Origin of the sequence: Streptomyces sp. H51 (assembly GCF_035656535.1) — a bacterium.
Taxonomy (GTDB): Bacteria; Actinomycetota; Actinomycetes; order Streptomycetales; family Streptomycetaceae; genus Streptomyces.
In genome coordinates this window covers 57,672-115,342 of record NZ_JAYMHD010000051.1, presented here as the reverse complement: position 1 = coordinate 115,342, position 57,671 = coordinate 57,672, and the positions used below count along the sequence as shown (strand labels likewise).

Sequence of the window (57,671 nt, the reverse complement as noted above, 5' to 3'; positions counted from 1 at the left end):
CCGGCCAGGCGCAGTTCCATCCGCGCAAGTACCTGCTGGCCCTCACCGACGACCTGATCGCCCACGGCGGCCGGGTCTACGAGCACACCACCGTGCACGGCCTGGAGGAGGGCGAGCCGTGCCGGCTGTCCACCGGGACGGGTGCCACGGTGACCGCCGGGGACGTGGTGGTCGCCACGCACTATCCGGTCTTCGACCGGGCGCTGCTGTTCGCCCGGCTCTCCCCGCGCCGCGAACTGGTCGTCGCCGGGCCGCTGCCCGCCGGCCAGGACCCCGACGGCATGTACATCACCCCGGACGAGGGCACGCGCTCGGTGCGCACGGCGCCGCTCGGCGACGGGGAGCGCCTGCTGATCGTCACCGGGGAGCACTTCACGCCGGGCACCGGCGACACCCCCGCCCGCTTCGACCGGCTCGCCTCCTGGGCGACCGAGCACTTCCCCGGCGTCTCCCTCACCCACTCCTGGGCCACCCAGGACATCGACCCCACCGACACGGTGGCCATGGCCGGCCCGCTGCACGCGGGCGCCCGGCACACCTACGTGGCCACCGGCTTCGGCGGCTGGGGCATGAGCGGGGGCATCATGGCGGGCCGGCTGCTGACCGCGCTGATCACCGGCACGCCGTGCGAGTGGAGCGGGCTGTACGATCCGCGCCGGCTGCTGACGGCGGTGCGCGAGGCGCCGTCGTTCCTGAAGACGCAGGCCGAGGTGGCCCTGCACTTCGTCGGCGACCGGCTGCGGCCCGCACCGCCGGTGGACGTCCTGCCGCCGGGCGAGGGCGCCGTCGTACGGGTCGACGGCGAACGCCTCGCGGTCTACCGCGACGACGACGGCCGCCTGCACGCCCTGTCCCCGCGCTGCACCCACCTCGGCTGCGTGGTGTCCTTCAACTCCGCCGAACGCGCGTGGGAGTGCCCCTGCCACGGCTCCCGTTTCGACACGGACGGCAAGGTCGTCGAGGGCCCGGCGACCCGGCCACTGGAGCGGCGGGACCTGTGAGCGGCCCACGGGGCGGGTGACGCGGGGCGGGTGACGCGGGGCGGGTGACGCCGGGCCGGGACGCGGGGCCGGACAGCCGGGCCGGACAGCCGGGCCGGGACGCGGGGCGGTGACGCCGGGCGGGTGACCGGGGCGCGCGAGCCGGGTGACGCCCGGGCGAACCGGAGTCCCTGTGCCTCACCCCACCGCACCTGCGGTCCTATCGTCATACGGTGATCGTTCCCGCACGGCGTTTCGCCGTCCTCGGCGTGCTCACCGCCGCCCTCACCGCCTGCGGCACGCCCCAGGCGCCCCCGGCCGCCCGCCCGGCCCCCGCACGGCACACCGTCGCACCCGCACCGGTACACCCGCAGCCGCGGCCGCAGCCGCCCACCCTCGCCCCCGGTCCGGCCGGTCTCACGCCCGTCTTCACCCACGGCCCCAGGACGCCGGACCGGACCGTGGCGCTCACCTTCGACGCCGACATGACCGCCGACCAGGGGGCACGGGCGGCCCGCGGGGAGCACTTCGACAACCCGGCGCTCATCCGGACCCTGCGGGCCCTGAAGGTGCCGGCGACCGTGTTCATGACGGGGCGGTGGGCCGAGCAGTACCCGGCCCAGGCACGCGGCATCGGGCGGGACCCGCTGTTCGAGGTCGCCAACCACTCCTACAGCCACTACGCCTTCACCGGCGGCTGCTACGGCCTGCCGACCGTCTCCCCGGACCGGATGCGGGCGGACGTGGAGCGGGCGTACACCGCGTTCCGCGAGGCCGGGGTGGAGCACGCGCTGCCGTACTTCCGCTTCCCCGGCGGGTGTCACGACGAGCGGGCCCTGAAGGAGCTGGCCCCGGCCGGCGTCACCGCCGTGCAGTGGGACGTGGTGAGCGGGGACGCGTTCGCCACGGACGCCGACGCGGTGGCCCGGCAGGTGCTGGACGGCGTGCGGCCGGGGTCGGTCGTGGTCATGCACTGCACCCGCAGCGCGGCCCCGGCGACCGAGCGGGCCGTCCGCACGATCGTGCCCGAGCTGCGCCGCAGGGGCTTCCGGTTCGTGAAGGTGTCCGAGCTGATCGGGGCCGCCGCCGCCCGGCACTGACCGGCCCGCGCCGGGACGGACGAGCGGCGACGACTGCTGCCTCATCGGCGCGGCCCGGCCGCCGGAGGCCGACGGCCCGCCGTGTCCCATGGGGGTCACCCCGAGCAGGCGGTGACCGCGGCACCCTTAGGGTGGGCCGGTGTGAGCGTTGATTCCATGCCCCCGAGCGAGAGCCCTTTCCGTGCCGAGCGCACCGCGCGGGACGAGGCTCCGCAGTTCGTGCTGCCCCTCGTCGTGCGGATCGAGAAGGCGGCCCCGCCCGCGCGTACCGACGCGCTGGAGACGGCCGCCCGCGCCGTGCTCGTCATGCTGAGCGACGCGCGTTCGGTGGGCGACGGCGAGTGGGCGCAGGCGGTGCGGGACTGGCAGGACGCCCGGATCCGCAAGGTGGTGCGGCGGGCCCGCGGCGCCGAGTGGCGGCGGGCCGGGGCGCTGGCCGGGATCACCGTGACCGGCGAGGTGGCGCAGGTGCGGGTGTTCCCGCCGGTGCCGCTCGACGGGTGGCCGAAGGACCTGGCCCGGCTCCAGGTGTCCGGCACCGACCTCGACGACCCGGAGCCGCCCGCGGCGGCGGACCCGTCCGGGCCCGTGCTGTGGCTGAACCCCGGCCTCGGCATGTCCGCCGGGAAGGCGATGGCACAGGCCGGGCACGGCGCCCAACTGGCCTGGTGGGAGCTGTCGGACCAGGAACGGGCGGCCTGGCGGGACGCGGGGTTCACGCTCGCCGTGCGCACCGCCGACCCCGGCCGGTGGGACGAACTGACCACGAGCGGGCTGCCGTTGGTGCGCGACGCCGGGTTCACGGAGATCGCGCCCGGCTCCTGCACGGTGGTCGCCGACCATCCGGCGCTGCGCTGAGCCACCTGGCCGGCGAGCGCCGGGCCCAACCTCAAATGTTGCTCTGAAGGTGCCCGGCGCGGGGTTGGGTTCCGGCCGCCGGGGCCATACCCCCGTCACGCCGCGCGGCCGGGCGGCCGGCGCGCGGATCGGGCGGAAGCCGAGGAGGGGGACCATGCGGCTACTGGGGACGGGCATCGGATGGCGGCCGGAGATCGCCGACGCCGTGGAGCGCATGCCGGGCATCGACTGGGTCGAGACGGTGGCCGAGAACGTCTGCCCCGGCCACCTCCCCGAGTCGCTGCGGCGGCTGCGGGCCCGCGGGGTGACGGTGGTCCCGCACGGCGTCTCCCTGGGCCTCGGCGGCGCCGACCGCCCCGACGAGGGCCGGCTCGCCGCGCTCGCGGAGCGGGCCGAGGCGCTGGGGTCGCCGCTGGTCACCGAGCACATCGCGTTCGTGCGGGCGGGCGGGGCGCTGACCGCGTCCCCGCTGCTGGAGGCCGGGCACCTGCTGCCCGTGCCGCGCACCCGGGACGCCCTGGACGTGCTGTGCGAGAACGTCCGGATCGCGCAGCGGGCGCTGCCGGTGCCGCTCGCCGTCGAGAACATCGCCGCGCTGATCGCCTGGCCCGGCGAGGAGATGACGGAGGGCCAGTTCCTCTACGAGCTCGCCGACCGCACCGGCGTCCGGCTGCTGATCGACGTGGCCAACCTGCACACCAACCACGTCAACCGGGGCGAGGACCCGGCCGAGGCGCTCGCCGAGCTCCCCCTGGAGGCCATCGCGTACGTCCATGTCGCGGGCGGCTTCGAACGGGACGGCGTCTGGCACGACAGCCACGCCCACCCGGTGCCGCAGCCGGTCCTCGACATCCTGACCGACCTCGCCGCACGCGTCCGCCCGCCGGGCGTCCTGCTGGAGAGGGACGACGACTTTCCCGAACCGGCGGTGCTGGAGGCGGAGCTGACGGCGATCCGCGGGGCCGTGGAGAAGGGCAGGGCGGAAGCGACGGCGACCACCCGAGCCGCACGACCAGGCAGCCAGGCGGAAGCCACGGCGACCACCCGAGCCGCACGACCAGGCAGCCAGGCGGAAGCCACGGCGACCACCACAGGCGGACTTCCGGGCAAGGGGACGGAGACGGTGGCCGGTCCGGGTGCGCGGCAGCGGGTCGGGCTGGCGCAGGCCGCTCTGCTGTCCGCGCTCGTCGCCGGGACGCCCGCGCCGGAGGGATTCGACCGGGTGCGGCTGGACGTGCAGGCGCGGGCGCTGGCCGGGAAGCGGGCGGACGTGGTGGGCAAGGTCGCGCCCGAACTGCCCGTGATCCTCGGCGATCGCTACCGTGCCGCCTTCCTCGCCTACGCCAAGGGGCATCCGATGACCGGCGGGTACCGGCGTGACGCGCTGGACTTCGCCGCCCATCTGCTGGCCACCGGCGGTGTCGAAGCCGGTTCCGCCCGGCGGGAGTTGCGGCGGTGGCGGCTGGAGCGGTCGGGGCCCGCGCCGCGGCCCGGGCGGCCGGCCGCGCGGATCGCCCGGACGGCGCGCCGGGTGCTGCTGCGCCGCTGAGCCGGCCCCCTCCCCCGTTCGCCCCGTTGACGATCATCTGACCTGGTACGGAAGGCGATACGGACCCCGCAGTACGATGCCGGTCCGCATCCGGAGCGCACCAGCTGCGGTGGGGCAGGCAGGAGGCACCATGCGACCGCGGCCGTCGGCCGGAGGCAGAGGAAGGAACAGAGGCGCAGCCGGAGTCAGAGGCATCGTCAGCGGCACCGGCGTCATCATCACGGGCCTGGCGGCGACCCTCGTGGCGCTGATCTTCCCGATCTGGTCCTACGCCGACCGGTCCGGGACCGGCGTCGACGTGCTCGACGCCCAGACCGTGTCGACCGCGTACGGCCCGCTGTCCGCCACCGACCGCGAGTTCGTCACCAAGGTCCGCCTCGCCGGCCTCTGGGAGCTGCCCGCCGGGCAGCAGGCGCGGCAGAAGGGCACCACCGAGGCCGTACGGACGGCGGGGCAGCACCTCGTCGAGGGGCACACCTTCCTCGACCGACGGGTCCGGGAGGTGGCGGCCGAGCTCCGACTGCGACTGCCCGACGAGCCCAACACCCAGCAGCGGGGCTGGCTGACCACGCTGGACGCGGCGCAGGGGACCGACTTCGACCGGCAGTTCGCCAACATCCTGCGGCTCGCGCACGGCAAGGTCTTCTCCCTCGTCGCCCAGGTGCGCGCCGGCACCCGCAACTCGCTGGTGCGGGCGCTCGCCGACGACGCCAACACGGTGGTGCTGGACCACATCAAGGTGCTGGAGGCCACGGGGTACGTCGACTGGGACGCCCTGGCCCGCGACCTGGCAGCGGACGGCACCCCGCCGCTCACCCCCTCCCCGGCCCCGCCCGGTCCGGTCACCGACCCCGCCGTGCCCGTCCCGGCCCTCCCGGTCACGCCGTCGGCCTCGCCGGACCAACCGCTCCCGGCGGCCGCGTCCAGCCCGCCCCCGCCGAGCCCGTAGCCACGCCTCGTCACGTCACGTCACGTCACGGCGCCACGCCTCGTCAGGTCGCCACCGGCGGAACGTCACATATCCGCGACTCCGCGTCCGGATGGTGAACAGGCCATGGCGTCGCCTGGGGCCTTTGGCATAGAAACGCGGCATGTTCTGGGTTCTTCTTCTCCTGTCGGCCTGGGCCGTGGCCGGCACGGCGTGCACGCGGCTGTGCCTGGCGGCGGCGCGCGCGGCGGCCGTGGGCACCGACGCCGCAGCGGAAGCCCGGGAACAGGAACTGACGCTGTACGAGGCCGCGTTCCTCTCCGGCGGCCCGAGCCGGGTGGCCGACGTGGCCATGGTCGCGATGGCGCGTCAGCGGCGGCTGCTGCTCGCCCACACCGGCTGGGTGACGGTCGTCGACCCCCACGGGCGGGACGACGTGGAACGTTCGGTCATCGACGCAGTCGGCCCGGAGGGGCAGAGCCGCATAGCGCCGGTCCGGGCGGCCGTCGCCGCGTCGGACCCGGTGGGCCGCCTCGCCGACCGGCTCGTCCGCTCCGGCCTCGCCGAGCCCGACGACGGACGGGGAAGCATCGCGGCCGGCGTCCACCGGGTGCGCCTCGCCGCGGCGGCGGTGTCCGTGCTGTGCGTGGCCGCGCTGCTGACGCCCGTCCAGGAGGGCATGCCCCGCCATCTGGTCGCCCTCTGGTTCGCGCTGCCGCTGACAATGACGCTGAGCTGCCTGGTCATCGCCCGGTTCGAGGTCCGCCCGTGCTCTCGCTGGGCCGCCCCCGCCGGGCAGCGGCTGCTGTGCGCCCTGGCCCGGCGGGCGACCGGCGCCGACGACCGTACGTTCCTCACCTGCGTCGCCGTGCGCGGCATTCGGGCGGTCGGCGAACCGCGGCTGCGCGCCGCCTTCGCGCACCGCGACCAGCCCGGCCGGGACTGAGAACCGCCGGGGGCGCACAGGGGCATCGGCGGCGACACCCGCGGGCCGGTGCTTGCCTTCCTCGACACCCGCACGAAACATCCCTTTTGTCGCAGCCGCGCACCGAAGGGACACCGATGAGAGCTCCCGCCCTCTACACGGCCGCAGCGTCCTTGCTCCTGACCGCCCTGGCCGCCGCCCCGGCCGGCGGCTCGCCGGGGACGCCGGACCCGGTGCGGGGCACGGCGGTCGCCGCCGCCCGCGCCGCGGCCGCCGGCATCCGCTGGGGCACCTGCGCGGACGGCCAGGACGGGCCGGGCCGTCTGCAGTGCGGCACGGTGTCCGTACCGCTCGACTACGCCCGACCCGACGGCCGGCAGATCCGGCTGACCGTCAGCCGGGTGCGGGCCACGCGCAAGGACCCGCGGGACAGCGGGCGCCGGGTACCCCGCCAGGGCGCCCTGGTCTTCAACCCGGGCGGGCCGGGCGGCGACGGCCGGTACTTCCCGCTGGTGGGCCTGATGCCGGAGTGGAAGCGCATCGCGGCGGCCTACGACCTGGTCGGCTACTCCCCGCGCGGGGTGGGCCGTTCCGCCCCGCTGTCCTGCCAGGACCCGAAGACGTTCTTCAAGGGGCCCTCGCAGGCGCCCACGCGCCCCTCGGAGTCGTACAAGAAGGAACGCGTCGCCGAGGCCAAGGCGTACGCGCGCGGCTGTGCCCGGCGGGCGGGCAGCGCGCTGCGGCACTACACCTCCCTCGACAACGCCCGCGACCTGGACGTCCTGCGCGCGGCGCTGGGCGAGCGGCGGCTGACGTTCATGGGGGCGTCGTACGGCACCTACTTCGGGGCGCTGTACGCGACGCTGTTCCCCTCGCACGTGCGGCGGATGGTGTTCGACGCGGCGGTGAACCCGGACCCCGAGCAGATCTGGTACCGCAACAACCTCGCCCAGTCGGCCGCGTTCGAGGACCGCTGGGCCGACTTCCGGGAGTGGACGGCCCGGCACGACGCCGTGTACGGGCTGGGGGCGACGGCCGACGCGGTGCAGCGCAGCTACGACCGGGCGAGCGCGCGGCTCGCGGCCCGGCCGGCGGGCGGCACGGTGGGGCCGGGGCAGTTGCGGAGCGCGTTCCTGACGGCCGGTTACTACGACGACTTCTGGCCGCTGCGCGCCGAGGCGCTGTCGCAGTACCTCAGGGGCAACCCGACGCCGCTGATCCAGCAGGCGGCGCCGCCCCGGGAGGCGGCGGCCGAGGCGGAGAACGCGAGCGCGGTCTACACGGCCGTCGAGTGCAACGACGCGCCGTGGCCGACGGACTTCCGGGTCTGGGACCGGGACAACACGCGGCTCGCACGGGTGGCGCCGTTCGAGACCTGGGACAACGCGTGGACGAACCTGCCGTGCGCGTACTGGCCCGTGCCGCGCCGGCGGCCGCTCGACGTGCGGACCGGCCCCGGCGAGCTGCCGCCGACGCTGATCCTGGCGGCCGAGCGGGACGCCGCCGCCCCGTACGAGGGCGCCCTGGAACTGCGTCGGCGCCTGTCGGGGTCGGTGCTGGTGACGGAGCGGGACGCCGGCACGCACGGCGTGGCGGGCGGTGCGAACCGCTGCGTCAACGGCTACCTGGAGGCCTACCTGCTGGACGGGCGGCTCCCGGTGCGGCGGGCGGCCTGCGCGCCGCACCCGGAGCCGGAGCCGCACCCGGAGCCGGAGCCGCACCCGGAGCGGGAGCCGAAAGCGGGCTCGGAGCGGAATCCGCGACCGGGAGCGGAGCCGGAGCCGGTGCCGGTACCGGTGCCGGGGGCGAGCGGCGCGCGCTGACGGCGGCGCGCCACCCGCGCCTCACCGGAACCGGAGACGGACTCGGACTCGGCCCCGGGCCGGTCAGGCCGGTCAGGCCAGCCCGGCGACCAGGTCGGCGACGGCCTTGCGGCGGCCGGTGAAGAACGGGATCTCCTCGCGGACGTGCATCCGGGCCTCCGAGCCGCGCAGGTGGCGCATGAGGTCGACGATGCGGTGCAGTTCGTCGGCCTCGAAGGCGAGGATCCACTCGTAGTCGCCGAGCGAGAAGGAGGCGACCGTGTTGGCGCGCACGTCCGGGAAGCCGCGGGCCATCTTGCCGTGGTCGGCGAGCATGCGGCGGCGGTCCTCGTCGGGCAGCAGGTACCAGTCGTAGGAGCGCACGAACGGGTAGACGCTGACGTAGTTCCGCGGCGTCTCGTCGGCGAGGAACGCCGGGATGTGCGAGCGGTTGAACTCGGCGGGGCGGTGCAGCGCCATGTTCGACCACACCGGCTCCAGGGCGCGGCCCAGCTTGGTGCGCCGGAAGAGGTTGTACGCCTCCTGCAGCTCGTCGCTGGTCTCCGCGTGCCACCAGATCATGAGGTCGGCGTCGGCGCGCAGCCCCGACAGGTCGTACGTGCCGCGGATCGTCACGTCCTTCGCGGCGAGCTGGTCGAACAGCTCCTGGACCTCGTCGGCGTAGCCCGCGCGGTCCTCGGGCAGGACGTCCTTCAGCTTGAAGACCGACCAGAGCGTGTAGCGGATGACCTCGTTGAGGTCCTTGGCCAGCTTGCCCTTGTTCGGGATCCTGCCGGACTCGGTGGTGGGGGCGTCGTCACTCATGTCCCTCATTCTCCTGCTCCTCCGTGCAGACTCTGCACCGGGTCGGCGGTGAGCCGCTGCACACCGCCGAGGTCTCCGTCCAGCTGGTCCACCGCCGCATGGGCGCTCGCGATGCAGGCCGGGATGCCGACGCCGTCGTACTGCGCGCCGCAGACGACGAGGCCGGGCAGCTTGGCGACGTGCTCGCGGATGCGGGCCACGCGCGCGTGGTGGCCGACCGGGTACTGGGGCAGGCCGTCGGTCCAGCGGGTGACCCGGGCCTGCAGGGGTGTGGCGTCGAGGCCGGTGGCCGCCTGCAGGTCGCGCCGGGAGACGTCGACGAGGTGGGCGTCGTCGTGCTGGAGGATCTCCGTCTCGTGGTGGCGTCCGACGGAGGTGCGCACCACCACCACGTCCGGTGCCGCCTCCGCCAGCCAGCCCCACTTCTGGGAGGCGAACGTGGACGCCTTGACGGTGTGGCCGTCGACGGGCGGCACGAGGAAGCCGCTGCCGGCCGGGAGGGAGACGTCGGCGCGGCGGTAGGCGAGGGTGACCAGGGCCATGGAGGCGTACTCGACGGTGCGCAGTTCGGCGGCGGCCGCGGGGGACTCGGCCGCCAGCAGGTCCGCGGCGGCGGCCGCGGGAACGGCGACGACCACGGCGTCGGCGTGCAGGACCCGGTCGCCCGCGGTCACCCGCCAGCCGCCGGCCTCCCGGCGCAGCTGTGTCGCCGGGTGCCCGGTCAGGATCTCGCCGCCGAGCGCGGTGACGGACCCGGCGACCGCCTGGGGCAGCGTGCCGACGCCGCCGGCGATGCCCAGGAACACCGGGCCGGTCTGCGGGTCTGCGGCGGCCCTGGCCTGGATCTCGCGGACCGCCTCGGTCAGCGAGGTGTGCGTCAGGGCGGCCCGGTAGAGCTGCGGGACCGCCGAGCGCATCGAGATGCGGTAGGCGTCACCGGCGTACACGCCGCCGAGGAGGGGCTCGACGAGGCGGTCGACGACCTCGCGGCCGACCCGGGCCGCCACGTACTCCCCCACCGCCACGTCGTCGCCGATCTCGGTGCGGGGCAGGTCGGCGTCGCGCTCGATGCGGGCGACGCCCTCGTCGGAGAGCAGGCCGGACAGGGCCGCGGCGGTGCCCGGGACGCCCATCACATGCCCCTTGGGCATGGGGCGCAGGGCGCCGCGGGTCCAGATGGAGGCGGCCGCGGTGGCGGGCGGCTGGAGACGGTCGGCGAGGCCCACCTCGCGGGCGAGGGCGACCGCCTCGGGGCGGCGGGCCAGCATCGACTCGGCGCCGAGGTCGACGCGGACGCCCGCGATCTCACCGGCGAGCAGCTTGCCGCCGGTCCGCTCCGATGCCTCCAGGACCGTCACGCGCGCCCCGCGCTGCAGCAATCGGTGCGCCGCGGCCAGTCCCGCGATGCCCGCTCCGATGACGACGACCTGCCCGGTGCCCGTGCCTGATCCGCTCATGGGCTCCACCCTCTCAGACGCCACCGGCCCCCACGCCAGGGCCTTGTGGCCCTGTCGAGTCGTGACCGTGACCTCATCGGAACCGCCGCGCCCAAACGTCCGGGCCGCCCTGCGCGTCGTAGAGACGTAATTCGTCACAGACCCACGGGGGGATGCCCACATGCGCGCACAGCTTTCCGTACGACCCGTTCAAGCCCTGGCCGGGATCCTGCTGGCCGCGGCCCTCGCGCTGACGGGGTGCGGCGCGGCGAACGACAGCAGCAGCGACGCGGGCGGCGCAGGCGACAAGGCCGCCCAGCAGAGCGAGGCGGGGGGCGGCGCGCAGAGCGACGCCAAGCCGGGCGCCTCCGGCGGCGCCGCGAGCGGCCGCGGAGCGTCCGGCACGCCCCGCCTGACGGCGAGCAGCATCATCCGCACCGCCTCGCTGACCGTGCAGGTCAAGGACGTGCCGAAGGCACTCGACCAGGCCCGCACCACCACCGAGAACGCGGGCGGCTACGTCGGCGAGGAGAACACCACCCGTGACGCGGAGGGCCACGAGCACACGCGCGTGGTGTTGCGGGTGCCGGTGGAGAAGTACGACGGCGTGCTCACCGATCTGCAGGGCGCGGGCAAGCTCCTGGACCGCACCGCGAAGGCCGAGGACGTCACCGACCAGGTCGTCGACGTGGAGAGCCGCATCAAGTCGCAGCGCGCCAGCGTCGCCCGGGTCCGCGAACTGATGGACCAGGCCACCAAGCTGAGCGACGTCGTCGCGCTGGAGGGCGAGCTGAGCGGCCGCGAGGCCGACCTGGAGGCGCTGCTGGCGCAGCAGGCGTCCCTGAAGGACCGCACGAGCCTGGCCACCATCACCCTGTCGCTGTCCGGGACGCCGGTGAAGGAGGCCGCGAAGGACGACGGCGACCCGGGCTTCGTGGACGCCCTCGCGGGCGGCTGGGACGCGTTCGTGACGATGCTGCGCTGGCTGGCGGTGGCGTTCGGGGCGGTGCTGCCGTTCGCGGTGGTGGCGGCCCTGCTCGTGCTCGTCTGGCGGCGGCTGGTGCGCCCCCGGCTGTCGCGGCGCACGGCCGCCGGGCCCGTCCCTGGCGCGCCGATGCCGGACGCCCCGGTGCCCGGCGCTCCGGTGCCGAGCGTCTCGGGCCGGCTCCCGGCGGCCCGGCCGGTGCGCGAGGAGGACGGCGAGCGGCACTGAAGTGCCGGGTGGCCGTAGCGTGTTCGCATGACGATGAACGGTGCGCGGGAGCGACTGGTCGTGATCGGCGGCGACGCCGCGGGGATGTCCGCGGCGTCGCAGGCCCGCCGGCTGAAGGACCCCGGCGAACTGGAGATCGTGGCGTTCGAGCGGGGCCACTTCGCCTCCTTCTCGGCGTGCGGCATCCCGTACTGGGTGGGCGGCGACGTGCCCGACCGGGACCGGCTGATCGCGCGCACGCCGGAGGAGCACCGCGCGCGGGACATCGGCCTGCGCATGCGGACGGAGGTCACGGAGATCGACGTGGCCCGGGGGCGGGTACGCGCGCGGGACGTCGACTCCGGGGCCGAGTCCTGGACGTCGTACGACAATCTCGTGATCGCCACCGGGGCGCGGCCGGTCCGCCCGGACCTGCCGGGCATCGACGCCCCCGGCGTGCACGGCGTGCAGACGCTCGACGACGGGCAGGCCCTGCTGGACACGCTGGCACGCACGCGCGGGCGGCGCGCCGTGGTGGTCGGGGCGGGCTACATCGGTGTCGAGATGGCCGAGGCGATGATCAGGCGCGGCTACGAGGTGACGGTCGTCAACCGCGGCAGCGAGCCGATGTCCACGCTGGACCCCGACATGGGCCGCCTGGTGCACACGGCCATGGAGGGCCTGGGCATCACCATGGTCGACGACGCCGAGGTCACCAAGGTGCTCACGGGTGAGGACGGACGGGTGCGGGCGGTGGCGACCGAGGACGCCGAGTTCCCGGCGGACGTGGTCGTCCTCGGTATCGGCGTGCGCCCCGAGACCGCGCTCGCCGAGGCCGCCGGGCTGCCGCTGGGCGCCCACCGCGGCCTGCTCACCGACCTCGCGATGCGGGTGCGCGGGCAGGAGAACGTCTGGGCCGGCGGGGACTGCGTCGAGGTCCTGGACCTGGTCTCCGGCCAGGAGCGCCACATCGCGCTGGGCACCCACGCCAACAAGCACGGCCAGGTCATCGGCACCAACGTCGGCGGCGGCTACGCCACCTTCCCGGGCGTGGTCGGCACGGCGGTGAGCAAGGTGTGCGACCTGGAGATCGCGCGCACCGGACTGCGCGAGAAGGACGCCCGCCGCGCCGGCCTGCAGTTCGAGACGGTCACCGTCGAGTCGACCAACCGGGCGGGCTACTACCCCGGCGCCTCTCCCATGACGGTGAAGATGCTCGCCGAGCGCCGGACGGGCCGCCTGCTCGGCGTGCAGATCGTCGGCCGGGAGGGCGCGGGCAAACGGGTCGACATCGCGGCCGTGGCCCTGACCGCCGGCATGACGGTGGAGCAGATGACGGCCCTGGACCTCGGCTACGCCCCGCCGTTCAGCCCGGTGTGGGACCCGGTGCTGGTGGCGGCCCGCAAGGCCACGGCGGCGGTGAAGCGGGGCACGGTGTAGCGGGGGACGGGGTAGCGGGGGACGGGGTGCGGGCAAGGGGACGGGGTGACGAGCGCGGGACGCGCCCACGAGGGCGCGTCCCGCGGGGACGCTCAGGCCGACCCGTTGATCCGCTCGATCGCCTGCCGCGCGTGCTCGGCCGGCGCCCGCGAGGGCAGCGACGACACGGACGCGCTCGCGGGCACGGCGGCGGCCGGCTGCTCGCCGGCGGGCTTCGCGTGCGCCGCGGCCGGCCGCGCGGACCGCAGCCGGTGGCTCACCGCCTCGTCCAGCGTCACCGGCCGCTGCATCTGCGAGGCCAGCCGTCCGGCCTCCTGGCCCAGCCTGGCCACGTCCTCCCAGGGCAGACGGACCACGAGGGCGAGTTCCGCCTCGCCGTCGGGCAGGGCGTGCACCGCAGGAGTGACTCGGTCGTTCATCGCCTGTTCCTCACGTCGTCCCCGCGACCCGCCTTCCCCGTGCCGCGGGCGGTTGAGGAGACATACGCACGCGCGCGGGCCGCCGTTCACAGATTCGAGGAGCCCATCGGGGGCAGTACTTCCCTGTGGTCATCCCCGTTCATGACGTGAACCCGGTGCGGCGCACCCCGTGGGTGACGTACACGCTGGTCGCCGCGAACGTCCTCGTCTTCCTGTACACGCCCGGCCTCGCCGGTTCCGTGGCGGGCGACAGCAGCCTGTCGCAGCTGTGCCACCTGCAGGCGTTCCTCGACCACTACGCGGCGGTGCCGCGGGAGCTGATCCACCATCAGATGCCGCGGCTGGTGCCGACCGGCGACGTCGCGGTGGGCGCGCACGGCGCGGGCTGTGTGGTGGCCCCGCCGGCCTACGACAAGTCCCCGCCGGTGTCCGTGTTCACCGCGATGTTCCTGCACGGCAGCTGGCTGCACCTGCTGGGCAACATGCTGTTTCTGATGATCTTCGGCAACAACGTCGAGGACCGCATGGGGCACGTCCGGTTCACGCTGTTCTACCTGGTGTGCGGCTATGCGGCGTCGTACGGCTTCGCACTGTTCAACGCCGACTCCACCGACCCGCTGATCGGCGCGTCCGGGGCCATCGCGGGTGTCCTGGGCGCCTACCTCGTGCTGTATCCGAGAGCCAGGGTGTGGGTGCTCGTGCCGTTCCTGGTCTTCCTGCCGCTGAGGCTGCCGGCCTGGCTGGTGCTGGGCTTCTGGTTCGCGCTGCAGGCGGTGTACTCCTCCGGCGGGGGCGTCTCCGCCGCCGGCACCGTGGCGTACGCGGCACACGTGGTCGGCTTCGTCGTCGGCATGCTGCTCGCCTGGCCGCTCAAGCCGGGCACTCCCCCGCCGCCGGAACCGCCCGGCCTGCTCTTCGGCAGGCAGGCGCGGCCCCGGCAGACCTGGTGAGTCAGCGCGCCGTGTGCGTGTGGACGTACTCCACGAGCCGGGTGAGCGCGTCCGGGTCGGTGGACGGCATGACGCCGTGGCCGAGGTTGAACACGTGGCCCTCCAGGCCGGCCGCGGCGTCGAGGACCTCGCGGGTCTTCGCCTCGACGGCCTCCGTGGTGGCGAACAGCACCGTCGGGTCGAGGTTGCCCTGGAGCGCCTTGCCGGGGCCGACCCGCCGGGCGGCCTCGTCGAGGGGGACGCGCCAGTCGACGCCGACGACGTCCGCGCCGGCCTCGCCCATCAGCTTCAGCAGCTCGCCGGTGCCGACGCCGAAGTGGATGCGCGGGACGCCGTACCCGGCGACGGCGTCGAAGACCTTGGCGGAGGCGGGCATCACCGAGCGGCGGTAGTCGGCGGGGGCGAGCGCGCCGGCCCAGGAGTCGAAGAGCTGGACCGCGGAGGCGCCCGCCTCGATCTGCACCTTCAGGAAGGCGGCCGTGATGTCCGCGAGGCGGTCGAGCAGGTCGGCCCACAGCTCCGGGTCGCCGTACATCATCGCCTTGGCGTTCTCGTACGTGCGCGACGGGCCGCCCTCGACGAGGTAGCTCGCCAGGGTGAAGGGGGCGCCGGCGAATCCGATGAGCGGGGTCGGGCCGAGCTCGCGGGTCAGCAGGCCGATCGCCTCGGTGACGTAGGAGACGTCCTCGGGGGTCAGGTCGCGCAGCCGGGCGAGGTCGGCGCGGGTGCGGACCGGCTGCTCGACGACCGGGCCGACGCCGGGCTTGATGTCGAGGTCGAGGCCGATGGCCTTCAGCGGCACGACGATGTCGCTGAAGTAGATCGCCGCGTCCACGCCGTGCCGGCGCACCGGCTGCAGCGTGATCTCCGTGACCAGGTCGGGCCGCATGCAGGAATCGAGCATCCCGATGCCCTGGCGGACCTTGCGGTACTCCGGCAGGGAGCGCCCGGCCTGCCGCATGAACCACACCGGCGTGTGCGGCACGGGCTCGCGCCGGCAGGCCCTGAGGAAGGCGGAGTCGTACGTGGCTGTCGGCTGCGGGCGGGCCGCGGGGGTGTCGTTGGCACTCACGGGGAAAGTCTCGCACGACGTGGGGCCCGCCCCGTCGCCGCGGCCGGGCACCGAGCGGCCGGTCCGGCGTCGCGGGCCCGGGGTGTCTAGGCCCGCGCGGAGCCCCGGTTCCCTTTAACCTTCCCGCATGGCTGCGGCTCAGGAACGACTGTCGGACGGCGCTGGCGACATGGACGACGCGAAGGACACCGGGGATGCGGACCGGCATGCGAGCACCACGGCTCCGCCGGCCTTCCGGGCCGCGGTCGAGGCGCTGCGCGGCAGCCGGCTGCGCCCCCAGATCGAGGTGGAGCCGACCCGCGCGCCGCAGCGGCTGGCGCCGTTCGCGTACGCGCTGGAGGCCACGGTCGTCGACGGTGACCAGGACCTGGCCGACGGCCGGCTGGTGCTGCTGCACGAACCGGAGGGGCACGACGCCTGGCGGGGCGCCTTCCGGCTGGTGACGCTGGTGCGCGCGGAACTGGAGCCGGAGATGGCCGCCGACCCGCTGCTGCCCGAGGTGTGCTGGTCCTGGCTGACCGGCGCGCTGCAGGCGCGCGGGCTGGCGTGCGGCGAGCCCAGCGGCACGGTCACGCGGGCGAGTTCCCACTACTTCGGCGGGCTGGCGGAGCGCCCCGCCGCCTCGCAGATCGAGATCCGCGCCTCCTGGACGCCGCGCGAGGGCCTGGGCGGCGTCCCGGACACGGCCGGCCACCTCGCCGCCTGGTGCGATCTGCTCGCGCAGGTCGCGGGGCTGCCGCCGGCCGGGCCGGGCGACGCTTCGGTGGTGACGCTGCCACAGCGGCGCGGACCGCAGTCCCCCCACTGACCACGACGGTTCCCCCCGCCGACCACTACCTCCCCACCGACCACGACGGTCTCCCCGCTGACCACCCCTTTGCCCATCTCTTTGTCGATACGGCCACTTTCAGTCATAGGTGACCCCTCGAACGAACCGATTCGTTCACCGAACGATCGACAGCCTGTCCGAATTGCGCAGATTGTTACTCACTAAATCGTGATCTTTTTCTAAAGGCCCGGAGGTTTGGTGCCGAAGACGACTTTGACCTACAAAGCCGTCCCACCCCCCAGGAGGCCTGGTGTCCGTTCTCCTCGAGCAGCCCGCAAGCCTGGTCGCCTACCGCCCGAACAAGCCGACCGCCATGGTGGTCGTGGCCGACCCGCGCGTCCGCTCCACCGTCACCCGCCACCTGTGGGCGCTCGGTGTGCGCGACGTCATCGAGGCCTCGTCCGTCGCGGAGGCTCGTCCCCGCATCGGCAACCCCCGCGACATCTGTGTCGCCGACGTCCACCTGCCCGACGGCTCCGGCCTCACCCTCCTGTCGGAGACCCGCGCCGCGGGCTGGCCCAACGGACTCGCCCTCTCCGCCGCCGACGACATCGGCGCCGTACGCAACGCCCTCGCGGGCGGTGTGAAGGGCTACGTCGTCACCGGCACCCGTACCAACGTCGGGCTCCCCACCCGGCCGGGCGCCGCTCCCATCGGCGCGGCCGCCGCCCGTCTGCACCGCCGTCACCCGGGTGCCCCGAGCCACCCGGGCGGCTACCGCGAACTGTCCGGCCGCGAGGTCGAGGTGCTGCGACTGGTGGCGGAGGGCCAGTCGAACAAGGCGATCGGCGTCTCCATGGGCCTGTCCGCGCTGACCGTCAAGAGCCACCTCGCCCGCATCGCGCGCAAGCTCGGCACCGGCGACCGCGCCGGCATGGTCGCCGTGGCCCTGCGCACCGGCATCATCCACTGACCCCGACCGTCCGCACATCCACCGACCCCACCGTCCGCAGGCAGCGCGCACCCGTCCCCGACACCCACCCCGATCGTTCAGCGGCGTGAACCGGACCGGCCCCCGAGCCCCGTCCGCCCGCCCGTCCACGCCGTGAACCGGACGTTTCACCTTGCTGACCGGTTTACGACCCCCAGCCGCCCGTCGACGGAACGTTACGTCGGCGGGCGCTGTCCACACACAGATACCCTTGACAGGTGACCGACGCCCAAGAGACCGCAGCAGACATCTCACTGCGAACCACCGGAGGCGCCCCTCCGGACGACGGCGGATCTACTGACGACGGGGCGCCGATTCCATTGCTGGAGCCGCGCGAGGGCATTCCGCCCGTCATCGCCGACGAGGACGCGCTGGCCGAGGTGATCGCCGCCTTCGCCGCCGGCACCGGGCCGGTGGCCGTCGACGCCGAGCGCGCCTCCGGCTACCGGTACGGCCAGCGGGCCTACCTCGTCCAGCTGCGCCGCGAGGGCGCGGGGAGCGCGCTGGTGGACCCCGTGGCCTGCCCCGACCTCTCCGGTCTCGGCGAGGCGCTGGCCGACGCGGAATGGGTGCTGCACGCGGCCTCCCAGGACCTCCCGTGCCTGCGGGAGATAGGCATGATGCCGGCCCGGCTGTTCGACACCGAACTCGCGGGGCGCCTCGCCGGGTTCCCGCGGGTCGGGCTGGGCGCCATGGTCGAGGGCGTCCTCGGATTCGTCCTGGAGAAGGGGCACTCCGCCGTCGACTGGTCCACCCGCCCGCTGCCCGAGCCGTGGCTCCGGTACGCGGCGCTGGACGTCGAGCTCCTGGTGGACCTGCGCGACGCGCTGGAGAAGGAGCTGGACCGGCAGGGCAAGCTGGAGTGGGCCCTGCAGGAGTTCGACGCCATCGCGGCCGCGCCGCCCGCCGAGCCGCGCAAGGACCCCTGGCGCCGCACCTCCGGGATGCACAAGGTGCGCCGGCGCCGGCAGCTCGCCGTCGTGCGCGAGCTGTGGCAGACCCGGGACCGGATCGCCCAGCGGCGGGACGTCTCCCCGAGCAAGGTGCTGGGCGACGCCGCGATCGTCGAGGCGGCTCTCGCGATACCGGCCAACGTGCACGCGCTGGCCGCGCTGAACGGGTTCGGGCACCGCATGGGACGACGCCAGCTGGAGCAGTGGCAGGCGGCGGTGGACCGCGCCAAGGAACTCCCCGACGCGCAGCTGCCGCAGCCGGGCCAGCCGGTGACAGGACCCCCGCCGCCACGGGCCTGGGCCGACAAGGACCCGGCCGCCGCGGCACGGCTGTCGGCGGCGCGGGCCGCGGTGTCGGCGCTGGCGGAGCGGCTGAACATGCCGCAGGAGAACCTGATCACGCCGGACACGGTGCGGCGCGTGTGCTGGGAGCCGCCGCAGGTCGTGGACGCGGAGTCGGTGGCGGCCGCGCTCACCGGGCACGGCGCGCGGCCCTGGCAGGTCGAGCAGGTCACGCCGGCGCTGGTGACCGCCCTGTCCGCCTGACCGCCGCGCGGGTCCTCCGCCGCCGCCGACGTCGAGATCACGCCAAGATCCTGAAGATCCGGTCCGGCACGCGGAGGGGATCCCGGTCCGGCACGCGGAGGAAGGAGACACGGAAGCCGTCGACGGCCGCCCCCTCGCGGAGGTCGACGGCGGCGCCGTGGCGTCCGTTCGGGTGTGACCTTCGCCGCTCCAGCCGTTGGGGGTGTGCAGCAGTGTTACCCACAAGTAGCATAAGTCTGAGCGCGCGCTCAGCGTGCCGCAGCAGTGCCATCCCGCACCCTGGAGGAGAGCCATCGTGCCTCGTACTGTCAGGGACGTCGTGTTCGTCGACGGCGTCCGCACCCCCTTCGGCAAGGCGGGCCCGAAGGGCATCTACCACGAGACCCGCGCCGACGACCTGGTCGTGAAGGCGATCCGGGAGCTGCTGCGCCGCAACCCGGGCCTGGACCCGAAGAAGATCGACGAGGTCGCCATCGCCGCGACCACGCAGATCGGCGACCAGGGTCTGACGCTGGGCCGCACCGCCGGCATCCTCGCCGGCCTGCCCCAGTCGGTGCCCGGCTACTCCATCGACCGCATGTGCGCGGGCGCCCTGACCGCCGTGACGACCACGGCCGGCTCCATCGCGTTCGGCGCGTACGACGCCGTCATCGCCGGCGGTGTCGAGCACATGGGCCGCCACCCGATGGGCGAGGGCGTCGACCCCAACCCGCGGTTCGTCAGCGAGAAGCTGGTCGACGAGTCCGCCCTGTTCATGGGCATGACGGCGGAGAACCTGCACGACCGCTTCCCGCACATCACCAAGCTGCGCGCCGACGAGTACGCGGTCCGCTCGCAGGAGAAGGCCGCCAAGGCGTACGCCAACGGCAAGATCCAGGCCGACCTGGTCCCGATCTCCGTACGGCGCACCAGCCCCGAGGCCGGCGAGACGGGCTGGGGCCTGGTCACGGCCGACGAGCCGATGCGCCCGGGCACCACCCTGGAGAACCTGCAGAGCCTGAAGACGCCGTTCCGCGTGCACGGCCGGGTCACCGCGGGCAACGCGGCCGGTCTGAACGACGGCGCGACCGCCTCGATCATCGCCTCCGAGGACTTCGCCCGCGAGAACGGCCTGCCGGTCAAGATGCGCCTGGTCTCCTACGCCTTCGCGGGCGTCGAGCCGGAGGTCATGGGCTACGGCCCGATCCCGTCGACGGAGAAGGCCCTCGCCAAGGCGGGCCTGTCCATCGAGGACATCAACCTCTTCGAGATCAACGAGGCGTTCGCCGTCCAGGTCCTGGCCTTCCTCGACCACTACGGCATCGCCGACGACGACGAGCGCGTCAACCAGTACGGCGGCGCCATCGCCTTCGGCCACCCGCTCGCCTCCTCCGGCGTCCGCCTGATGACGCAGCTGGCCCGCCAGTTCGAGGAGCAGCCGCACGTCCGCTACGGCCTGACCACCATGTGCGTCGGCTTCGGCATGGGCGCGACGGTCATCTGGGAGAACCCGCACTTCGAGGGGGACAAGTGAGCACCACCGCCGAACTGCTCAAGGGCGCGGCCGAGCTGTTCCCGGACGAGGTCGTCACCAGTGCGCACGTGCGCCACTTCGACCTGCCCCTGAACGCGGGCCGTTTCGCGCTGATCACGCTCGACAACGGGCACGACCACACCAAGCCGACCACCCTCGGCCCGCAGTCGCTGGCGAACATCGACGCCGCCATCGACCAGGTCGAGAAGGAGGCCGCGGACGGCGAGATCGTCGGCGTCGGCGTGACCGGCAAGCCGTTCATCTTCGCCGTCGGCGCCGACCTCAAGGGCGTCGAGCTGCTCAAGCGGCACGAGGACGCGCTCGCCATCGGCAAGGGCGGCCACGACGTCTTCAAGCGGCTGTCGAAGCTGGCCGTCCCCACCTTCGCGTACTACAACGGCGCGGCCATGGGCGGCGGCGTGGAGATCGGCCTGCACTGCACCTACCGCACGGTGTCCGCGGCCCTCCCGGCGTTCTCGCTGCCCGAGGTCTTCCTCGGCCTGGTGCCCGGCTGGGGCGGCTGCACGCTGCTGCCGAACCTGATCGGCGCCGACAAGGCCGTGACGGTCATCATCGAGAACAGCCTCAACCAGAACAGGCAGCTCAAGGGCAAGCAGGTCCACGAGCTCGGGATCGCCGACGCGCTGTTCGAGGGCGCCGACTTCCTGGAGCAGTCGCTGATCTGGACGGCGTCCGTCCTCAAGGGCGAGATCGTCGTCGAGCGCCCGGTGATCGACCGCGGCGAGGCATGGGACCAGGCCGTCGCCAAGGGCCGCTTCGTCGCGGACTCCAAGGTGCACGGCGCGGCCCCGGCCGCCTACCGCGCCCTGGACATCATCGCCGCCGCCAAGAACGGCGACCTCCAGCAGGGCTACGACGCCGAGGACAAGGCGCTCGCCGACCTCATCATGGGCGGCGAACTGCGCGCCGGCATCTACGCGTTCAACCTGGTGCAGAAGCGCGGCAAGCGGCCGGCCGGCGCGCCGGACAAGTCGCTGGCCCGCCCGGTCACCAAGGTGGGCGTGGTCGGCGCCGGCCTGATGGCCAGCCAGCTCGCCCTGCTCTTCCTGCGCCGCCTGGAGGTGCCGGTCGTCCTGACCGACATCGACCAGGAGCGCGTCGACAAGGGTGTGGGCTACGTCCACGCCGAGATCGACAAGCTGCTCGCCAAGGGCCGCGTCAACCAGGACAAGGCCAACCGCCTGAAGGCCCTGGTCACCGGCGTGCTGGACAAGGCGGGGGGCTTCGCCGACGCGGACTTCGTCATCGAGGCCGTGTTCGAGGAGATCGGCGTCAAGCAGCAGGTGTTCGCGGAGGTCGAGGCGGTCGCCCCGGCGCACGCGATCTTCGCCACCAACACCTCCTCCCTCTCCGTCACGGAGATGGCGTCGAAGCTGAAGAACCCCGAGCGGGTCGTCGGCTTCCACTTCTTCAACCCGGTCGCGGTGCTCCCCCTCCTGGAGATCGTCCGGGGCGAGAAGACGGACGACGCCTCCCTGGCGACCGCGTTCGCGGTGGCCAAGAAGCTGAAGAAGACCGCGGTCCTGGTCAAGGACGCCCCGGCGTTCGTCGTCAACCGCATCCTGACCCGCTTCATGGGCGAGATCCAGAACGTCATCGACGAGGGCACCCCGGTCGAGGTCGCCGAGAAGGCGGTCGAGCCGCTGGGCCTGCCGATGTCTCCGCTCGTCCTCCTCGAACTGGTCGGCCCGGCGATCGGCCTGCACGTCTCCGAGACGCTCCACCGGGCGTTCCCGGACCGCTTCACGGTCTCCGAGAACCTCGCCGCCGTCGTCAAGGCGGGCAAGCGCGGCTTCTACGTCTACGACAGCGGCAAGCCGGAGCTGGACCCGGAGGTCGCCGCGCTGCTGAAGCAGGGCGACACGGTGCTGACCGAGGAGCAGGTCCGCGACCGCGTCCTGGACGCGGTGGCCCAGGAGATCGGCCTGATGCTCGACGAGGGCGTCGTCGCCGAGGCCCAGGACATCGACCTGTGCCTGATCACCGGCGCCGGCTGGCCCTTCCACCTGGGCGGCATCACGCCGTACCTGGACCGCGAGGGCGTCTCCGAGCGCGTCAACGGCAAGAAGTTCCTGGCCCCGGGCGTGGCGTCGGTCCCCGCGTAACCGCCGCACGCACCGAGGAGGGCCTCCGCCGCACGGCGGAGGCCCTCCTTCGTCTCCTCAGGCCTCCCGCCACGCCTCCAGCGCGAGGCCCGGCTCGTCCTTGCGGCGGGTGAGCAGCAGACTCCCGGTGGACGGGGACGACGTAGCCGCCACCACCCGGCCGTCCTCGTCCACGGCGGGCGACACCCCGGCGTCCTCGGGGAGCAGCGGCCCGGACTCCGCCCACCAGGCGCCGGCCGACTCCTGCTCGGTCGGGTACGCGGCGAAAGCCACCCGGCCGCTCGCCGAACGCTGGGCGAGCAACGTGCAGTCGTACCCGTCGAGTTCGCAGCGGACGGCCCGGACCGGGCCGGGGCCCGCGGAGGGCAGCAGGGCGGCCGGCTTGGAGCCGAGGCGCCAGGCGCACAGGTCGCCCGACTCGTCGGTGTAGAAGAGGGTCGTGTGCTCGGCGGAGGTCGCCAGCGCGTACAGGGTGCCCGGGCGGACCAGCGCCTCCAGCGCCTCCTGGAGGACCGGCTGCGCGCCCGGCTCCTCCTGCCGCCAGTGCAGGATGCCGCCGGGCACGGCCGCGTACAGCTCCACCCGCCCCGACTCCCCCGTCACCGCCGCCAACCCGTCCCGCACATCAGCGCCCTTGAGGTCCCGCCAGGGGTCCCAGCCGCCCTTCTCCTTCTGGGCGACCATGCTCACCCCGCCTCCCCGGTTGCGGACGAAGAGGTGGCCCCGGCCCTGCGCGTCGACCGCCACGGCGGGCGTGCCGGTGACGGCGCCCTTCTTGTTGGGGTGGCCGACCGGGGCCCAGTCGAGGGCGGCCAGCCGCGGCCGGAAGTGGGTGGAGTGGACGAGGCCCGCCTCGCCGGACCCGGTGGGCCGCCACGAGACCAGGTGGGCGTACCGGTCGGGGCCCTGGCCGACGGCGCACGAGCCGAGCAGTTCCTGCTCGCCGCCGACTCTGCGGGCGGGCGACCAGGGGCCGCCGGGCGCCCGTTCCGCCCGGCACAGGACCGCGTCGCCCACGGACAGGTAGACACTGAGCCGGCCGTCACGGCCGCGCAGGAGCCAGTCGCCGTTCACCGGTTCACTCTAAGCGTGCGGCCTGCCGCGCGGTTGCGGTGGGGGCCGGGCGTTCGAACCGGCAGGCTGGACCCCGGCACCAACACGGGCCGCACGCCACCCCGGAAAGGGAAACCACGAAATGACCGACAAGCTGACCGTGAGCGTCCTCGGCACGGGCATCATGGGGGCCGCGATGGCCCGCAACCTCGTCCGGGCCGGCCATACCGTCCGGGTCTGGAACCGCACCCACGCCAAGGCCGAACCGCTCGCCGCCGACGGCGCGCAGGTCGCCGACAGCCCCGCCGAGGCGGTGCGGGGCGCAGACGTGGTGCTGACGATCCTGCACGACGGTCCGGCCGCCCTGGACGTGATGCGCGCCGCCGCCGAGGCGCTGCGGCCCGGCACCGCCTGGGTCCAGTCGACCACCGCCGGGATCGAGGCGACCGGCGAACTGGCCGCGTTCGCCCGCGAGTACGGCCTGGCCTTCTACGACGCCCCGGTGCTCGGCACCCGCCAGCCCGCGGAGGCAGGCCAGTTGACCGTGCTGGCGGCCGGGCCCGCCGACGGGCGGGCGGCGGTGCAACCGGTGTTCGACGCGGTGGGCGCCCGCACGGTGTGGACCGGCGAGGACGGCGCGGACGGCAGCGCCTCCCGGCTGAAGCTGGTCGCCAACAGCTGGGTGCTCGCGGCCACCACGGCGGCCGGCGAGGTGCTGGCGCTGGCGCAGGCCCTCGACGTCGACCCGCAGCAGTTCTTCGACCTGATCGCCGACGGCCCCCTCGACATGGGCTACCTGCGCGCCAAGACCAACCTGGTGCTGAACGACCAGCTGACCCCCGCCCAGTTCGCGGTGGTCACCGCGGCCAAGGACGCGCGGCTGATCGTCGAGGCGGGGCGGCAGAACGGCGTACGGCTGGACGTGGCCGCCGCCGGCGCCGAACGCCTGGAGCGCGCCGCAGCGCAGGGCCACGGCGACGAGGACATGATGGCGGCGTACTTCGCCAGCTTCGACGGGGACTGAGGAGGTCCGTGTCACCCTTGCCGCATGGACGCGGAACTCCCCCTGCTCGTGATCGTCGACGGCGCGAACGTGGTCGGGTCGGTGCCCGACGGCTGGTGGCGGGACCGGCGGGGAGCCGCGGAACGTCTGCGGGACCGGCTGGCGTCGGACGGCCTGCCGGGCCGCTCCGGCCCGCTGGAACTGGTCCTCGTGGTCGAGGGCGCGGCACGGGGCGTACAGGCCGTACCGGGCGTGCGGGTCGAGTCCGCGCCGGGCAGCGGCGACGACCACATCGTCGCCCTGACCGCCCGGGCCGCCGACCGCCCGGTCCTGGTCGTCACGGCAGACCGCGAACTGCGCCGCAGGGTCACCGAACTGGGCGCCGAAGTCACCGGCCCCCGCTCGGTCCGCCCGGCCTAGTAGTGGCCGGCCCTGCCCGCCCAGGCCGGAGGGAACACTTCACATCATGGCCTGAGCTTCCACGAGCGACCGCTGCACGTCTGCCGCCAGGTCCCGGAGACGTCCGGTCCGCACGCCCTCGTGTTCCATCCACTCGTCGAAACGCGGACGCAGGTGCCGCACCATGCCCATTCCGTGGCGACGCAGCACCGAGCAATTGATCGAGATCTCCTCCTGCACCTCTCTTCGGAGATCATCGGTCCAGCCCTGCGTCCGGTCGTCCTCGCCCAGAGGAGCTCTGAGAGCGGCCACCGCTTCATCGAGGACCGCGAGCAAGCTCATGGCATCTCCCAAAGGTCGCAGAGGGCCGTCTCCGTCTCGACGACGACCCACAGGAACCAACCCCAACCAAAACACCCCAAGCCATCCGCTCGTTGCCCGTGGGCAAGCAGAACATGGCCACCAGTTCCTGTAAGCCCTCAACGGCGAAAGCCGCCGAAGGAGTCCGAAGGCTTGGAGCCAAGAGCACCGCGCGCGATCACTCTTACTCGCGCGACAACTCCGATCTTGCGGTAGACGATCTCCTGCCGTCCGTCGATGAACTTGGCCTCGCGGCTCAGCAGAACTGCCACGCTGTTGCCCGCACCCTCGGCGACCTCCTTCGGGTCCACCCACCCCGGAGAGTTGAGGCAGGTCGACAGCGCCGAGTGCCGGAGGTCATACGGGGCGGGCCGTGAGCGGTGAGGCGACCGCGGCCTGCGGGAGCGCCGGCGCACGGGCCTCCCGCCGGACGCAGCAGCCCCTTTGACACGAGTGAGCTTTCTGGGCTTTGCGGCCACGGTGGCACTTGCGGCGTTGACGCAAGGGCCGCTTCTTCTCACCGGGGCGGCAGCAACGGCGCCAGGAAGCGGCTCGGCTCACCGTGCCAGGTGATCGCGAGTGCGTCACGGGCGCGGGTCGCTGCGACGAAGAGGAGCGAGCGCGCTCGGTGCAGTTCTCGTTCATACCGGCTCGGGTCCGTGTGTTCCCAGGCGTCCACGGAGGCGCGGGGGACGAGCCCCTCGGCCACCCCGGCGATGATCAGACAGCGGTACTCCAGTCCCTTGAAGCGGTACATGGTGCCGATGTGGACGCCCTGGTCGCCGCGCGGCCCCTCCGCCGTGATCTCCGTCGGCGTGATGCCGCGTCGGGCGAGGCGGTCGGCGAGCTGGGTGACCATGTCGTTGGTCGGGACACAGATGGCGGTGGACTCACGGGGCACGTCGTGCCAGGCCCGCAGTTGCTCCACGACGAGGTCCATCTCCTCGTCCCAGCTCCGCGCACCGCGCAGCGACGGGGTCAGGCCGTGGAGGACCGAGCGGTACCCGGCGAGGGTGTCGGCGCCGCCGTCGAGGTCGTCGTAGTCGGCGTCGCCCAGTACGCGGATCGCGTCGCGGAGGATCTCCCTGGTCGTGCGGTAGCTGAGTGTCAGCCGGGAGGAGCGGCCGCGGATGTGGACGCCGAGGCTGCCGAGGGTGACCTGGTTGTCGTAGATCCGTTGGTGCGTGTCGCCGACGAGGAAGATGTCGTCGGGTGCGGTCGGCGCCATGGCGCGCAGCATCTTCCAGTGGGCGGCGCTGAGGTCCTGGGCCTCGTCGACCACGATGTGCCGGTACCGGTAGCGCAGCCAGGCGCCGGAGCCGGCCTCCACGTGGAGGTTGTCCAGGCCGCCCCGCTCCTCGCGTTCCTCCGAGATCCTGTCGATCCTGGCCTTGCGGGCCATCTCCAGCCGCGCGGCCCGCTCCGCGACCTGGCGGTGGGTCTCCAGTCCCTTGGTCTCGAGCCGCTGGGTGAAGCGTTCGGCGAGCTGCCAGATGCCGGCGCGCTCGGCGCGGGTGACGCTGCGTCCCCGGCCGGCGCGGCGGGCGGTGAAGTAGTCGCTCCTGGAGGTCACGGCCTGGCCGAGGATGACCTGGTTCCACTCGTCGCTGAGGAACTCGGCGCTCCAGCGGTTCTCCCCCGCCTCCACCAGCAGCTCCCGCCACTCGCGGAGTGCCGCCGCGTCGTCGATGCGCCGTTTGGCGTTGCCCGGGTCGGCTTCGCTGACGATCCGGGTGGCGAGCTGGTCGACGTGGGCGATGTCGACCCGGGCCAGTACCTCCGGGCCGCCGAGCGAGAGGAGTCGGGCCCGCAGGTCGGCGGCGAGGTTCCGGTTGAAAGTGGTGAACAGGACGGGCTTGTTGCGGCCGGGAGGCAGATGGCGCACCAGATGGCACACGCGGTGGAGGGCGACGATCGTCTTGCCCGTCCCCGGCCCGCCGCCGACCCGGGCCGGGCCCGAGTAGCGCCGGTGGACCAGCTTCTCCTGAGTGGGGTGGAGGAAGATCTTCCAGCGCCCGAAGTCGCCTTCCTCCAGGATGCTCTGCAGGGATTCGTCGTCGGTGATCACCACGGTCTGGGAGCGGTCGACGGCCGCCTGCCAGTCGTCGGTGTCCAGGTTCTCGTCCGGCTCAATCACGGCGACGGGCGCGGTGACCTGTTCCATGACCGCGTCGTACGGAACGCCGTCGCGCAGCCGGAGGAGTACCTCCCCGGTGTGCCGGGGCGCGTACTCGGCGAGGCCGAGCAGTTCGTCGTCCGTGGTGAGCTTCCGGACGATCGGGATGAGCGGCTGGGCGACGCCGAGGTCCGCGAGCTGCTCGTCGCTGTACGCGGCGAAGAGGGGCTGCCCCGGCTGCCCCGGCCGGACCGGTTCCACAGCGGGGACGGGGGCGGTGGCGGGCGTCGGGGCCGGGGCGGGAGCGGCGGGCGGCGTGAGTTCGCGGCGGAGCACGCTCTCCTCGACGACCTGGAGGTCGACGTACTCGATGGCGCCCGTGATGTGGTTGATGCCGTAGTTGAACCGGTCGAGGTTCTTGTGGACGTGGCTGCGGTGCTTGACCGAGACGAGGAGCCAGTCGTCACCGCCCAGGCGGATCATCAGGGCTCGCCACTCGCGGTTGACGCGTGCCGACCAGAGCCGGTCGTGGCCTTCCAGTTGCTTGAGGTCGAACCCGCCGGCGTCCGGGTTGCGGCGGAAGTCGTGCTGGAACTTGTAGAAGGCCCCGAGGACCGCACGGTCCAGTCTGACGATTTCCTTGTCGGCCTTGTCGAGCAGGCGCAGGGTCACGCCCGTTCTCGGCGCGCCGGTGACCGTCATCGCTCGTTCTCCTCGTTCTCGTCCGTCGCCCGGTCGGCGTCGGCGTCCGTGTCACCGCTCACCAGCCCGGCGAGTTCGTCGGCGTCCCATTCCGCCGCGGTGCGGACCCGCCAGCCCGCCTCCCGGTAGGCCTGGTCCCGTTGTTCGGCGTCGATGTCGCGTTTGCTTCCCGGGTCCGGACGGTGCGCGAGGACGACGCCGACACGCCGGGCGGGCCAGGCCAGTTCGGCGGGCCAGGCGGCCGTTCCCAGTTCGTAGCCGGCCTCCGGGGCGGGCAGGCCGCGGTCGGCGAGGGTCCGGGCGAGAGCGGGCAGGCCGGGATCGTCGACGAGGAACTCGATGACCTCGTCCCAGGCGGGGTCGCGCACGGCCGCGGGGGTCTCCTCGGCGGGTCGCCGGTCCGCCGCCGGCTCCTGTCCGTCCGCCGTGGGTTCGTGCGCCCGCCGCTGGGAGGTGAGCCATCCGGTTCCGCCGGTGACCGCCAACTCGGCCGGGTCGAATCCGGGCAGCATGGCGGTGGTGAGCTGGACCCCGTCCCCCTCGCCCGCGTCGAGGAACTGGAGCAGATTGCTCCAGTAGAGCCATGCCTGCCAGCGCCTGCGGTGGGCGGCTTCGTCGGCGGTGACCGTGTCCGCGCTGTCGTCGAGGACGGTCAGAGCCGTCCAGACCGCCAGGGTCTGTCCCCTGCGCAGGTCGAGCGCGATGGTGAGCGGGCACCCGGAGGCGTCCCGGGTCGCCATGACCTGCACGGCGCCCTGTCCCTTGGCCAGTCGCCGCCCGTGCAGCGCCTCGCCGATCCTCAGTCCGATCTCCGCGCCGTCGGCCAAGGCCCTGCTGGTCGCCGACACGGCGGCGAAGCCCGCGAGGGCGCTCTGGGTGCGGCGCCGCCACGCGTCGGGGTCCGGATCGGTGAGGTAGCCGATCAGTGTCTCGACCGGGTTGGCCCACACCAGGCGCGGCAGGTCACGGGTGTCCCCGGCGTGCACGCGCCGGTGAACGTCCATGGCCATCTTCTGCGCGGTGTTCGGGTACGGCTTCCACACGGGGTCGGCATGCGGCCTGGTCTGTCCCGCCCAGGTCTGCACGTCGTCCCAGGTGAGCTGGAACACCTGCCAGCCCTCCGCGCGCAGCCGGGTGCGCTTGGCCGCGTCCGTCTCGGCGACGACGTGCTCGGTGCTCGCGTGGTAGCGGTAGCCGTCGAGGTAGACGGCGATGCGGCGATCGTCGTCGGTGCTGCGGAAGACCACGTCCGGCCGGGTGAAGCCGAGCGGGGTCTGGGTCTCCATCTGCCAGCCGCGGACGGTTCCGTCGGGCGCGGTGAAACGCAGGGTCGTGTCCCTGGTGCCGTCGGCGGTGAGCGCGGTGCGGACGCTGACCTCGTCCGTCCGCTCGGCCCATTCGAGCAGCCCGCGCCGGAAGAGCGCCTCCAGTTCGCTCTCCACCTGGTGCACCAGGGTGATGTCGCGGGTGGTGGCGACCGGTACGACGCTCCACCGGTCTGGGGTGCGGCCGAACAGGTCGCCGAGCATGTCGAGGGCGTGCTCGCGGGAGACGAGTCCGTACTCGTTGTCGGTGACGTGCCGCAGCAGGCAGCGGTGGCAGGCGGGCCGGCCCTGTCCGACGCACACGCAGGTCTCGATCACCCGGCGCGCCTCCTCCAGGACGCCCTTGAGGCCGTCCCGGCCGGCGAGGCGGTGCAGGTAGCCGGTACCGCCGGGCAGCGTGTCGTACAGCACGAGGAAGTGGCGGCGGTGCGCGCTCTCGCCGCGTTCCTCGGGCATGGAGTCGGTGACGACCTCGAGGTGGTCGGGGTCGCCGCCGTAGGCGCGGGCGATGCCGGCCAGCAGCAGCGCCTTGAAGGAGGCGAGCCGTTCCCGGGTGTGCGCGGTGACGGCGGGGATGAGGATGCGCAGTGCGTCGGTGCGCAGCTCGTGGGCGAGCAGCACCCGTTCGCCGCGTCGTGCGGTGTCGGCTGCGGCGCGCCGCCTGCGGCACCAGGGCCGGTGGTACTTGCCGTACGCGGCCGGGTCGCCGGAGTCGTGCGCGGCGGGCCCGCCGTCGGGGTCGGCGAAGCCGCACGCGTCGCAGACCCAGAAGGGGTTGAGGCGGACCTCCTGTCCGGCGAAGGCCGTGTCCGTCCCGCCGTCCACCCGGACGGCTCCGGCGTTGATGTGGCGGATGTGCGCCTGGCGGGTGAACTCCCAGCCGAAGGTGGCGTGTTCGTGTTTCCACGCCTGTTCGACGTCGCCCGCGTCGATGTCCACGGCCGGGACGACGGTGTAGTGCCGCTCGTCCCGGTCGTCGCGGTCGTCGCGCACGCGGACGTCGTCGCGTTCGTCCCGGGACGTGACGCGGCGTGGCACGAGGACCTTGTGCAGGCAGCCGACGTCTCCGATGGCCGCGGACCGGCAGCGGGGGCAGGGCGAGGAGTCGTCCTCGGCGCGGTGGGTGCGGACGTGTCCGCAGTCGGGGCAGACGCGCCACCATGTCCAGGCCGGGCGGCCGGGGCTGCCGATGTCCAGTCCGGTGATCCGGTGCTTGTAGCCCTGGGCGTAGTAGTGGTTGCCGGGGGCGAACTCGGTCAGGGCGAGGCGGGCGGGACGGCTGTGGCGGAGGGTCTTGCTGTGGTGCTCGCGGGTGCCGTCGTCGCTCTTCTCCGCCCAGGTGAGGGTGGCCTCCAGTTCGGTGGCCGAGTCGATGAGGCTGTAGTTGGGCAGCAGGCCGAGGTCGACGAGTGCGCCGTGCGCGGTGGTGCGGGCCATCTCGCGGGCGACGCGTCCCACGTCGCGCCGCTCGGCGCGCAGTTCGCGCCCCTGCCGTTCGTGGTCGGGGTCGCCGGCGACGAGCAGTCCGTGGGCCCGGTCGATGGCCTCGGTACGGCGCTGGAGGTCGGCGCGGCGTTCCTCCCAGCGCCGGCACGCCGCGTCCAGGGCGCCTTTGAGGCCGTCCTTGCCGGGGTCGGTCGCGTAGGTGACGAGGGCGGCACGGGCCTGCGGGCTGACGCCGGTGCCGCGGCTTTCGTCGTACGGCGGGAACAGGTCCAGGAAGTCCGCCACGAGCCGCCCGCCGTCGGCGAGCGCGGCCTCGGCGAACTCGGCCTGCCAGGCGGAGGCTCCGAACAGTTCGGTGGCGCGCCCGGGCAGCGGCCGCAGGGGCGTCCCGTCGGGGGCGGCCAGCCGGCCGGCGCCCGCGAGGTCGAGGAGGTGGGCCAGGTACTGGCGGCGCAGGATCTCCACCGCCGACAGGTAGCAGCCGGGCGGCAGGACGTCCCCGGCGATCATGAGGCGGGGTTCTTCGAGGTAGTAGCGGTCGCGCGGACCGCGGTCGACCATGGTGAGCAGGTAGGCGTTGCCGGTGGAGCGGCCCGCCCGGCCCACGCGCTGGATGTAGTTGGCCGGTCCCTTGGGCAGCGAGGCGAGGACGACGGCCGACAGGTCGCCGACGTCGATGCCGAGTTCGAGGGTGGGGGTGCAGGACAGTACCTGCGGGTTGGCGTAGTGGACGTCGGTGCCCTCGCGGAATGCCTTCTCGACGGCTTCGCGTCTGGCGCGGCTGAGGGTGCCGGTGTGTTCGGCGGTGTTGATGGTGAAGACGCCAGCCTCGCGGTACATGCGCCGGTAGAAGTCGTCGGTGAAGTCCCGTTGCCGCAGGCCGCTGTCCAGGTCGCGGCCGGTCCCCAGGGTTCCTCCGCACCGGTAGCGGGGGCAGGGCTGTCCGTGCCACTGGTCGGCGTGGTCGGGGTGGATGGTCTGTTCCCAGAAGCAGCGCGGGCAGTGCGCGGTGGCGTCGGGCAGGACGTCGTCGGCGAGTCTGCGGACCTGGATGTGGCCGGGCTGGAGTCCGTAGACGCGGGTTGCGCCGTCGAGCGCGGTGCGCACGGAGAGGATTCCGGTGTCGGCGAGTGCGGGCAGCAGCCGGGCCAGGAAGTGAGCGGCGGCCTCCCGGCGCAGGCCGAGGGCGCGTACGACCCAGTCCTGGTACCAGCCGAGCCGGCCGGTGAGCACGTCGAAGTCGTCGCTGCCCTGCTTGGGGCCGCCGAGCAGGAAGGCGGGCGCGGAGACGCCGGGGGGAAAGGCCGGCATGCCGGTCTCGCGCCCGCCCCAGATCGCCCACCGGCGCACCCCGGCCTGGTCGAGCCAGGGGTCCAGCCAGGCGTGCCGGACGGCGCCCCGGATGCGCAGCCGTTCCAGCAGGCCCTTGACGAAGCCGAGGTACCGGTCGGGTCCGGGCGCGGACCCGTCGGGCAGGGCGATCTCCCCCGGGGTGGTGAGCAGCAATTCCCGGACGAGGTCCGCCACGGCGTCGGGATCCGGGAGGGGCACGTCGGCGGCGACGGTACGGGTGAACTCCAGGGTGCGGCCCTGCCGGGAGCGCAGGCCGAACTCCATGACGGTGGCGAACGCCAGGCGTTGCGCGATCAGTTCCCAGGTGGCCTTCGAGCCGCGGCTGCGGCCGGAGAGCAGGGTGTCCACGCCGCGGATCAGGTGCAGGTCCGGCGGGATGACGGCGGCCTGTACCGCCTTGCTGTCGACGACGTCTGCGATCAGGTCGGCGGCCAGGTCGTTGAGGGTGATGGGTTCGTCCTCGTCGATGCGGCTGGCGAGCAGGGCGCGAAGCGAGAACGTGTACGAGCGGCTGGCGACGTATCCGGCACGGTGGGCGGCGTCCTGGACGGAGTCGTTGAAGAGGAGGGTCTTGTTCTCGCCGAGGTTCTTGTCGAGTTCGCCGCCGGTGAAGAGCTGGGTGATGGAGGCGGCGGCGAGTGCGGCGAGGCCGGTGCCGAGGTAGCGGATGGCGTTGAAGGTGCGGCAGGCGGGGCACTGGTCGCGTTCGGCGGCCCGGTCGCCGTCGAGGTCGACGTGGACGAACGCGGCGTTGTGCCGGGGCCTGGGGCGGCGCGGGCTTCCCTCGCCCGTCGCGGGGGTGAAGTCGGTCTCGGGCGACAGGGGGCGCAGCCGTCCGCCGGTGCCTTCCAGGACCATGACGGCGGGCCCGCCGCGCCGGCGTTCCTCCCCGGCCGCGAAGGCGGCCTCGTGCACTTCCTGCGGGGTCGCGGCGATCATGTTGCGCACCCGGCGCTTGTCGCGGCTCATGGAGGCACGGCGGATCTTCGTGGCGGTCAGGTCGAGTTCGGCCGGGTCGACCTCGGGTGAGTAGGCGGCCCAGCCGGAGCGTCCGCACTCGCGGCAGAACACGGCGGGCAGGAAGATCTCGGCGGGCGGCGGGGCGCTGTCGCCGGCCGGTACGGCGGCCTGCTCGGCGGCGCCGAGCGGTACGGCGGGGCCCTCCCCGTCGTACGGGGACGGCCGGGCGGCCGGGCCCTGGTCCTTGCGGGCGAGTACGCCGCCGGGGGCCACCCGTTCGTCGTCCCAGCGGAACTCGGCGCGGGCCGCGCTGATGCCCCGCAGCACGCGGGCGACCGAGCGCACCCAGTGGTGGACCTCAACGGACAGCAGCGGCCGCCCGGGGTGTTCCGGGTCGCGGGCGTACGACAGGAGGGCGACGTAGCGGGCGAGGGCCTGGGCCGCGAGGCGCGGCCGGAGCTGCACGGCCATGCCCCAGTGGTAGGCGTAGCGGGGCAGCACCTCGGTGATCTCGGCGAGGGTCTTGGGAGCGCCGTCGAGGATCTCCAGGACGGCGGCGGTGAGCCGGTGGCGGCGCAGGACGGCCCCGAGTTCCTCGGGGCTCGGCCCGCTCAGCCCGGTGAACGCGGTGACGAGGTCGTCCATGGCGCCCGGGTCGCGGGTGGGGTCGCCGAGGCCGACGACCTCCTGCGGCGGCGGGAACGGCAGGGAGAAGTCGCTCTCGCCGGTGAAGTCCTTGGTGGAGCACCGGTCCTCGCCGACGACCGCCTCGGGCGGGAAGGGCACGCCGAAGACCTGCTCGGCGACCTCCAGCATGCCGGGCCGGCCACCCGGCCGTCCGGCCGCGCTCCGCCCGTCCGCGCCGGGACCGTTCTCGCCGGGGCCGTTCTCGCCGAGGGTGGCCGACGTGGCGACGGGGCAGACCGGCCCCAGCGGCCGACCGGGCCGCGCGAGCCCGGTGACCGATCCGAGCCGGCGCAGCAGCATGGCGACGTCCGTGCCCTGGGCGCCGTCGTAGGTGTGGAACTCGTCGAGGACGACGTACGCGAGCGCGGAGTCCTGCCACAGCCGCTGGTCCTCGGGCCGCTGGAGGAGCAGGTCGAGCATCTTGTAGTTGGTGATCAGGATGTCCGGCCGGGTGCGCCGGATCTCGTCCCGGTCGACGGCGATGGCGGGGTTGGCCCGCTTGAACTCCTGGGAGGGCGTGTCGCCGATGTAGAGCGCCACGCGGACGCCGGCGTCGCGCAGCCGGGTGTCCTTGGCGTCGTCGAGCCGCCGGCCGATCCGCTGGGCCTGGTCGGTGGCGAGCGCGTTCATGGGGTAGAGCAGGACCGCCTTGACGCCGTCCCGGCCCGCCTCGCGTTCCCGCAGGCAGTGGTCGAGGATCGGGACCAGGAACGACTCGGTCTTCCCGGACCCGGTGCCGGTGGTGACGAGGGTGGGCCGCGCCGGACCGTGCAGCGTGGACAGCCGTTCCCACGCCTGCTCCTGATGCCGGTACGGGGTGAAGCCGGGATCGCGGGGCCACCAGGTCAGGTGCCGCTGCCAGTCCTCGCCCTCGGCGCTGCGGAACGGGGTGCGGATACGGAGGTAGGGGCCGCGGAAGATGCCGTCCTCGGCGTCGCCGAGGAAGTTCTCCAGGGCGCGGCGGGTGCTCTCGTCGGCCAGCGCGTACGTCGTCGCGAGGTACTGGCTCAGGCTGGCCCGTACCTGGTCGGCGGCGAGGGTGGGACGCACGCGTGGTCCTCCTTTGTACTTGTGGTGCTGGTGGGGCTGTGTCGCCCTGGGGCTGGTGTGAACCGGACGGGGCCGGGGCGCCCGTTCACCGGCCCCTACGGTATCGGGGGTGGCCCGGCGGGCTTCCGTGCGGCTCAGATGCCGAGCTTCCGCCCGATGTGGGCGATGTGGACCAGCCGGGTCTCTTTCACGAACAGGAAGTGCACCCGTCCCTCGTCGGGGGTGAAGCGGAGGTGGGTGTCGAAGTACTGCGGCGTTCCGTCCAGGTCGGTGAAGAGGCAGTGGTCGCGCTTGCGGCCCTGGCGCTCCGGCGTCACCACCGACCCCCACTGGGGCCCGTCGGGCTGGGTCACGGAGTCCCAGACCCGGACCGCGTGGTCCATTTCGGCGAGCCGCTTGCGGACGGGGCGGACCCAGGACTGCTTCAGCTCCCGCACCTGCGCTTCCACGTGGGGCAGGAACCTGAGGTGGGGGAAGAGGCCGGCACACCGTTCCCACAGCTCTGCGCCGGTGCGGATGGCCTCCAGGCCGTCGCGCACGGCGGCTTTGGCCTCCTCGCGGATCCAGCGCAGATGGGGGGCGACGTGGTCGGTGCCGGCGGCGTGTCTGACCTCGACCTCGGTGAGTACGGAGCCGGATTCCTCGTCGTCCATCAACTGTTCCTGGACCAGGGTGATCCGGTCCGCGTTCCAGCGGGGTTCCAGGGGCAGGGAGACGCCGATCCCGCCCAGCAGGTAGGCGTAGCCCAGTCCTCGCACCGGTTCGCCGTCGTGATGGAACGCGATGTCGGAGTAGGTCTCGCCGTCGGGGAAGACGGCGTCGTAGGGCGACCTGTCCTCGAGCCTCTTCAGCAGCACCCGCAGTTCCTCGATCCCCGGGGTCGCCATCCACTTGCCGATGGGGTGCCCCTGAGCGAGCTGTAACGCCATCAGGGAGGTCGCGTGGGTGACGAGCGCGGTGCCCTGCCGGTCCTCCTTGGCGATGGCGAGGACGGCCTCGACCATCTTGGTCATGGCCTGGTTGACGCGGTCCGGATCGGCCTCCGTCTCACAGGATTTCTCGTTCAGGAACAGGTGCGGCACGTCTCCCCCTCCGTGACGGTGTGCGCTCTGCCCTCCCCGGGCGGTGTCAGCCGATGAGCTGGTCGAGCGTGTTCTCGAACTCGTCGAAGAATCCGGCGGGCCACTGGTCGAGCTTGCCGCCCGGGTTGACCCGCGGACTGATGACCTCCGCCCCGGTGCCGTCGCCGCGGAAGTAGTGGAACACCGTCTGTTCGGGGGCGATGCGTCCCTGTTTGACGGCGAGCCGTATGCCGTTGACGACGTGGTCGCTGTGCGTCTCCATGATCACCTGCGCGCCCTGTGCGGCGGCCGCGGCGGCGAGTTCCGCCATCCGGGTCTGCCCGTGGGGGTGGAGATGCGCCTCCGGGTTCTCCAGGAGGACCAGGGAGCCGGGGCGGGCGCTGAGGCAGGCGACCACGACCGGCAGGACGTAGGTGAGGCCGAAGCCGACGTTGCCGGGGCGACGGCGCTTGGTGCGGCCGAGCAGGCCCTCGAATTCGTACGAGAGGCGTACCGCGTCGGCCCCCTCGAAGAGGTCTGTCTGGATGTGCACGCCGGGGCACAGATCGCCCATCCAGGCGGCAACCTGGTCGCGCAGCAGATCGGACTCGGCACCCGGATGCCGCAGCCGCCCGGCGGGGACCGGATTCCCCGCGTGATGACGGAGGAAGTTGACGGTGTGTTCACCCCGTACGCCGAGGAAGCCGCGGCCGATGACGGCGTGATGGTCACGCGGGTAGAACTCGCTGGGCGAGATCCGTTCGGCGTGCAGGTACTGGAAGGGAGCGGTGAGGAACGACGGTTTGACGGCCTCGGGCCCGGCGGGGGCGGCAGCCCCCTCCGAGGTGGCCGGCAGATCCACGTGAGAAAGCGGCAGCAGGTTCTGTTCGGCCTCGTACTCGACGAGCCAGGTGTAGTGATACGGCCCCTCGTCGACGCCGATGCCGATCAGGGGTTCGTCACCTCCCGGGAAGTCCTCGTGCAGGACGTCTTCTCCGGTGCCGAGGCCGACGAGTTCGCCGTTGAGCAGGAAGCCCTGGTTGGCGACGCCGAGACGGAGTCCGGACCGTCGAGCCTCGGGCAGGTACTCGGAGACCGCGAGGCTGCCCGCCGTGTACGACTGCCGCAGCAGGGCGATCGATTGCAGGATGCTGCTCTTGCCGGACGAATTGAGGCCGGTGAGCAGGGTGAGGGCACCGAGCGGTAACTCCAGGTGCTGGAACGCCTTGAAGTTGTGCAGTGTCAGACGGTCAATCACTGTTCAGCCACCCCTCGGAACAGCCGTGCCATGTACTGGAATCTCGTGCGGATCTTCGCCGGCGTCCCGGTGCCGATGGAGATCGACCGGTCGAAGTCCCAGTCGTCCATGAGCGCGAAGAACCCGTCGTGCACCCTGGCCGGAGACGCTACCAGCCTGGCCCTCTCGTGATCGTCGAGCAGTGCGAGATGGACGGAGATCGTCTCGAAGAGGGCCTTGTTGATGACCGGGGAACTGCGTTTCCCACCACGCCACTTGCGGAAGGCGTGCTCGCCGAACAGCTCCTCCGCGCACCGCATGGCCACCCGGAACTCCCGGGTCAGCTGCTCCCGCCGCTCCTCGGTGAGGTTGTTGACCCGGTACATCGCGGCGGTCAGGAAGCCGTCGAAGTCCTTCTCGGTGTGCTCGGCCGGATTGCTCAGGCGGAAGGCGAGGAAGCGCAGCACCATCTCCCGGTCGGCCATCCGCTCGTTGGACACGCTCCACCGGGTGGCCTCGCCGAACGACGGGTCCTCGGCGAGGTCCGCGAGGAACTCCCGGACCGGCCCCCGCACCAGCGCGTGCCGCAGCTCCTGCTGCGTCAGCGGCATGCCGGTGGTGTTGATCCGGGAGAACACGTTGTGCTTGACGGCCTCCGGGGTGCCCTGCTGCATGATGTGGACGGTGAGCTGGGTCTCGCGCAGCCGGATCTTCAGCCGCCCGGTCAGGTCCTGGTACGTACTGCCGTCGAAGTCCGAGAGGTAGTCCAGGCCCCGGAGGGTCAGGGGGCCGAGGCCGGTGAGCCTGGGCTCCATGAAGCGGGCGATCGCGGTGAGCCGCTGGACGCCGTCCACCACGGCCCACTTGTCCTCGTCGTCCTGGGCCATGTGGAAGTTGGAGATCGGGATGCGCAGCAGCAGCGACTCGATCAGACGGCTCTGCGCCCGGTCGCTCCAGATCCCGGCCCGGCGCTGGAAGTCCGGCGCGAGGTCGATCATGCCCTCCCGCAGCCGGGACAGCAGCAGGTCCACGGTGGTGGTCTCCGTGTGGATCCTGATGCTGTCGGGACGGAACGGCGCGGAGATGCCGTCCGCGTCGCGGTAGGACTCGTCCTCGTCGTCGGAGGGGAGCTCCAGCTCGACGCCGGTCGGCCGGCCGTCGGACCCGATCTCCAAGGCCGGCCCCATCGGCAGGAAGAGCGCGTCCTGTCCGCCGTCGACGTCCTCCGGTACGGCGTAATCCCGGTGCCCCGCCGGCCGGTTCCGTCCGGCGCCCCGGCCGTCGGCGCCGCCCTCCAGGTCCGTCATGGTCCCCGCTGCCCTCCGCCGCCGCCCGCCGCCGTTCCCGGCCCAGCCTATAGACGGACCTTCCGGCATGTCAGCGCGACCGTCCGGGGCCGTCAGCGAGGCAGATGGACGAATACGGCCTGCAAATCCAGGATTTGCCGCATGGACGCCACTTACACCCTCACGGACGCTCGCAACAATTCCGGCAAGGTCGTGAACGAGGTGCGCCACGGCGGGAGAACCGGTGTCATCACCGATCACGGCACGCCCGTCGCCGCCGTGATCCCCATTGAGCTGCTGGACTGCTTCCAGTCCCTCGGAGGACACCCGCGACCTCGCCGCCGCCGAGGAGAGCAAGGCTCGAACCACGCGCCGGGTGTCCCACGCCGAGGTGGCGGCCCGCTTCGGCCTGAATCCCGACGGGACCGCCCAGAGGGAACATACGAGATCGTCTGGTCCGATGCCGCGATCGACCAGCTCGCCGCCCCGACCGAACGGCACCCGGACGCGGCCATGCTCATCACGGCGGGCGTTCACGACCTGGCGGACAATCAACGCCCGGCCAACGCCTCACGCTCACGCCTCACGCCTCACGCCTCGGCGGCAGTGACATGCACAGACTCCTGCTCGGTCACGACCGCGTTCTGTACGGGGTCCAGGACAAAACCGTGACCGTCGAGGTGCTCTCGGTCGGCCGGAGCGATCGCGCGCGACAGCCCGAACCGCTGACCAGTCGCCCGACACCTCACCCCGGCGCCGTGGGTTGTCGGCCCGGCGTCCGGGCCGTCAGCCGGGCAGGTCCAGCTCGGCGACGACCGTCTTGCCGACGGGGACGCGGTCGAGTACCTCCCACCGGTCGGCGAGCGCTTCCACCAGGAGCAGGCCCCGGCCGGTCTCCGCGGGCGGCCCGGGCGCGGGTCGGGGCGCGCCGGGGGCCGGGGGCCGCAGCTCGCCCCGGGTATCGGAGACTTCGATGCGCAGGGTCCGGCCGAGGAGCCTGACGGTGACCTCGAAGTCCCGGCCGGGGACGCGGCCGTGCGTGACGGCGTTGGCCGCCAGCTCGGCGACGAGCAGGGCGGCGGTGTCGGACGCCTCGCCGCCGTGCGGCACCCCCCAGGTGTCGAGTTGGTGCAGCGCGAGCCGGCGGGCGAGGCGGGCGCCGCGCGGGGTGGAGCTGAACCGCTGAGTGAACACACGTACGGTGACGAGGTCTTGACGGGTCGCCGGCGTGGACGGTGGTGTCATATGCCCACTGTGATGCCGAAACAGGCCGGTTCGCCAGCGCCGCATTGCGTACGCTGAGTCAGCGTACGCACACATTCGGTGGACGGTACGCCTCACCGTGCGTGACGATGGCCGTAGCCGGAAGCGGTACGGCGGTGGGTGGCACGGGAGGTGGCCGACGGGAGCACGGACAGCGGCACGGGAGCGGGGAGCGCGGAACCGGGGGTGTCGGACAGTCTACGCACTTTCGGCGCGGTCCTCCAGGCCCTGCGGGAACACGCGGGCCTGAGCCGAGAGGAGTTCGCCGCCTTGGTCCGCTTCTCGAAGCACACGGTCGCCTCCGTGGAACAGGGCCGCAGAATGCCGGACCGGGACTTCGTGGAGCGCGCGGAGGCGGCGCTCGGCAACACGGGAGCACTGCGGAGGGCCGCGCCGACGCTGACCCGGCAGGCGGGGCTGGCGAGCTGGTTTCGGCAGTGGGCGCGGTTGGAGGCCACGGCGATCAGCCTGTACACGTACGAATGCCGGGTCGTGCCGGGCCTGTTGCAGACCGAGGCGTACGCGCGGGCGGTGTCTCTGGACGTGCCGCCGCTGCCAGACCCTGAGGAGCTGGAGCAGCGGATCGCGGCGCGGCTGGCTCGACAGGAACTGCTGGCGGTGACGCGGAAACCGCCGACGGCGTTCAGCTTCATCGCGGAGCAGGCGGTGCTGGAGCGGTGGACGGGCGGGGAGGAGGTGACCCGGGAACTCTTCGACCACTTGCTGGAGTTGATCGAGCGGAACTGGAACGTGGAGTTTCAGGTGATGCCGCTGCGGAGGCCGTCACATGCGGGATTGGATGGTCCGGTGCGACTTGCCGAGACACCGGACAACCAGTGGTTCGCCTACTCCGAGGGGCAGCAGAACGGACGGTTGATCTCCGATCCGAAAGAGATCAGCCTGCTTCAGCAGCGGTATGCGAAACTGCGCTCGCAGGCCATGACCCCCGAGGACTCCCTCGGCCTGCTGAAGCGATTGCGAGGAGCGCTATGAGCACGTCCGAACTGGCCTGGTTCAAGAGCAGCTACAGCGGCTCGCAAGGCGACGACTGCGTCGAGGTGGCGAAGGGCACGCAGGCGGTGCACGTCCGGGACTCCAAGGACCAGCAGAGCCCCGAACTCGCCCTCTCCCCCACCGCATGGAGCGACTTCGTTACCTACGCCGCGCAGGGCTGATCTCCACCTGCAAGGCCAGCGCCCCACGTCGGACTCCGTCCCCGACGTGGGGCGTCGTCGTTCTACATTCCCGAAGGCAACCTCTCTGCGCTCGACTCCCGACTAGCCTCGAGCTAGCCTCGAACCTCGAAGTTCGCTACGCTGGTGACAGATCCCAACCACCGGGAGGTCCAATGACGTTGCGCAAGATTGATGTTGACGACGAGGTGTACGCACACTTGGAGCAGGCGGCAACCCCCCTGGTCGACACCCCAAACTCTGTCCTGCGCCGCCTACTCGGGCTTGATCGCGACACCGCAACGACAAAGCCTAACCAGCACTCACCTCTCGCCACTTTGGTCACTTCCGGTCGACTGTCAGTGGGTCAACGATTGGTATGGCACCGCCGCAACTACAACAAGACTCATCTTGCCGTTGTAACTGCAGACGGCCGCCTGCGTCTGGAGGACGGAACCACGCACAAGAGCCCTTCAGGAGCCTGCGGAGCGATCTCCGGAATCGCCATCAACGGCTGGTCCGCCTGGCGCACCGAAGACGGCACACCGCTACAAGCTCTGCGAAACCCCTAAAGAAACGTTGCACCCGAGCTGCGAGACGCCCTCTCCTTCTGGAGGTCTAATTTTGAACAGCCAGACAGTCGCATTGATATTAATAGGTGCTGGAACCGCCGGCTACATTGCCCACACCAAAGAGTGGTTAATTCAACCCCTCATGGTAGCCGCCGCCATAGGAGCGCTCATCTTCGCCATCTCAACGTTTCGAGCATGAAAAAGTGAAAAGGTAAGCCAGTTACCCCGCATCTACAAAACGGTGCGGGGCAGCAGCTTTCATGCGTTGCCCCCACTGGGCGCACTTCATCCCCCGTAGAGTTGACGCACGAAATAGTCGTGAGCCGTGCGCATTTCTCTCTCTCGGTCGGCCTTATAGAAAGGCGCCTCGTAACCATCAGGAGGAGCGGCTCTCTCCTCGTTTAGGTAGGCGATAAAGTCATTGTAATGCTCTTTACTCTGACCGTGGCCGTATGCGTTGTGATTTTTTGCGATCTTACGACCAGAGGCGTCAAACCACGTATCAGTCTCATAGTCCGCAAGGATTGGGTACCGCGCTCTATAAAGCGCGATCAATTGATCAGCTGTCAGTCCAAGCCAGACAGCCGCAAGTGCATCCAACTCGACGAGCGCCGCTCGACGCTCATACTCACTCCGGAGCGGGGAAGTGTACTTCCATGCCGGTTTAAGGTGCCCCGCAAGTGAATGCATCCCCGGCCAGGGCAGGGCCCACTCCAGAGTGCTGGGCCATGACGGATCAAATAGCTCACGCCAAAGCGGAGAATATGCCTGCGTGAGGCAATTCAGTCGGAGGGTGCGAAGCAACATCTGCCCGGCAAGCGGGTGATCGGCATCAGCATAAGGCATTTTACGTGCCTCGGATACTTGCAAGTGTGAGCGCCCCGTGATGCGGAGTAGATAGTCGAGCGGCAGCGATGCCCAAATCCCGGAGTTGAGCACCGTGGCTCGGTTATCAGACAACGCCATCGACTCAACCGTGTGAACGTGTGCAGGGCCGGGCGGGATCAGTGCCGCGAACAGACTCCTCTCAGTATCAAATGGAATCATGACTCGCCACGCCAGCCGATAGAACTCCGTGTATGGGCGGAATAGCCAAAGTCGGCGCCGCAACAGCTCCTTCTGCTCGACTTCCGGAAGCCCCAACTCAGCTTCACCTAGAACACTAGAGCGAGTATCCCAGTCTTCGCTAGAAGGACTCCAATGCACCCTTAGGCGCTCATGATCCAACCATCGATCTTGAACGCCCCTGAACTCTTGACGTCCACAATTCCGCACGTAATTGGTGCGCGGAATTATGTTTTCAGGCAGCGTCGACAGATTCCAGCTAGACCAATCGCGATTCGTCTTGCAGATTCTGTTCGGCTGTTTATTAAAGATTGCCGTAGCCACACCAAGATGCGGCCCTTGCAAGATTACCTCGTCAAGCGACTCCGGTGTCGTAGTATCCCATCTGTAAAGACCAAGTTTCTTAGTGGCCAAGTTCTCGAACATGCCGATGGTAATCCTGGGCTCGTGCGCACCCAAGCGATCTTCAACATCAGCTAGCGCCGTGATAGCCCCCTGCTCATCCGTCGTTACCGGATAGAGCAGCGCTGCCTGGCTAGCTGGGATCGTTGCATCACCTGAGAGTCGGTGCCACTGCGCGAGCAAGCCTGCGTTGACCTCAATCAGACGCGCCCGGTGCGGGCGTAGCTCCCATTGACCGGCTGACTTAATGCCCGGCAACTCCCCGCGGCCATCGTGCACAAATGAGTCTCGCAAAGTTGACGCATCGAAAAGCCAGCTAAGATGCATGAAGTTGACCGGCCCGGACTCGCCGTAGATATGGACACCAAACTCCGTGTTCGCATGAATCTCCGAAAATACGCCTCGCCGATTCGAGAAGTGCCCGTGTACCCGGAGGTGACGATAGGCCGCTTCACGCAGTCGCCCTTCTTTAACGCCACCGAAGTGCGTATCCGGGTGGACCAGCCCGGCCGTCCCGCCAACGCCAAAGTGGCGCCACACTTGACACATAAAGGCCCGATAGAGGTCTGGCCTTGTACCTGAAATCAGAGTGAATGTGGTCGGGTTACTGAGGAACTCGGCCATACCTACAGTCGCGGCGAGTTCACCGAAATAGGACCTGTAGTGTTCGGAATTCACCAGCACAGCATTTTTGTGTTCGCGCCAACGGTCAGCCGACGGCTTCTCACTCAGCTTGAACCAAGGATCGAACTCGGCCAAAACCCTGCCTTCGTCCCAATCTGGCCGCGCCCAAGGCGGATTACCCACCTGAAGATCGAACCCACCCACCGCACTCCGGAACACATGCGCGAAGTGCAGTTCCCAGTGGAAGAAGCCGTGGCCGTCCTCCGCCTTTATGTCCTTCTCCGTCGTGCCCGCGATGTCCTCGACCGTGTTCAGCCACGGGTAGCGGAACGGCAGCAGGCGGGCCGGTTGCATGCCGAGGAAGCCCTCCAGGCGGTCCTCGACGTCGGTCAGCAGCTCCAGCGCCTCGTCTGGGCTGAGGTTCTCGATGCCGGAGAGCAGCGAGTTCTCGGGCATGTCGACCTTGCCGAGGACGCTCTCCAGGAAGTCCAGCCAGTCGCCGAGGCTCTGGAGCGGGATCGTCTTCCGCTCTGGCTGCCCGCCACCGGCCGTGCGGCGCGAAGGGCTCCGCGCGGGGCGGGGCCTGGCCCCGGACTCGGCACCCGCGCCCAGCTCCTCCTGCTCGCCGTCCGGGTCGTCGAACAGTCCGGCCGCGCTCCACATCTGGTCGCCTGGAGCGGGACCGACAGGCTCCACCGCAGACAGCGGGTCCGTGGCCACCGCACGCACCCCGCCCAGCAGCCCCGCCACCGACGACTCGTCGACGAGCGCGCCCCCTGTCCCGTACACCGGGTCCGTGCCGTCGAGTTCGCCGACCTTGTCCAGCGGCCAGAACCACAGCGCACACCACGCGTCCATCACGGTCTTCAGCCGCCAGTACGGCGTGCCCTGGCGGGTCAGGTCGTCGAGGACCTTCTGCTTGTCCTCCGCCTCGGAGGACTGCTCCAGCCAGTCAGCGCCCCACACGTCGACGCGGCGCGACACCGCCCGCTCGGAGAGTTCGAGGCGGGTGGCTACCAGCGACCACAGGAACTCGGCGCGGCGGGCGACGCCCTGGAGCCGGCCCAGCTCGGTCTTCTCCGCCGCCCTGAGCCAGCGGTCGTAGCGCCTCTGCCGGGCCTCGGCGGTTTCCTCGCCGCGCTCCTGGAACGGCTTCGGCCCCTTCGGCGTCCTCTGCACGCCCTTGCGCCACTTCCCCAGCGCCTTCGCCTCGTCCTCCGCGAGTTTCTTCGCCTCTGGCTCCCCCGCGACCGCCCCCCAGCCGATTGCGGGCAGCAGGAACTGGTGCACCGCGCCCTCGGGCAGCGGGCCGTCGCGGAAGGGCAGGTCGGTCGGCGGGAGGGTGTTCTTCTTGGCCAGCCATCCACCGTCCGTCAGGACGTCGGCCTTGTAGACCTTGCGGCCCGCGCCGATGAGGGAGTTGCCGCGCCGCAGGTGCAGGCCGAACCAGGGGGCCCGCATGCCCGGGTGCATGGAGTTGAGCCAGAGGGAGACCTCGGCCAGCTCCACCGCCGTGGCGTTGAGGTCGACGCCATAGGCGTTGTGCAGGGCGATGTAGGCCTTGGTCTTCTGGAGCTCGATCTGGCGCAGCTCGGGGTCCACCCGGCGGCCCAGCTCGCGTTCACGCCGCCGCAGGTATTCGGCGGCGACCTGGTCGATGGCCTCGTTGAGGAACGCGCCCGAGCCGAGGGCCGGTTCGCAGATCTTCCACTCCAGGAGTTCCCTGGCCGGAGTGGTGGTGCCGTCCTGGTCCAGCCGGTGCTTGAGGGCCAGTTCGACGGTGACCTCGGTGAGTGACTTCGGGGTGTAGTAGGAGGCGGAGGTCTGGCGGTCGCGGCCGGCCAGGCGGTAGACGAACGTGCCCTTGGGGTGGACCACCCGCTCCCGGCGGCCGGTCTCCTCGTCGGTCCGGGTGACGAAGACGCCGTCCTCGTAGTCCTGGACACGTGAGGCGGGGATCGTCCAGCTTCCGCCCGAGGGGTCGCCGCCCTTGGCGACCTCGTACAGGTCCTCCTGGGCGATGGAGCCGGTGTAGGACATCAGGCCCTCGTACACCGCGCCGAGCTGGTTGATGCCGAGCTGGGCGTAGGAGATGAACCCGCCGCGCTCCCGGCCCCGGCCCTGGGTGAGCATCAGGCGGCGCAGCACCTTGTGCAGGGTCTCGTTGCGCAGCCGGGTGTCCAGGAACGGGCGGCGCTTCTCGCCCTCGCCGCCCCGGTAGGCCGGGTTCTCGATCTGGTCGTCGGAGATGAGGCGGACCGCCTCCTTGGTGAACAGCTCCGAGCGCAGGGCCTCGAAGCGCAGGCCCGCGCTGGTGCTGCGGGCGGCGGCGCGGCGGGCGCGGTCGGCCTCACGGACGCGCTCGGTGTGTTCGGCGCGGGTGATCGCGCCAGCGGCGAGCAGTTCGTCGGCCTCCCGCTCGGCCTCGGCGGCCTCGCGGGCCGCGGCCTCGGCGGCCAGGTCCTCGGGCTCGGTGCCGTAGCGGCGGTGGCCGTGCTCGACCTTGTCGAAGAGCAGCTCCAGCGACTCGTACAGATGGAAGCCGCTCCGGGAACGCTCGCCGACGAGGTCGCGCAGGACGAGGTCGCCGAGGCGCTGAAGGCCGTAGCCCTGCTCGTACTCGGGGTAGTCGGAGGGCAGGATACCGAGGGCGGGGCTGGCCTCGGCGTAGAGGAGGAACAGGATCCGGTACAGGTAGCGCAGCGCCTCGCGGCTGAGCTCCTTGGCCAGGCGGGCCGGGTCGTCGAGGTCGGCCGGGGTGACGCCGTTCTCCGGGTCGCGCAGGCGCTTCAGGACCGCGTTGGCGATCCACTCGACGCTCAGGCGCAGGCCCTCGCGGAGCTCGGTGGAGACGCCGACGGCGTGCTTGCCGGACCTGTCGAGGAAGCCGGCGAGCGGCGCGGTGCCGCCCTCGGCGGGGACGCGGAGCGAGTCGGCGCCGAACAGGGCGGCCAGCGTGTCGAGTTCGCCGCCGTGGCGGTCGTCGCGCCGGTTGAGGGCCGCGTCCAGGTCGGCGGCCAGGTAGCGGCCCTCGGGCCAGGCCAGGCGGTCGGCGAGGACGATCACCCCGCCGACGAGCAGCAGGACGTAGCGCGGGGGTGCGTCGCAGGCGAAGAGGAAGTCGGTGAGGGCCTTGGCGTCCTCCAGGGTCGCCGACGCCTCCAGGTCCACGGGGTGGAGCAGGCGGCCGGCGCCGTCCGGGTCGAGTGCGGCGTCCGGCTCGGTGGTCCAGCCGCAGGAGACGGCGTACAGGCCGGGTTCGGCGTGGAGGACCTGGAGGGTGTGGGCGTGGTCGGCGCGGTGGACGGTGACGGCCTGCTCGTGGGCGGCGGTGTAGCCGAGGGCGTGCAGGGTGTCCAGGTGGCTCTCGGTGACCCGCTTGCGCCAGCCCTCGGGTTCGGGCGCGCTGGGTTCGGCGAGCGCTTCCGCGTCCGCCGCGAGGGCGGCGCGGCCCGCGAACCAGGGGCCGTGCAGGGCGCGCAGTCCCTCGCGGGGGGTGCGGGCGCGCGGAGGGACGGAGTCGGGGCCGAGGCCCTGGCGCCTGGCCTCGGCGACGGCGTCGGCGTGGCGGCGGCGCTCCTGCTCCTCGAAGGCGGCCCAGCGGGCGAGGAGGCCGTCCTTGGCCTTGAGGTCCTTGGGGAGGATTTCGGCGAGGTAGTGGGCCGAGAGGTAGTCGCCGTGGTTGACCAGCGAGTCGTACGTCACGTCAGTTCTCCGCCTGGGCGTCGGACGGGTGGGCGTCGGATGCGAAGGTCCCGCCCGATGAGTCGTCGTCGTCCTCCGCGCCGGGCGTGTCCGGGTCGCCGGGGCGGTCGAGGACGGCCAGGACCCGCAGTAGCGGACGGCCGGTGGTGTGCAACTGGTCCAGCAGCCGGGCCAGTTCGTCGGCGGTCTCCTCGACCAGGCGTTCACGGCGGCCGGAGATGCCGGGCAGCAGGGAGTCGGTACGCCACCGGGCCACGTGCTCGCGGTAGGTGGCCAGGGGCTCGCTGATCTGCTCCTCCCAGGCGGCCCTGCCCGCGTCCAGGTGGGCGCGGGCGGCGGCGACGGCGGCCGGTACGAGGGCCTGGAGCCGGTCCAGGTCGCCCGGCCCGCCGGTGCGGGCCAGCCTCGGACCGACCTTCGCGTCGCGCAGCGCGTCCGCCATGGGGCGGACCTCGGGCGTCCCGGAGCCGTCGGCGCCGAGCCCGGTCACCGCCATCCAGCGCACCACGGTGGGGCGGCCGAGGGCGTTGGAGTGGATGCCCTGGACGAGGAACACCGGCCCGTCGACGTGGGGGGTGGTGATGACCGGGGCCTCCTGCCGGCCGAACTCGACGAGGACCTTGTCCGTCAGCCACTCCACCACCGGGTGGATGTCGGTCAGGAAGGAGACCTCCGGCCACATGGTGGTGCTGCTGTCCCTGGCCTCGGTGAGCTTGCGCTGCGCGAGGGTGCGGTCGAAGGTGACCAGCATACGCTCGGCGACGCGCTGTTCCTTCAGGTAGGACGGCGGCAGGGCCTTGAGGCGGTGGAGCAGGTCGGGGGCCTTGGCCGGGGAGAGCGAGAACCAGGCGCCGCCCTTGGCGTCGGTGCCGGACGACAGGCCGATCAGGTCGGCGGCGCGCTCCTCGTAGACCTCGTCGAGGGCGGTGGAGACGAAGGCGGCCGTGTCGCCCTCGAAGAGGGAGATCAGCTCCGCGCGGGCGGGCAGCTCCTGTTCGGTGATCGCGTCCACCTGGCCGAACAGGTCGGCGAGGGCGGTGTCGTCGGCCGGGTCGGACTGGAGGAAGTCCTCGACCGTGCCGCCCTGGACCAGTTCCTTGATGAGCCGGCGCTCCTCCTCCTCGGCCCGGTAGAAGCCGGACACGGCCTCGGCCGTGCCGTCCAGCTTGTGCGCCTCCTCCTCGCGGCGCAGCAGCTTCTCCGCGACCGCGCGGTCGTCCTTGGCGCCGGGGACGGCCGAGGTCAGGATCAGCGCCCGGAACTGGGGCTCGTACTTCTGCCCGTACCGGTCGATACGGCCGTTGCGCTGCTCGATGCGGATCAGCGACCACGGGATGTCGTAGTGGATCAGGTGGTGGCACTGGCGGTGCAGGTTGACGCCCTCGGAGGCGACGTCGCCGGTGAACAGCAGCCGGACCGGGTTGTCGGCCAGGCCGAACGCCTCCAGGACCTTGGCCTGTTCGTCGTCGCTGAGGCCGCCGTGCATGACGGTGACGGCCTTCGCCGTGCCGTCGGCCGCGACCGGGAAGCCCAGCCGGGCCGGGACGGTCGCGGCCAGCCAGGTGAGCGTACGGACGCGTTCGGAGAAGACCACGGCCCGGGTGGTGGACCCGGGGCGGACGCCGATCTCCTGCAACTGCTCGACGAGCGCGTCGAGTTTGGCCGAGTCACCGGGAGCGGTGCCGTCGCCCATGCCGGCGACGATGTCCCGCAGCCGGGCGAGGGCGGCCTGCTCGGTGGCGATGGCCGGGTCGGGCCGCAGTCCCTTCTCCTCGGCCTTGCGGACCCGCTCGTCGAGGGTGACGAGGCGCTTGCCGACCGTCTCGCCGAGGGCGACGTGGGAGGAGAGGAACGTCTTGAGCAGTTGGTAGGCGAAGAGCTGCTCGGTGGCGACCGACGTACGGTCGTGGCCGGCCGTGCCGAACTCCGTGCTCGTCGGCGGGGCGGGGAGCCAGTGCTCGGCCAGCTCGGCGAAGATCCGTTCCTCCGCCTCGGTGGCGGCGCAGTGCAGGGAGACGGTGGGGCCGCGATCGGGCCACTCGGTGCCCATCTCCTCGCGCACCTCGGGGCTGATCTTGGTCCGGCGGATGTAGAGGTGGCCGAGGTCCTCGGCCGGGTCGTAGTGATCGCGGTCGGCGATGGCGGCCGGGTCGAGCAGCGAGATCAGGTCGGCGAAGGACCTCTTGTCGCCGTTGTGCGGGGTGGCGCTGGCGAGCAGCAGGGCGTCGGTGCGCGGGGCGAGGATCTCGGCGAGGGCGCGGCGCTGGCTGCCGGGGTTGATCAGGTTGTGCGACTCGTCGATGACGACGGCGTCCCAGCGGATGCGCTCCAGGTGGTGCCGGTACTGGCCGATGTTCTTGAGCGTATCCACGGAGATGATCACGCGCTTGTAGTGCGTGAACGGGTTCCGGCCCGCCGGGATCTCCCGCTGGATGCGCTGGATGCCGAGGGAGTCGAGCCGCACCAGGGGGATCGAGAAGCGGGTCCACAGCTCGTGCTGGAACTGCTCCAGGATGCTCTGGGGGGTCACGACCAGGATGCGCTCGCCCCGGCCGCGGCGGATGAGCTCGGCGAGGGTCAGGCCGATCTCCAGGGTCTTGCCGAGACCGACGACGTCTGCGATCAGCACCCGCGGGCGCAGGTTGCGCATGGACAGGGCCAGCTCGGCGGGGCGCTGCTGGTAGACGAGCGGGTCCAGCAGGAAGCGGTCGGCGAGGGCGAGACCCCGCTCCGACTGGGGCAGCGGCGTCTTGCGCAGGACGGCTTCCAGGAACAGGCGGCTGCGCCGGAAGTACGAGGAGGTGTCGGGGACCAGGCGGGTCTTCTCCGGGTCGAGCAGCTCCACCTTGTCGATCCCGGAGAAGAAGACGGCTTCCTCGTCCCGGACGAACTCCGAGACGCCGACGGCTTCGATCCGCTCCCCGTCGTGGTCGGTCGTGGTGGTGTTGCGGACCAGCCACTCCTCGTCCCGGACGAGGATCTGCGCCCCCGGCGGGAACCGGGTCCCGTCCTCAGTCGCCCCCTGGTCGGTCACCTGCGGCCCCTTCGGTCTTCCCGTTCGTCGTGCGGTCCTGCGACCGCAAGTCTGTCATGGCTGTGGAGGGGGCCGTGCGGGCTTCGGCGAGCGAAGCCGGGCAGCTCAGAAGCGTGCCTCGCGGGCGTACGCGGCGCGGATCCGCTCGGCGATCCGCAGGGGCGCCGTGGGGCGGACACCGGTGGTCGTGGCCTTGCCGTTTCGGGGCGAGTTCCCGTCCTGCCCGAGGGCGGTCTCCCGCGGAGCGGAGGGGCCGGCGCTCCCGGCTTCCCCGCCCGGTTCGTCTTCGGCAGCGTGCCGCCCCGCCCCGGCCGGTACCGCCGCGTCCGTCCGCTCGTCGTCCTCCACCGCCGCCGGGTCGACGGCGGAGGGCGTGTAGGCGGGGGCGTCGGGCGCGGGCTCCAGGGCCGGCGCGGGGAGCTGGGGCACGGCCATCTCGGGCGTCAGGTCGGTGAGGCGGCGTTTGGCCTGGAGGGCGGTCAGGCCCCGGCCGTGGATGACCCGTACGAGCCGCTCGATGACCTCGGGCAGAGCCGGCCGGGCTCCGGGATCCGGCGCGAGCATGTCGGTGATCAGGGGCCCGAGCTCAGGAGGGAGGCCGGTCAGGTCGGGAGGGGTCGCCGGGTCCTCGATCTTCAGGGCGACGGCCTGCCAGGAGGGCCCCTCGTACGGGTAGTGTCCGGTCGCGGCGAACAGCAGCACCGCGCCCAGCCCGTAGACGTCCGCCGACCGCTCCAGCCGGTGCTCGCCGCGGGCCTGCTCCGGCGGCATGCACAGCACGCTGCCGACGACGAAGCCGGTCGCCGTCAGGGTGGTGCGCCGCTCGGCGAGCACGGCGAGACCGAAGTCGATCACCTTGGGGCCGTACCGGGACAACAGGATGTTCTGCGGCTTGAGGTCACGGTGGAGCAGCCCCGCGTCGTGCACGGTGCCGAGGCCCTCCGCCAGCAGCGCCCCGAGGCTGGCGGTCTCGGCGAGAGGGAGCGGGCCGTGCTCGGTGACGAAGGTGCGCAGATCCGGTCCGGGGACGTACTCCACGGCGAGCCAGGGCCGATCGGCGTCCGCGTCGGCTCCGACGAAGGCCGCGACGAACGGCCCGTACACCGTGCGCAGACTCTCCACTTCGGACATGAAACGCGCGCGGGTGTCCTCGTCGAGGACGGAGGGCTTGATGACCTTCACGGCGGCCTGGTGACCGGCCGCGGACTCGCCGAGGAACACCTGTCCCATGCCGCCGACCCCGATCCGGCAGACGAGGGCGAAGCCCCCGATCTCCTTCGGGTCCTCGTCCCTCAGTGGCTCCACAGTGCTGTGCCTCCCCCTGGTGGCCTGTACGCGCCGCCGCGGACGAGAGCCGAGCCGGACCGGGATCAGTGTATGCAAGGCCGGGGTCCGCCCTGAACCGCTTACGTCACCAAGACATCCGCGGGAGGCTCGACAGCACCCCGTCGTCCGCTTGAGCCCTTGCTGCCCTGTCCTGCCGCCGAATTTCCTGGATCAGGCCGGCCGACCGTGGTGGTGATCGCTACGGTGATAACCGCAGAGCGAAGAGGGGACCTCCATCCATGAGAGCAGACACAGTCGACCTGCGTCGGATCTTCGGCAGGGACATCCGTTACACGGTGCCGCTGTTCCAGAGGCCGTACGTGTGGAACCGGGACGACAACTGGTCGGCTCTGTGGGAGGACATCCGCCGCACCGTCGAACGGGCCGAGCAGGCGGCCCTGACCGGCGAGACGGTGGCTCCGCACTTTCTCGGCGCGGTCGTCTTCGACGAGACCCCGTACCCTTCGTCAAGTCTGGAGACGCGACAGGTCATCGACGGCCAGCAGCGTCTGACGACTCTGCAGTTGTTCCTGTTCGCGGCCCGCCTGTCGGCGGCGGCTCTCAGCCACGAGCGGTCCGTGCGGCTGCTGAGCAAGTTCCTGGAGAACGACGAGGACCTGTTCGACCGTACCCAGCATCCCGATCACCTGTACAAGGTGTGGCCGACCAACGCGGATCGTGACGAGTTCCGCTCCGTCATGCTCGGCCAGGGCGGGGCAGGACGACTCGCCGGAGCCGTCACCTACTTCCAGCAAGAGATCGACGCTTGGCTGGCGGAAGCCGCCGAGCCGGAGGAACGGCTGGGGACGCTGGTGCAGGCCCTGCGGGAACAGTTACGTCTGGTCATCATCGACCTGGAAGAGCACGACGACGCGCAGGTCGTCTTCGAGACGCTGAACAGCCGCGGCACACCGCTGGAGCACGCGGATCTGATCAAGAACCTCTTGTTCCGTGACGCGGAACGTGCCGGTGCGGACATCGACCGGCTCTACAAGACGTACTGGGCGCCCTTCGACCAGGACGAATGGCGCACGGAACAGACGACCGGCCGCATCACGCGAAGCCGCCTCGACGTCTTCCTGACGTACTGGCTCACGATGCGAACCCAGCGGGAGTTCACCTCCTCCACCCTGTTCAAGGAGTTCGAGCGCTGGTTGCTGTCGGCCGCCGTTCCCACGGAGGACGTCTTCGCCGAACTGGCACGGTACGCCGACATCTATGACCTGATCGACGATTACCCGCAGCACGGCGTCGAGGGCCGTTTCCTGTACCGGATGAAGGTCCTTCAGACCTCCACCCCGATGCCGCTGCTTCTCCTCCTCTTCGGCCTGGACGAGACCGTGCTGCCGCTGGAGCGTCGTCGACGGGCGATCCGCGCCATCGACAGCTACCTCGTTCGCCGGGCGCTGCTCAATCTCAGCAACCGCGACCACAACAACGTCTTCCGTGACCTGGTCGCAGCCGCGGTCCGGCAGCCCGACCGCGCGGACGAAGACGTCATCAAGGCCCTCTCGGCCATGCAGGGAGCCCACCGTCACTGGCCGAGCGACCATGAGTTCCGTGCCTCGTTGGAACAGGACCCCATCTACACCCGCCTGTACCGCCGCGGCGTACGCATCCTCCTGGAAGCGCTGGAGGACGAACTGCGCACCGACCACACCGAACAGCTCGTCGTCCCCCTCGGCGACCAGGCGGGCTCGAAGTTGACCATCGAGCACGTCATGCCGCAGAGCTGGCGCGACAACTGGCCGCCCCTTGAGAACGATCCGTCCGAAGGCTCCGACCGCGACGAACTGGTCCACACTCTCGGCAACCTGACCCTGGTCACCGCTCGCCTGAACCCCACCTTGGGAAACATGGCATGGGAGGACAAGCGGCAATGGCTCAGCCAGCACAGCCTGCTGCGTCTCACCCACGGCACCCTGCTCAGCGCACCACCGAACGCTGACATCAGCGACTGGACCGCCACCTGGGACGAGCACCGGATCCGCGCACGTGGTTCCTACCTCGGCTCACTGGCTTTGAACATCTGGCCGCACGCCGACGGTCTACTCGCAGCACCGCTGTCGGCCGACCGCGATGACAAGTGAGCCCACGATGAGCGATCGTCGGCACTGGATCCTGCCCGTGGACCGGCACATGCCGCAGGGCACCGAAGTGGTCCGGATGACCCGTTTGACCAGCCCAAGCGCGACCCGCGGCCGCGTACGGCGGTGAAGCGCGTCGGGCGATGGCGTGACCCGCGGCCGCGCACGGCGGGAAGGGGACGGGGCGGGGGTGTCCGCCCGCAGCGGTTGGCGCGTCAACCCCAGCACCTCTCGAACCCCCGATTCCGCGCCGTTCCGAGGACGGACACCCTCGTCCCGGCCCCGACCCACCCCCCACCGCACGCGCTACGCGCACCCCCACCGAACCGCCACAGGCCGCCGCAGGCACTGGCGTCGCGCCCGGCGACGAGTGGCTCACCCCCCGTTGCCGGAGAGCTGCCCGTCGGCCTCCGCCGCCTGTTGGCGGGCGAGGCGGCTGTGGGTGCGGCCGTAGAGGAAGTACACGAAGAAGCCGATCACCATCCAGATCGCGAACCGCAGCCAGGTCTCGGCGGGCAGGTTGAGCATCAGCCACAGCGAGGCGCACACCGACAGGATCGGCAGGAACGGGACCCACGGGGTGCGGAAGGACCGGTGCAGGTCCGGCCGGGTCCTGCGCAGGATGATGACGCTGACCGCGACCACGATGAAGGCGAACAGCGTGCCGATGTTCACCAGCTCGGCCAGTTCACTCAGGCTGGTGAAGCCCGCGACGACCGCGATGAGGACGCCGAGCAGGATGGTCGGCCGGTGCGGGGTGCGGAAGCGCGGGTGGACGTGGGAGAAGAACCGCGGCAGCAGTCCGTCGCGGCTCATCGCGAAGAACACCCGGGTCTGGCCGAGCAGCAGGATCATGCAGACGGTGGTGAGGCCGACCGCGGCGCCGAAGCTGATCACGCCCGCGTACCACGGGTGCCCGATGGCCTTGAAGGCGTCGGCGAGCGGGGCGTCCACGGACAGCTTGCTGTACTTCTGCATGCCGGTGACGACGATCGACACCGCGACGTACAGGGCGGTGCAGATGAACAGCGAGCCGAGGATGCCGCGGGGCATGTCGCGCTGCGGGTGCCGGGTCTCCTCGGCGGCCGTGGCCACGATGTCGAAGCCGATGAAGGCGAAGAAGACGACGGAGGCGGCGGTGAAAATGCCCATCACGCCGTAGTTGGAGGGGGTCCAGCCGAACATCAGCTGGATCAGCGGCGCCTTGAGGTTGCCGCCCGCCTCGCCCGGCTGCGCCTTCGGGATGAACGGGTCGTAGTTGCCGCTGTCGATGAAGAAGGCGCCCGCGATGATGACGAGGAGGACGACCGTCACCTTGATCGCGACGACGACCGTGGTGACCCGCGCGGACAGCTTCATGCCGAGCACCAGGATGGCCGTGAGCACCAGGACGAGCGCGGCGGCGAGGATGTCGAAGCCGAAGCCGTGGGCGCCGTCCCGGCCGGAGAGGTACTCGGGGAGGTGCCAGCCGGCGTTGTCCAGCAGCGAGCGGACGTAGCCGGACCAGCCGACGGCCACCACCGCCGTGCCGAGCGCGAACTCCAGGACCAGGTCCCAGCCGATGGTCCAGGCGGGCAGTTCGCCGAGGGAGGCGTAGGAGAAGGTGTACGCGGATCCGGCCACCGGCACGGTGGAGGCGAACTCCGCGTAGCACAGCGCGGCCAGCCCGCAGACGACGCCGGCCACCACGAACGACAGGGACACCGCGGGTCCCGCGTTGTTCTTGGCGACCGTGCCGGTGAGCACGAAGATGCCCGTGCCGATGATGACGCCGACGCCGAAGACCGTCAGGTCGAGGGCGGACAGGGATTTCCTGAGCGCGTGCTCCGGTTCCTCCGTGTCCCGGATGGACTGCTCGACCTTCTTCGTCCGGAAGAGGTTGCTGCTCACGGGCGTACCTCCCACGCTCGTCGTCCTCGACATGATCGAGAGGGGGCGTGGTACGTGTGCCCCGGCGCGGCCGGTTTTCACGCGTACGGGCCGATGTCACCACCTTCCCGGTGGTCACATCGGCCCGTACGGACGTGGGCGGTTGCGTCAGTCGCGCGCGGGCTCCACGGAGTCGACCCGGTCGCCCGTACGGTCGAACCGGCCGTCCAGTTTGGAGACCAGGCCGGTGACCTGGCGGGCGATGTCCGGCGCGGTGAGCCCGATCTCGGCCATGACCTCGGCGCGGGAGGCGTGGTCGAGGAAGCGCGGCGGGATGCCGAAGTCGCGCAGCGGCACGTCCACGCCCGCGTCGCGCAGGGCCTGGGCGATCGCCGAGCCGACACCGGCGGCGCGGGAGTTGTCCTCGACGGTGACGACGACGCGGTGGCGCTCCGCGAGCGGGGCCATGGCCTCGTCGACCGGCTTGACCCAGCGCGGGTCGACGACGGTGGTGGAGATGCCCTGCTTGTCGAGGAGCGCGGCGATCTCCAGGCACATCGGCGCGAGGGCGCCCACGGAGACCAGCAGCACGTCCGGGGTCCGGGTGCCGGGTTCGCGCAGCACGTCCATGCCGCCCACGCGGCCCACGGCGGGCACGGCGGGGCCGACGGCGCCCTTGGAGAAGCGGACGACGGTGGGCGCGTCGTCGACCTCGACGGCCTCGCGCAGCTGGGCGCGGACCTGGTCGGCGTCGCGCGGGGCGGCGAGCCGGAGGCCCGGCACGACCTGAAGGATCGACATGTCCCACATGCCGTTGTGGGAGGCGCCGTCGGTGCCGGTGACGCCGGCCCGGTCCAGGACGAAGGTCACCCCGCACTTGTGCAGGGCGACGTCCATCAGGACCTGGTCGAAGGCGCGGTTGAGGAAGGTGGCGTAGACGGCGAAGACGGGGTGCAGCCCGCCGTGCGCCAGGCCCGCGGCGGACACGGCGCCGTGCTGCTCGGCGATGCCGACGTCGAAGACCCGGTCGGGGAAGGCCTTGGCGAACTTGTCGAGGCCGACCGGCTGGAGCATCGCGGCGGTGATGGCGACGATGTCCTCGCGCTCCTTGCCGAGCGCGACCATCTCCTCGCCGAAGACGGACGTCCAGTCGGCGCCGGAGGTCGCGATGGGCAGGCCGGTGTCGGGGTGGATCTTGCCGACGGCGTGGAAGCGGTCCGCCTCGTCCTGGAGGGCGGGCTGGTAGCCGCGGCCCTTCTCGGTGAGGCAGTGGACGATGACGGGCCCGCCGAAGCGTTTGGCGCGCGCCAGCGCGGACTCCAGGGCCTCGATGTCGTGGCCGTCGATCGGGCCGACGTACTTCAGGCCGAGGTCCTCGAACATGCCCTGCGGGGCGATGAAGTCCTTCAGGCCCTTCTTGGCGCCGTGCAGGGTCTCGTACAGCGGTTTGCCGACGACCGGGGTGCGGTCGAGGATCTCCTTGGTCCGGGTGAGGAAGCGCTCGTAGCCGTCGGTCGTCCGCAGCGTGGCCAGGTGGTTGGCGAGACCGCCGATGGTCGGCGCGTAGGAGCGCTCGTTGTCGTTGACGACGATGACCAGCGGGCGGTCCTTGGCCTCGGCGATGTTGTTCAGCGCCTCCCAGGCCATGCCGCCGGTCAGCGCGCCGTCGCCGATCACGGCGACGACGTGGTCGTCGCGGCCGAGGATCTGGTTGGCCTTCGCCAGGCCGTCGGCCCAGCCCAGGACGGTGGAGGCGTGGCTGTTCTCGATGACGTCGTGCTCCGACTCGGCCTGCGAGGGGTAGCCGGACAGGCCGCCCTTCATCTTCAGCCGTGAGAAGTCCTGCCGGCCGGTCAGCAGCTTGTGCACGTAGGACTGGTGGCCCGTGTCCCACAGCACCTTGTCCTTCGGGGAGTCGAAGACGCGGTGCAGGGCGATGGTCAGCTCGACCACACCGAGGTTGGGGCCGAGGTGGCCGCCGGTCTTGGAGACGGCGTCGACGAGGAAGGTCCGGATCTCCTCTGCCAGCTGGTCCAGCTGCTCCAGGCTGAGCCGGTCCAGATCGCGCGGTCCCCTGATGCGGGTCAGCAGCGGCACCCGTTCCTCCTTGCGGTAGAGCTGATCGAGCTGTTGCCGGGCG

At 71.8% G+C, this 57,671-nt stretch carries 40 protein-coding genes (1 of these 40 only partly in view); 22 read left to right on the top strand and 18 right to left on the bottom strand.

Going from position 1 to position 57,671, the window contains the following annotated elements; genetic code table 11:
• The 7 genes from VKA29_RS17315 to VKA29_RS17285 form a co-directional block, all read left to right on the top strand.
• On the top strand, positions 1-1,001 hold the 3' portion of the coding sequence (locus tag VKA29_RS17315; protein ID WP_324786690.1) for an FAD-dependent oxidoreductase. The gene continues 517 nt to the left of window position 1, outside the view; 1,001 of the gene's 1,518 nt are visible here — the last part of the coding sequence; its start codon lies off the left edge, out of view; it ends in the stop codon at positions 999-1,001.
• 212 nt (positions 1,002-1,213) lie between these two features.
• Positions 1,214-2,080 carry a polysaccharide deacetylase family protein gene (locus VKA29_RS17310; protein ID WP_324786688.1) on the top strand — a complete coding sequence of 289 codons (867 nt, stop codon included), beginning with the start codon at positions 1,214-1,216 and terminating at the stop codon, positions 2,078-2,080.
• A 156-nt stretch (positions 2,081-2,236) separates the two neighbouring features.
• Positions 2,237-2,938, top strand: coding sequence for an aminoacyl-tRNA hydrolase (locus VKA29_RS17305; protein ID WP_324786685.1), 702 nt, complete (start codon positions 2,237-2,239; stop codon positions 2,936-2,938).
• A 154-nt stretch (positions 2,939-3,092) separates the two neighbouring features.
• Complete coding sequence (locus VKA29_RS17300; protein ID WP_324786683.1) at positions 3,093-4,487, top strand: DUF692 domain-containing protein; 1,395 nt, start codon at positions 3,093-3,095, stop codon at positions 4,485-4,487.
• Positions 4,488-4,617: 130 nt separating this feature from the next.
• The gene (locus VKA29_RS17295; RefSeq protein ID WP_324786681.1) at positions 4,618-5,436 is read left to right on the top strand and encodes a DUF4142 domain-containing protein; all 819 of its coding nucleotides are present in this window, start codon (positions 4,618-4,620) and stop codon (positions 5,434-5,436) included.
• A 142-nt stretch (positions 5,437-5,578) separates the two neighbouring features.
• Positions 5,579-6,361, top strand: coding sequence for a TIGR04222 domain-containing membrane protein (locus VKA29_RS17290; protein WP_324786679.1), 783 nt, complete (start codon positions 5,579-5,581; stop codon positions 6,359-6,361).
• 116 nt (positions 6,362-6,477) lie between these two features.
• Positions 6,478-8,163, top strand: coding sequence for an alpha/beta hydrolase (locus tag VKA29_RS17285; protein ID WP_324786677.1), 1,686 nt, complete (start codon positions 6,478-6,480; stop codon positions 8,161-8,163).
• Between the two features lie 72 nt (positions 8,164-8,235).
• On the opposite strand, the gene hemQ is transcribed toward VKA29_RS17285, so the two are convergent.
• Positions 8,236-8,967 carry a hydrogen peroxide-dependent heme synthase gene (hemQ, locus tag VKA29_RS17280; RefSeq protein ID WP_324786675.1) on the bottom strand — a complete coding sequence of 244 codons (732 nt, stop codon included), beginning with the start codon at positions 8,965-8,967 and terminating at the stop codon, positions 8,236-8,238.
• Positions 8,968-8,972: 5 nt separating this feature from the next.
• Complete coding sequence (gene hemG / locus VKA29_RS17275; RefSeq protein WP_324786673.1) at positions 8,973-10,424, bottom strand: protoporphyrinogen oxidase; 1,452 nt, start codon at positions 10,422-10,424, stop codon at positions 8,973-8,975.
• 160 nt (positions 10,425-10,584) lie between these two features.
• Here hemG and VKA29_RS17270 point away from each other — a divergent pair, with 160 nt between their 5' ends.
• Complete coding sequence (locus VKA29_RS17270) at positions 10,585-11,616, top strand: DUF4349 domain-containing protein (protein WP_324786671.1); 1,032 nt, start codon at positions 10,585-10,587, stop codon at positions 11,614-11,616.
• Between the two features lie 27 nt (positions 11,617-11,643).
• Positions 11,644-13,035 (top strand): FAD-dependent oxidoreductase, encoded by a 1,392-nt coding sequence (locus tag VKA29_RS17265; RefSeq protein ID WP_324786669.1) that lies wholly within the window; start codon positions 11,644-11,646, stop codon positions 13,033-13,035.
• A gap of 92 nt (positions 13,036-13,127) precedes the next feature.
• On the opposite strand, the gene VKA29_RS17260 is transcribed toward VKA29_RS17265, so the two are convergent.
• On the bottom strand, positions 13,128-13,454 hold the full coding sequence (locus VKA29_RS17260) for a hypothetical protein (protein WP_324786667.1): 327 nt from the start codon (positions 13,452-13,454) through the stop codon (positions 13,128-13,130).
• 125 nt (positions 13,455-13,579) lie between these two features.
• On the opposite strand from VKA29_RS17260, the gene VKA29_RS17255 reads away from it, so the two are divergent.
• Positions 13,580-14,404 (top strand): rhomboid family intramembrane serine protease, encoded by an 825-nt coding sequence (locus VKA29_RS17255; RefSeq protein ID WP_324786665.1) that lies wholly within the window; start codon positions 13,580-13,582, stop codon positions 14,402-14,404.
• 1 nt (position 14,405) lies between these two features.
• On the opposite strand, the gene hemE is transcribed toward VKA29_RS17255, so the two are convergent.
• Positions 14,406-15,476 (bottom strand): uroporphyrinogen decarboxylase, encoded by a 1,071-nt coding sequence (hemE, locus tag VKA29_RS17250; protein ID WP_324786664.1) that lies wholly within the window; start codon positions 15,474-15,476, stop codon positions 14,406-14,408.
• Between the two features lie 127 nt (positions 15,477-15,603).
• On the opposite strand from hemE, the gene VKA29_RS17245 reads away from it, so the two are divergent.
• The 5 genes from VKA29_RS17245 to VKA29_RS17225 all read left to right on the top strand — a co-directional run bounded on the left by VKA29_RS17245 (position 15,604) and on the right by VKA29_RS17225 (position 22,374).
• Complete coding sequence (locus VKA29_RS17245) at positions 15,604-16,284, top strand: DUF3000 domain-containing protein (RefSeq protein WP_420718512.1); 681 nt, start codon at positions 15,604-15,606, stop codon at positions 16,282-16,284.
• A gap of 271 nt (positions 16,285-16,555) precedes the next feature.
• Positions 16,556-17,218 (top strand): response regulator transcription factor, encoded by a 663-nt coding sequence (locus VKA29_RS17240; RefSeq protein WP_324786662.1) that lies wholly within the window; start codon positions 16,556-16,558, stop codon positions 17,216-17,218.
• A 236-nt stretch (positions 17,219-17,454) separates the two neighbouring features.
• Positions 17,455-18,735 carry a ribonuclease D gene (locus VKA29_RS17235; RefSeq protein ID WP_324786660.1) on the top strand — a complete coding sequence of 427 codons (1,281 nt, stop codon included), beginning with the start codon at positions 17,455-17,457 and terminating at the stop codon, positions 18,733-18,735.
• A gap of 295 nt (positions 18,736-19,030) precedes the next feature.
• Positions 19,031-20,248, top strand: a complete 1,218-nt coding sequence (locus VKA29_RS17230; RefSeq protein ID WP_324786658.1) for an acetyl-CoA C-acyltransferase — start codon at positions 19,031-19,033, stop codon at positions 20,246-20,248.
• Positions 20,245-22,374, top strand: coding sequence for a 3-hydroxyacyl-CoA dehydrogenase NAD-binding domain-containing protein (locus VKA29_RS17225; protein ID WP_324786656.1), 2,130 nt, complete (start codon positions 20,245-20,247; stop codon positions 22,372-22,374). The genes VKA29_RS17230 and VKA29_RS17225 overlap by 4 nt, the downstream gene beginning before the upstream one ends.
• Positions 22,375-22,431: 57 nt before the next feature.
• Here VKA29_RS17225 and VKA29_RS17220 read toward each other — a convergent pair whose 3' ends face one another.
• Positions 22,432-23,448 (bottom strand): hypothetical protein, encoded by a 1,017-nt coding sequence (locus VKA29_RS17220; RefSeq protein ID WP_324786654.1) that lies wholly within the window; start codon positions 23,446-23,448, stop codon positions 22,432-22,434.
• Positions 23,449-23,569: 121 nt separating this feature from the next.
• Here VKA29_RS17220 and VKA29_RS17215 point away from each other — a divergent pair, with 121 nt between their 5' ends.
• Positions 23,570-24,451 carry an NAD(P)-dependent oxidoreductase gene (locus tag VKA29_RS17215; RefSeq protein WP_324786652.1) on the top strand — a complete coding sequence of 294 codons (882 nt, stop codon included), beginning with the start codon at positions 23,570-23,572 and terminating at the stop codon, positions 24,449-24,451.
• A gap of 24 nt (positions 24,452-24,475) precedes the next feature.
• On the top strand, positions 24,476-24,850 hold the full coding sequence (locus tag VKA29_RS17210; RefSeq protein ID WP_324786651.1) for an NTP pyrophosphohydrolase: 375 nt from the start codon (positions 24,476-24,478) through the stop codon (positions 24,848-24,850).
• A 39-nt stretch (positions 24,851-24,889) separates the two neighbouring features.
• Here VKA29_RS17210 and VKA29_RS17205 read toward each other — a convergent pair whose 3' ends face one another.
• The 7 genes from VKA29_RS17205 to VKA29_RS17175 all read right to left on the bottom strand — a co-directional run bounded on the left by VKA29_RS17205 (position 24,890) and on the right by VKA29_RS17175 (position 38,433).
• A complete protein-coding gene (locus tag VKA29_RS17205) occupies positions 24,890-25,171 on the bottom strand; it encodes a hypothetical protein (RefSeq protein WP_324786649.1) in 282 nt (93 codons plus the stop codon).
• A 137-nt stretch (positions 25,172-25,308) separates the two neighbouring features.
• Entirely contained in the window at positions 25,309-25,500 is a 192-nt protein-coding gene (locus VKA29_RS37000) for a hypothetical protein (RefSeq protein ID WP_420718511.1), read from the bottom strand.
• Positions 25,501-25,706: 206 nt separating this feature from the next.
• The gene (locus tag VKA29_RS17195) at positions 25,707-28,007 is read right to left on the bottom strand and encodes a UvrD-helicase domain-containing protein (RefSeq protein WP_324786646.1); all 2,301 of its coding nucleotides are present in this window, start codon (positions 28,005-28,007) and stop codon (positions 25,707-25,709) included.
• Positions 28,004-34,828 carry a DEAD/DEAH box helicase gene (locus VKA29_RS17190; protein ID WP_324786644.1) on the bottom strand — a complete coding sequence of 2,275 codons (6,825 nt, stop codon included), beginning with the start codon at positions 34,826-34,828 and terminating at the stop codon, positions 28,004-28,006. The genes VKA29_RS17195 and VKA29_RS17190 overlap by 4 nt, the downstream gene beginning before the upstream one ends.
• Before the next feature lie 134 nt (positions 34,829-34,962).
• Entirely contained in the window at positions 34,963-35,910 is a 948-nt protein-coding gene (locus VKA29_RS17185) for a hypothetical protein (protein ID WP_324786643.1), read from the bottom strand.
• A 46-nt stretch (positions 35,911-35,956) separates the two neighbouring features.
• On the bottom strand, positions 35,957-37,147 hold the full coding sequence (locus tag VKA29_RS17180) for an AAA family ATPase (protein WP_324786640.1): 1,191 nt from the start codon (positions 37,145-37,147) through the stop codon (positions 35,957-35,959).
• Positions 37,144-38,433 (bottom strand): DUF262 domain-containing protein, encoded by a 1,290-nt coding sequence (locus VKA29_RS17175; RefSeq protein ID WP_324786637.1) that lies wholly within the window; start codon positions 38,431-38,433, stop codon positions 37,144-37,146. The genes VKA29_RS17180 and VKA29_RS17175 overlap by 4 nt, the downstream gene beginning before the upstream one ends.
• 141 nt (positions 38,434-38,574) lie before the next feature.
• Here VKA29_RS17175 and VKA29_RS17170 point away from each other — a divergent pair, with 141 nt between their 5' ends.
• On the top strand, positions 38,575-39,084 hold the full coding sequence (locus tag VKA29_RS17170; protein ID WP_324786635.1) for a type II toxin-antitoxin system prevent-host-death family antitoxin: 510 nt from the start codon (positions 38,575-38,577) through the stop codon (positions 39,082-39,084).
• A gap of 114 nt (positions 39,085-39,198) precedes the next feature.
• On the opposite strand, the gene VKA29_RS17165 is transcribed toward VKA29_RS17170, so the two are convergent.
• Positions 39,199-39,657 (bottom strand): ATP-binding protein, encoded by a 459-nt coding sequence (locus tag VKA29_RS17165; protein WP_324786633.1) that lies wholly within the window; start codon positions 39,655-39,657, stop codon positions 39,199-39,201.
• 150 nt (positions 39,658-39,807) lie between these two features.
• Between VKA29_RS17165 and VKA29_RS17160 the strand changes: the two genes are divergently transcribed.
• From VKA29_RS17160 to VKA29_RS17150, 3 genes are all read left to right on the top strand, one after another.
• Positions 39,808-40,668 carry a helix-turn-helix transcriptional regulator gene (locus tag VKA29_RS17160; RefSeq protein ID WP_324786981.1) on the top strand — a complete coding sequence of 287 codons (861 nt, stop codon included), beginning with the start codon at positions 39,808-39,810 and terminating at the stop codon, positions 40,666-40,668.
• Positions 40,665-40,850 (top strand): DUF397 domain-containing protein, encoded by a 186-nt coding sequence (locus tag VKA29_RS17155; RefSeq protein ID WP_324786631.1) that lies wholly within the window; start codon positions 40,665-40,667, stop codon positions 40,848-40,850. Before VKA29_RS17160 ends, VKA29_RS17155 begins: the two co-directional genes overlap by 4 nt.
• A 173-nt stretch (positions 40,851-41,023) precedes the next feature.
• Positions 41,024-41,419 carry a DUF4357 domain-containing protein gene (locus VKA29_RS17150; protein WP_324786630.1) on the top strand — a complete coding sequence of 132 codons (396 nt, stop codon included), beginning with the start codon at positions 41,024-41,026 and terminating at the stop codon, positions 41,417-41,419.
• Positions 41,420-41,704: 285 nt separating this feature from the next.
• Here the strand turns inward: VKA29_RS17150 and VKA29_RS17145 are convergent, their stop codons facing one another.
• From VKA29_RS17145 to VKA29_RS17135, 3 genes are all read right to left on the bottom strand, one after another.
• Positions 41,705-47,215 (bottom strand): class I SAM-dependent DNA methyltransferase, encoded by a 5,511-nt coding sequence (locus tag VKA29_RS17145; protein WP_324786629.1) that lies wholly within the window; start codon positions 47,213-47,215, stop codon positions 41,705-41,707.
• 1 nt (position 47,216) lies between these two features.
• On the bottom strand, positions 47,217-50,249 hold the full coding sequence (locus tag VKA29_RS17140; RefSeq protein ID WP_324786627.1) for an SNF2-related protein: 3,033 nt from the start codon (positions 50,247-50,249) through the stop codon (positions 47,217-47,219).
• A gap of 105 nt (positions 50,250-50,354) precedes the next feature.
• Positions 50,355-51,554 (bottom strand): protein kinase domain-containing protein, encoded by a 1,200-nt coding sequence (locus VKA29_RS17135; protein WP_324786625.1) that lies wholly within the window; start codon positions 51,552-51,554, stop codon positions 50,355-50,357.
• Positions 51,555-51,814: 260 nt separating this feature from the next.
• On the opposite strand from VKA29_RS17135, the gene VKA29_RS17130 reads away from it, so the two are divergent.
• On the top strand, positions 51,815-53,665 hold the full coding sequence (locus tag VKA29_RS17130; protein ID WP_324786623.1) for a DUF262 domain-containing protein: 1,851 nt from the start codon (positions 51,815-51,817) through the stop codon (positions 53,663-53,665).
• A 372-nt stretch (positions 53,666-54,037) separates the two neighbouring features.
• Here the strand turns inward: VKA29_RS17130 and VKA29_RS17125 are convergent, their stop codons facing one another.
• Together VKA29_RS17125 and dxs are read right to left on the bottom strand one after the other, a co-directional pair.
• The gene (locus tag VKA29_RS17125; protein ID WP_324786621.1) at positions 54,038-55,552 is read right to left on the bottom strand and encodes an amino acid permease; all 1,515 of its coding nucleotides are present in this window, start codon (positions 55,550-55,552) and stop codon (positions 54,038-54,040) included.
• Positions 55,553-55,699: 147 nt separating this feature from the next.
• The gene (gene dxs, locus VKA29_RS17120; RefSeq protein WP_324786618.1) at positions 55,700-57,628 is read right to left on the bottom strand and encodes a 1-deoxy-D-xylulose-5-phosphate synthase; all 1,929 of its coding nucleotides are present in this window, start codon (positions 57,626-57,628) and stop codon (positions 55,700-55,702) included.
• Between the last annotated feature and the right edge of the window lie 43 nt (positions 57,629-57,671).

Excerpts from the sequence above, each read along its gene's own strand:
- VKA29_RS17215 (WP_324786652.1), top strand. The coding sequence starts at position 23,570 with ATGACCGACAAGCTGACCGTGAGCGTCCTCGGCACGGGCATCATGGGG.
- VKA29_RS17285 (WP_324786677.1), top strand. The coding sequence starts at position 6,478 with ATGAGAGCTCCCGCCCTCTACACGGCCGCAGCGTCCTTGCTCCTGACC.
- VKA29_RS17270 (WP_324786671.1), top strand. The coding sequence starts at position 10,585 with ATGCGCGCACAGCTTTCCGTACGACCCGTTCAAGCCCTGGCCGGGATC.
- VKA29_RS17165 (WP_324786633.1), bottom strand. The coding sequence starts at position 39,657 with ATGACACCACCGTCCACGCCGGCGACCCGTCAAGACCTCGTCACCGTA.
- VKA29_RS17175 (WP_324786637.1), bottom strand. The coding sequence starts at position 38,433 with ATGACGGACCTGGAGGGCGGCGCCGACGGCCGGGGCGCCGGACGGAAC.
- hemQ (WP_324786675.1), bottom strand. The coding sequence starts at position 8,967 with ATGAGTGACGACGCCCCCACCACCGAGTCCGGCAGGATCCCGAACAAG.
- VKA29_RS17290 (WP_324786679.1), top strand. The coding sequence starts at position 5,579 with ATGTTCTGGGTTCTTCTTCTCCTGTCGGCCTGGGCCGTGGCCGGCACG.
- VKA29_RS17150 (WP_324786630.1), top strand. The coding sequence starts at position 41,024 with ATGACGTTGCGCAAGATTGATGTTGACGACGAGGTGTACGCACACTTG.
- VKA29_RS17245 (WP_420718512.1), top strand. The coding sequence starts at position 15,604 with ATGGCTGCGGCTCAGGAACGACTGTCGGACGGCGCTGGCGACATGGAC.
- VKA29_RS17205 (WP_324786649.1), bottom strand. The coding sequence starts at position 25,171 with ATGAGCTTGCTCGCGGTCCTCGATGAAGCGGTGGCCGCTCTCAGAGCT.
- hemG (WP_324786673.1), bottom strand. The coding sequence starts at position 10,424 with ATGAGCGGATCAGGCACGGGCACCGGGCAGGTCGTCGTCATCGGAGCG.
- VKA29_RS17210 (WP_324786651.1), top strand. The coding sequence starts at position 24,476 with ATGGACGCGGAACTCCCCCTGCTCGTGATCGTCGACGGCGCGAACGTG.
- VKA29_RS17300 (WP_324786683.1), top strand. The coding sequence starts at position 3,093 with ATGCGGCTACTGGGGACGGGCATCGGATGGCGGCCGGAGATCGCCGAC.
- VKA29_RS17265 (WP_324786669.1), top strand. The coding sequence starts at position 11,644 with ATGACGATGAACGGTGCGCGGGAGCGACTGGTCGTGATCGGCGGCGAC.
- VKA29_RS17130 (WP_324786623.1), top strand. The coding sequence starts at position 51,815 with ATGAGAGCAGACACAGTCGACCTGCGTCGGATCTTCGGCAGGGACATC.
- VKA29_RS17295 (WP_324786681.1), top strand. The coding sequence starts at position 4,618 with ATGCGACCGCGGCCGTCGGCCGGAGGCAGAGGAAGGAACAGAGGCGCA.
- VKA29_RS17155 (WP_324786631.1), top strand. The coding sequence starts at position 40,665 with ATGAGCACGTCCGAACTGGCCTGGTTCAAGAGCAGCTACAGCGGCTCG.
- VKA29_RS17305 (WP_324786685.1), top strand. The coding sequence starts at position 2,237 with ATGCCCCCGAGCGAGAGCCCTTTCCGTGCCGAGCGCACCGCGCGGGAC.
- VKA29_RS17195 (WP_324786646.1), bottom strand. The coding sequence starts at position 28,007 with ATGACGGTCACCGGCGCGCCGAGAACGGGCGTGACCCTGCGCCTGCTC.
- VKA29_RS17170 (WP_324786635.1), top strand. The coding sequence starts at position 38,575 with ATGGACGCCACTTACACCCTCACGGACGCTCGCAACAATTCCGGCAAG.
- VKA29_RS17260 (WP_324786667.1), bottom strand. The coding sequence starts at position 13,454 with ATGAACGACCGAGTCACTCCTGCGGTGCACGCCCTGCCCGACGGCGAG.